Origin of the sequence: Rathayibacter sp. AY1F3, assembly GCF_002931975.1 — a bacterium.
Taxonomy (GTDB): domain Bacteria; phylum Actinomycetota; class Actinomycetes; order Actinomycetales; family Microbacteriaceae; genus Rathayibacter.
On record NZ_PSVF01000013.1, the window covers coordinates 55984 to 101205 of the forward strand.

The window sequence follows — 45222 nt, forward strand, 5'->3', positions numbered from 1 at the left end:
GTCGATCGCCGATTGCAGGGAGGTGAGGTACCCGTCGCTGGTGTAGGTCGCTCCGCTGACCGCCTGCACGTTCGCGGACTGGGCGGCGAGGACTTCTTGACGCAGGATCGGCGCGGCCCGGTGCGAGATCGACACGGACCGGCCGTCCTTGTCCGTGAGGTGCACGGCCGTGACGTCGGTGATCTGCCCGCCGGCGACGGTGATCGCGACCTGCACAGCGCCGAAGCGAGTCGGAACAGATGGGCCGGTCCACGTGCCGTCGGCCGAGGCGGACGGGCTCGCAGTGGCCGTCGAGCTCGTACCGGCCGACGGGTCGGTGGGCGCGCCGGCGGAGGGCGTCGTCGAGGCGGGGGCGCCGGCCGGGGTCGGCGTGGTCACCGCGGGAGCCGCTCCGTCCGTGGCTGTGGTGTCGCTCGTCCCGGTGGCGAGCGGGGACCCGGTGGCGCCGGCGGATCCCATCTGCCAGCCGACGACGAGGACGGCGAGGGAGGCGAGGACGCTGGCGACTGCTGCTCGTGTTCTCACCAGTCGAACCTCTCCACGTGGATCTGCCGGTCGGGCAGGCCCGCCGCTCGCGCGTCGCGGACGACGAGGTCGGCCCAGGCGGTCGGACCGCAGACGAACAGGTCGGATTCGAGCAGGCCCGGCAGTGCCGAGGTGATCGTCACACCTCGGGCGACGGACTCGGCGGACATCCACGTCGCGAGCCCTGCGGGCCGCCGGCCGATCATCCCGATTAGCGCGCCGCGGCTGCTGCGGACCAGTGTCCGAGTCTCGTCCCAGAGGTAGGTCTGGGAGTCGTCGGTGGCGCGCAGCAGGACGGTGGCCTCGCCGGGTCGGAGGCCGCCGTGCTCGAGGAGCGCTCGGGCGGGGGTGATGCCGATGCCGGCGGCGATGATCGCGAGCCGCGGGGCGGTGCGGGCGACGTCGGTGAAGATCCCGTAGGGCCCCTCGATCGAGACCGCGGCCCCGGGGCGCAGTCGTGCGAGACGGTCGGTCCCGGCTCCGAGTGCGCGGACGGTGATCCGAGCGCGGGTGTCGGTCGGGACGGCGGAGAAGGAGATCGGGTGCGCATGCCACCAGGTGCCGCGGCTCCAGAACCGCCAGATCGCGTACTGCCCGCCGATCACGCCGAGGCGGGAGAGGTCGCGGCCGGAGAGGTGGAGCGAGAAGACGCCGGGGGCGATCGTCTCGACGGCCTCGACCCGGATCCGGTGCCGCAGGGTGGCGAGTACGGGCACCGCGAACCGGAACCTGGCGATCGCTCCGAACGCCAGGACGTAGAGGGCGAGCCAGTAGACGCGCTGCGGGGTGCTCCCGGCGAGGACCTGGCCGGCGGAGAGCTGGTGGGGGACGGCGACGAGGACCGCCGCGTAGCTGAGGAGGTGGATCGCGTGCCACGCCTCGTACGCGAAGCGGCGGCGCACGGCGACGAGGGAGGTGACGACGACGAGCACCAGCAGGGTGCTGCCGAGCAGCGCCAGGAGCATGTCGGCGCCGGAGTACAGAGCGAGTGCCTCGTTCCACAGCGTCAGCCCGTCGGTGAGGGCGTAGCCGACGGTGAGCAGGGCACCGTGCCCGAGGATCAGAGACAGGGCGGGCTTGCCGAGGCGACGGTGCAGCGCCATCGCGGTGTCCTGGCCGAAGGTGCGATCGATCCAGGGGATCCGGGCGGCGAGGACGAGCATGACCAGGATCAGGTCGGTGCCGACGAGGCCGGCGACGATCCCTGCGGCCGTGAGAGCTCCGGCGATATCGGTGGCCTCCGCGGGCCCGCCGGCTGCGAGGTAGAGCGCGATGGCGAGGGCGACCGAGACCCAGCTGGCGGTGACGAGCGCGTCCGCGGAACGCAGGCGCCGACGCAGGGATCGCTCGCGGTCGGCCTGCGACCGCCGCAGCGTGGTCGGCGCGTGGGGTGCGGGTGCGTTGGTCGGTCGGATCGTGGTGCTCACGGCGGCGCCCTCCGGTCGGTGTCGCATGCGCCGACCTCGGGTTTCCGGGGGCGCGCTCCTACCGTCGCGGGGGAGTCTTGGTGTCGACTATGAGGGATGCGTGCCGATTCCCCGCCGGAGTCCGATTCGTGTTCGAGGTCTCACATGTCACCGCTCGGGCAGCACGACCGTCACCCTCACTCCGGCGGGTCGACAGTTCTCGATGGTGACCGATCCGTCCGCGGTGTCAACGAGAGCTGCGACGAGGGCGAGCCCGAGCCCGCTGCCGCCGTCGCGGCTGGTGCGCGCCTCGTCGGGTCGAGAGAAGCGCTCGAACGCGTGCGGCACGAACTCCTCCGGGATGCCGTGCCCAGTGTCCCGGACGCTCAGCTCGAGGGTGGAATCGTGCTGCTCGAGCAGGAGGGTGATGCGTCCGGCAGGAGGTGTTGCGGCGATCGCATTCGCGCCGAGATTGTCGAGGATCCGCGAGAACGCGCTCACCGAGAGCGGGTAGGGCGCGTCGGCGCGCTCGATCGCGGTATCGAGCTCGATGTCGGGGCCGGTGCCGCCGGTGATCGTCCTCAGCCGGTCGACGGAGTCCATCAGCTCGGTCTCCAGCTCGCTCGCCGTCGCGCGCGCGGTGACGGGCGGGGCGGCGTCCAGCCGGGAGAGCTCCAGGAGGTTCGTCGCCAGGCGGGACAGGCGGGCGAGGGACCCTTCGGCGGCGCGGATCTCTTCTTCGAGGGCGTCCGCGTCGCCGAAGTGCCGGTGCGCGAGTTCGAGCTGGGTGATGACGACTGCCAGCGGCGTGCGGATCTCGTGGCTGGCCGCGGACACCATCTGCCGCTCCCGATCGGCGGTGTCCCGCGTCCGGGCGATGAACGCGTTCAACGTCTCCGCCAGATCCGACAGCTCATCAGTCGCCGGGCCTACGGGAAGTTCGCCGCCGTGCCGGTCGCCGAGCGACGCGGCGGTGCGGCGCATCCGCTCGACCGGACGCAGGGCGGCGCCGGTGAGCAGCCATGCGGCGAGGGCGGACAGGATCACGAGGGCCGCGGCGCTGACGAGCAGCGTCCGGTCCAGGGCCGCGACGGTCAGGTCGCTGCCGGCGCCGCTGCGAGCCGCCCACAGCTCCCACGTGCCCGCACTCGTGTCCAGGGTCCGGGAGACGATCGTGAACCGGACGTCCTCGTCGGTCATCACCGTCGAGGTGCCGTCGCTGCCGGTGCTGCGCTCCAGAACCTCGTGGACGTCGTGCGGCATCGTATCGACGGGGACCGCCCCGCCGGGAGCGCGCGCGAAGATCAGGATCCCCTCGGCCGGAGGGTCGGGGGTCTCGGTCGGGTCCGATCCCAGATCGGCGAGATACGGGGCGAGGTCGCCCTCGGCGAGGGTCACCTCGGACGCGACGACGATGCTGCGGAACTGCCCGTGCAGCACGAGGGTGATCACGCCGACCCCGATCAGCGCGACGAGGAGGCTGCCGAGGGTGATCCGGGAGCGGATCGACAGGGAGCGCAGCAGCCTCACTCGGCGCGCTCCAGCCGGTATCCGGCGCCGCGGACGGTCGTGATCCGGAGGCCTGTGTCGGCGAGGGCGAGCTTCTTGCGGAGGTAGCTGACGTACTGATCCACGAGGGTCGGCTCGAACGTCTCCGTAGACCCCCACACTTCGGCGAGGATCTCCGTCCGGGTCAGTACCTCATCGAGATGCACGGCGAAGAAGCGCAGCAGCGTGAGCTCCTTGACACTCAGCGCGAAGGGACGCTCTCGGACCGTCGCGCGCACGGACAGGGCATCCAGGCGCAGCGCTCCGATCTGGACCACTGGCTGCGGGCCGCTGGCTCGGCGCCGGATCTGTGCGCGGATCCGGGCGCTCAGCTCGCCGAAGTGGAACGGCTTCGTGACGTAGTCGTCGGCGCCCGAGTCCAATCCAAAGATCCGGTCCTCGACGGCGTCCCGCGCCGTGATCAGCACGACCGGGACGGTGCTGCCCGACTCGCGCATCCGACGGCAGACCTCGAACCCGGTCATCCCTGGCAGCATGACGTCGACGACGGCGACGTCGACATCTCCCGCCGTGAAGGCGATCAGCGCATCGACACCGTTGTCGACGAGTTGCACGTCGTAGCCGTCCTCCCGCAGTCCTCGCTCGACGAGGGCGCCCATCTGCGGGTCGTCCTCGACGACGAGGATCCGGGACATCAGATCGCGCCGGACGTGCCGAGCAGCGACCCGATCAGGAACGTCGCGGCGAGGGCCAGCGCGCCGCCGACGACGATGCGGATCATCGGGCGCAGAGCCGGGCTGCCGCCGACCCGTGCGCTGATGTATCCGGTCGCGGCGAGGGCGATCAGCACCACGGCGAAGGTCACCGGAACCCTCCAGTCCGGCGGAGGGAGCAGGATCGCCAGCAGCGGCAGCACGGCTCCCAGGAGGAACGCCAGCGCCGAGGCGCCGGCGGCGGCGAGCGGGCTGGCGACCGCTTCCTCGTTCAATCCGAGCTCCGCTTCCAGATGTGCGGTCAGAGCGTCGTTCTCGGTCAGCTCGCGGGCGACCTGGCGCGCTGTCTCCGGGGTCAGGCCACGCGCTCGATAGAGCCAGGCGAGTTCTTCCAGCTCCCCGTCGGGATCCTCGGCCAGCTCGACCCGCTCCTTCGCGATCAGTGCGCGCTGGCTGTCGCTCTGGCTGCTCACCGACACGTACTCGCCGAGCGCCATCGAGATCGCACCGCCGACGACCCCTGCGACGCCCGCCGTCAGGATCGGTGCCGTGGCGGTCGTCGCTCCGGCGACACCCACGACGAGAGCGGCGACCGAGACGATGCCGTCGTTCGCGCCGAGCACGCCCGCTCGCAACCAGTTCAGCCGCCCTGAAATCGCGCTGTCGTGCGGTTCCGCGCGGGGCGAGGAGGGCTGAGGCGTGAATGGGGTCGACATGAGGGCCATGCAAGCACCCACCCCTCGGTAGCGCTAGCCAGGCGAGCCTGCCCGATCCCGTCAGTGCTGCACCGGCTGGGAAGAGACGAAGGGGAGAGGCAGAGCCCAGCGCCGGCCGGGAGTTAACCCATGCAGTCAGGGTGACACGGACCCCCGTCATTCGCACTCGGACAGAGTCATCGATGGTGCAGAGCCCCAGTCGAAGCGGCGATCTGCACACCTCGGTGGGCGAGGAGATGCGGACGGTGCCGGCGGGCTCACCGCTGTCAGCCGGACGGCGCTCGCTCGCCCGAAGGGCCAGCCCACACCTGAGCACACTTGACAAAATACCCCCTCGAGCAGCCGGAATCCGGTCGATCCCTACAGTCCTCCTCCTGCGCCGCGGCGAGGTGGTGCGCCGCCACTCGGGCGTCCTCGCCGCTGCGGCCCTCGCCGACCTCGCGGAGAGCGCCCTCATCCACCCGACAATCCGGAAGAGCGCATGAGCCTCATCTCCCTCCCTCTCGGACTCCTCATCGGAGCAGTCCTCGGCCTGGTCGGCGCCGGAGGATCGATCATCGCCGTCCCTGCGCTCGTCTACGGCGTCGGTCTGTCGACCGACGAGGCCGTCCCCGCGTCCCTGATCGTGGTCGGACTGGCCGCGCTCACCGCCGTGATTCCTCGACTGCGCCGCGCGATCGACCGGCGCACCGCCGCCCTCGTCGGCGCCGCAGGAATCCCTGCCACGTGGGTCGGCTCCCAGGTCAACAAGGTCCTCGACCCGGACGTGCTGATGCTGGTCTTCGCTGCCCTCATGGTCGCTGGCGGTATCCGCATGCTCACCGCCCCACCCACCGGACACGATCACCGGGTCCGCCTTTACGCGCTCCGCGCGATCGGAGTCGGCCTGGTCGTCGGATTCCTCACGGGCCTGCTCGGCATCGGCGGGGGATTCTTCATCACCCCCGCTCTCATCCTCCTTCTCGGCCTGTCCGCGGGTACCGCGGTCGGCACTTCGCTGGTCATCATCGTGATCAACTCAGTCGCAGGTCTCAGCGCCCACCTCCCTGGCGCCACCCTCGACTGGCCCGCCATCCTCCTGTTCAGCGGCGCCGCGATCACCGGATCCCTCATCGCCTCCCGCTACGCTTCCCGCCTCCCGGACAGAACCGTCAAGATCGTGTTCGCCGTACTCGTCCTTGTCGTCGCCGTGTTCGTCGCGTCCGTCAGCATCGCGGGACTCCTCACCCGCTGACGCTCCGGCAATGAGACGGACAAGCGATCGAGAATCGCGTCACAGTCTCCGCGCTGATACCCCCAGGGGTACTTTGAGCCGGAAGCTGACGCTCACCCGCAGCATCACAGCACTCGACGCGCCTCCCGCGCCGCGAACAGGAAGAACGAGCATGACCGACACCGCTGGCCAACTCCACGACACGGACGCCATCCGGAAGATCGCGAACCGCCTCAAGCGCGCGCAGGGGCAGCTCACCGCCGTGATCAGCGCGGTCGAGAGCGGCGGTGACTGCCGAGACGTCGTCACCCAGCTCTCCGCCGTCTCCAGCGCTCTGGATCGGGCTGGCTTCGCAATCATCTCCACGGCCATGCGTCAGTGCCTCATCACCGACGACCCGGACTCCGCCGCCGACGACGCGGCTGACGCCCCTCCGCGCAGGCTCACTGTGGAAGAGCTCGAGAAGCTTTTCCTCACCCTCGCCTGACACGCCAGACCGGGCACTTCGTGTCCGGTCATCGTGTTCATGGGGAGTGCCGCGCCGCACGTGCGGCTGGACACTTCCGCGGCCACTACTCGACGTCTGGCAAGAGGAGACGGCGTTCCAGGATGTCGGGGGCGAGGATGCTCAGGTCGGGGCGCAGCTGCTGCGCCTTCTGCTGGAAGGCCCGCGGAGCGTCGCAGGGCGCGCGGATGACGCCGGCGCCGACGCCGTCGGCCCACCCTCTAGAAGGGCCACACCGGTCGCACTTCGACGAGCCCGAAACGCGCCATCGGATGCTCGGAGGCAATCGCGATCGCCGCGTCGAGATCATCAGCCTCGACGATGTTGAAACCGGCCACCTGCCCGGAACCGTCGATGGACGGCCCGTCGACGACGATGCGTTCCCCTCCACGCACGCGCACGGTTCTGGCGTCCTCGGCTGGTCGCAACCGGTCACCGACCGCATACGAGCCGGATGCTCGCAGCGCCTCTACCCGCTCGCCGGTGGTCCCGTCGCTCCCGGTGAACGTCGCTACGCCTAGGTCGCCGGCCAGTGGAGAGGTGGAGCCGTCGTCCGTGTTCGTCGCCAGAGGCGGGCCGACGGTGCAGGCTCCGCCGTGCATCCCGTCACGACCGCCAGGCATGCCGCGACCGCGACCGTGCTGCGCACTCTCGAGAACGTCCCCACCGGCTCAGGCTGAGCGACGTCACCGCTTTCCTGGTGGTCGCCTCTCGGCCTGAGCGACTCAGCGCCGTTCCGAAAAGGAGTGTCTGCTACGGGTCATCAGGAAGCCCGACGGCTCCTAGGCTGACCCGATGAGTTCCCCGGCACCGACCCGCCCATTCGTGGGTGTAGCGCGCATCGCCGTCGGTGCAGCCGCCGTCGCGGTGATCCTCCACACCTACGCGCTGAGCATTGCGGTCGGCGACCCGAATCCGTTCGACTACTTCGGCTACTTCACGAACCAGACCAGCCTGCTCGCGAGCGCGGTGCTGATCGTCGCCGGATCGGTCGCGCTCGCCCGCCGTCCGACGCCCGTGTGGCTGAGCTACGTCCGCGGCGCGGCGACGGCCTACTCGATCGTCGTCGCCGTGATCTACAACACCCTCGTCCCCGGTACCGGCACGGCCCCGCCCTGGGTCAGCGCCGTCCTGCACGTGGCGCTCCCCGCCCTCGTCCTCCTCGACTGGATCGTCGTCAACGACCGCGGACCGCTCTCCTGGCGCCGACTGTGGGTGGTCCTGCCCTACCCGATCGTCTGGGTCGTCGTCGTGCTCGTCCGCGGAGCGACCGACGGGTGGGTGCCGTACGGCTTCCTGCTCCCCGAGAACGGGATGCCGTCGCTCGTCCTGCACGTCGCCGGGCTGACCTGCGCGGTGCTCCTCGCGGGCGCGCTCGTCTGGGCACTGAGCCGACGCCGCAGATCGGCCGGTTGATGTCCTGTCCTCCGTCGCCGTGGATCATGAGGCGTGCTGATTCCCGACGTCGGGCGCGTCACCTCTCGTGCGCCGCGGCTCGGCCGCAGCGGGCTCTGATCACGCGCGACACGAGATCGATGACCAGCAACCCCGACATCATTTCAGTCTCGCGAACCCGAGCGCCTTGTGCGCGTCCCGTATGGGGATCGTCGAGCGATCACCTGAACGCCGATTCGTGGACCGACGCACGCCGCATCGCGACGGCGGGACGATAGAACCCCTGGGAGCCGCCGTCTCTCACCATTCGTCGCCCAGCTTGCGGAGCCGGTTGTCCTCCGGCAGGGTCTGGCGCGAGAAGTCGTGCAGAACGTCGGACGACGCCGTTTCCTGTCCGTCGCGTTCAGCTCGTCGGATGGCCGCGAGGACGACGCATGTCACAGCCACGATCAACGCCGCAGCAGTCGTCAACGTCATCCATGTCGGCTGAACGGTCGAACCGTCCGAGCACAGCGGGTTCCAGAGGAACCGCTCTCCGGTCAGGCTGCCTCCGCCGCGGGTCCGGCACGTCTCGCTCGGGTCCCACATGTAGATGGAGGCAACCGCTCCCATGACGGCTGCGAGACCGCCGAAGACCAAGGCGAGAACGACGGGCGTCGCTGCACTCGGTCGCGGGGGCTCTCCAACGGTCATCGGGACATCATGCACTGCACTCCACAGGATCGATCAAGAACCGGAACAACAGGCGCGGCTGCGAGCGCCCCGCAGGGAGGTCATCGCGCAGCGACAGAGGACTTCATCACTACACCGACGCGCAGAACCTCGTCCGAAGGGAAGCGGAACGGGTTGAGGGAGAGCAGGTCATCCGCCGTCATCCCCGCTCTTCCCTTTCTCGTGCGGGTGGGGCGACCGGATGGAGTGGTCGCAGTTCCCTCAGGGGCCACAGCGCCTTGCTCGTGACCGGGCTCGTGGATGAGCCCAGAGAGCGCGGACGCCCTTTCGTCGTCGCGGGAGCGACGATCGCGGCTGCAGCCGTTCTCTGCGCTCCCGTGTACGACGCCGGTCTAGCCGTCCTCCGGACCGAGGGGGACGTGCCGACAGCTGCTCTCGGTGCGCCCGCCCGACGCGATGATCCCGAACAGCTGTCGAGCCAGCTCGGAACGACGCCGCAAGCGCGCATCAGCTACGGGCAGCGGTATGTCTTCTCGAAGTCGGTTGCCGTGAACTGCCTTCCCTCGGTCATGGAGTTCAGTGACGGGCAGATGTCGTTGTTGTGCGCCGCCGCTACGAAGGGGGTCGCTGCTTGTGGGACGCAGCCGTAGTCCTGGTCGGGCTGGTCGAGGATGCGCAGCTGACCCGTCTCCCCGGCGGCGAGGTGAAGATCGGACCAGGAGCAGGACCAGGTGAGTGAGGCTCCGGTGTCGTTGGTGATGCTGACGTAGTGCGAAGGGCCATGCACTCCGAACAGCAGATCACCTACCCACAGAACCGCGGCCGCCACGACGGCTGGAGCGCCCAGCGCGATCGACAGTCTCACCGACCGTCGTTGGCGCGGTGGCGTCTGCCGGTCCGGTGAGAGCCCGCTCGGATCCCAACTGTCCAGACCTTCAACCACGGCGTCTCCCCTCAATGGGCGAGAAACGGCCTCGACCGCTGCCCAGCTCGAGTCCGCCCACGGGAGAAGAGTAGGCGTGATGCGGCTCTCACCACGAGGAGCAACCGGCTCGCGGCCGAGAGCGTCCGCAAGGCGATCGTTCACAGACGCATTGCGGGACTGGCGATGTTCGTTCGTGAAGTTTGAGACGAAACCGTGCTCTGAGGGCATTCACTACTGAGGGGGTGATGTCGGATGGTCGGTGCTGCTGAGGTGACGCTGGTAAATCGTCTTCGCGGCGGTGACCCGTCGGCGCTGGATGCTCTCTTCCGGATGCACGGCCGCGCGGTCTACCGGGCCGCGGGAAGCTTCCTCGCGGACGCCGGTCATGCCGAGGACGTCGTGCAGGAGAGCTTCTTCCTGCTCTGGCAGCGCCGCTCGGGCGTGCGCATCGTGGGGGAGTCGGTGCTGCCCTGGCTGCTGGTCACGGTACGCAACCTCAGCTTCTCGACCAATCGCCGCGAGCAGCGCCGACGCCACCTGCCCCTCTCCGACGACACCGCCTCTCGCGGCGTCGACGCGGAGGCGAGCGAGCGGCTGCTGGACGTGCGACGTCTGGTCGAGCAGATGAGCGCGACGGACCGCGCGATCTGGACGGCGTGCATCGAGGACGACCTCAGCTACAGCGATGCCGCGCGTTCCCTCGGCCTGTCCCGCGGGACGGTCCGCAATCGCCTCTCGCGGGCACGGGCATCGGTGACGAGAGCCCTGACGGAACGGACAGAGGACCATGGACAGTCGTGACCTGAGCGATGAGCAGCTCGAGCGCATCAGCGCACGCCTCGCGCACCGCATCCGCCGCCGCCGACGTCTTCGCCAGGCCGCGGCGGTGACGCTCGCCGGCATCGCCGGCGCCGTCCTCAGCGCGGCAGTCCTCACGGCGGTGACGACCGAGCGCGGCACTCCGGTCGCAGCGCCCGTCACCTGCTGGGAACAGGACGGGCAGGGCGTTGCCCTGTCGGGCGAGATCCAGACGCCCGCGAAGCAGTCCACTGCGTCGCTCGCAGCGGCGTGCGCTGCGCTCACGGGGACCGACGCAGACGGGACTGACGCAGCCTTGTTCTCCCTCGCAGGAACTCAGGTGTGCCAGGAGGGCGGCCGGATCGAGATCTTCACGGGACTGACCACCGCGGTCGACTGCACCGATCCGCCCGCGACGCAGACCGGAGTGGACCAGTGACCGTCAGGCGGGCGAGAGTCCTCCCCCTCATAATCCTCTGCCTCTCCGCGGCGCTCCTCGTCAGTGGATGCGCGACGAGCGCCGGCAGCCCCGGTTCCCCACCGACGACGCAGATACCCGGCGAGCTGCTCAGCGCCGAGGACGCGACCAGGTCCGTCTACGAGACCACCTCGGTCATCGGCGATCAAGGATCAGGCGGATGGCTGCTCGATCACCCCGTCAGCCTTCGCATCATCGGCATCGACGGCCGGTCGGAGCTCAGCGTCGACGGGCCGTGCAACACGCTGACCTACGACCTCCAGTCCGCGGGTCTGCAGACGTCCGTGTGGGTCGTCAGCGGGGGCCCCGCGACGACCTACGTCGGCTGCCTCGACGCCGCCGGCGAACGAGAGCAGTGGCTCATGGACGTGCTGGGCGCCGAGGACGTCAGCCTCACCCAGACCTCCACGACGATGCGCATCCGCTCCGGCCCCGTCACCATCGACGCCACCGCCAGCACGACCCCCATCTCCACCGAGACGCCTGCCGAACCATCGGAGGCGACGGAGGCCCTGACACCCACCGTTCCGACAGAGGGTCCGCCGGGCACCCCCATTGCCACCGCCGCCTCTGAGGGACCGATCATCGACGTCCAGCAGCTGACGAACCCGGCGCTCGATCTAGCCAACGGTCTCGGGATCCGCCTCTCGACGCTCAGTGCGGAGGAGAAGAAGCAGTACCCGATCTACGCGGTCGGAACCACGTACAAGGAACTCGCCGCGTACGAGCCCGCTCTCGCGGACCACTACTGGGTCGCACCGGACGAGCCGGTCTGGGCGCTAACTGTGCACGCACCTGCGGAAAAAACGGACGTGCCCTACGGCTTCGACCTCCATCGAGTGGACGTCTTCACCGCCGTATACGACGGGATCAGCGAAGAGCTCCTGACATCACAGGGCGATGTCGACCTCGCGTCTCTCGGTGCGCCCGGCGAGCTGATCACTGCCGGATAGATCCTTAGTTACCGTCCGTATGGGAATCCCCAAACGGGACGCCAGAGGCGATGCGGATGAGGCGAAGCGCGCGATTGCTTGGTGGCGCGCTCGCTACGCTCACGTGATGGTCGGCCTCTCGCAGTGGCGCCGGCGAGCTGACGCTCGCCGTTCGCGCCGCGCCCGGTTCCGGGTTCTGCTCGCTGAGGTTTGTGGTGAGTGCTCGCACCCCTGGGTGGAGCACCTCGCGGACGCCGGCCTGGTTGGCAGCCCCGTGTGCTCGGAGTGCGTCTACGAGCTCGAGCATGGGTTCAGTAGCGGACCGATTTGTCACCGACCGGTTCCGATTGATGTGTTGAGTCGCGCTGATGCCGCTGCGGCGGCGGCAGGGCAGGGCCGCAGTGATCAATTGGTCGGAGGAGGCCGGATTCGGGTCGCAAAAGAAGACCGTGACGCCTCTTCGATCGCGACCCTGCGCGAAGCGACAGCCGCTCTCTTCTTCGGGCTGGTCCAGCCCAGAGATGTGATCGCTCTGGCGGCAGATCTTCTCGCAGCGGGGAGTGACGGCGTGTCCCTCGTCGCACTCGCGTCTCTCTACTCCAGCGCCACTCCCGCCGACGCCTTCGACCTCAGCTTCGCGGCACTCATCGAGGCGGGCGCGCGACCGCTAGATCGGGACGGGGAAGAGATCCCGCTTCTCGCGCTGCGCGTCGCATGCCTCCGGTTGCTCGACGGGGACTGGGATCTCCGCTCCTTCTCCTCCTGGGTGCACGACCGCATTGGCCACGAAGGACCGGCAGCTGCGCAGCCCCTTGTCGAGGTCGATGACGAGCTCGACGCACGAGGCATCGGAGCCGGCGAGTGATACCGCCAGAAGGTCCTTCGACTCGCCGCCACCTTCCTCGCTGACACAGAAGGACCGGCGAGCGAGGACCACTAGCGAATCCGTCCGGTGCACGATCGTCAACCGGTCAGTTCCGAGGGCTGGTGTCACCCCAGAGGAATGTGGGTAAGCACGGCGGCCGGGTCGGGAGACCCGTAACCGAACTCCCGACCAGTGGCTTACCTCACCCGGGTAGGTCCGCGGTGCGTGCTGGCACCGGGGACGTCCCAGGAGGACAGGAGGCCGAGCATCGAGCGCTTGTCCTCGAGGTCGGGGTTCCGGGTCAGGAGGAGGTGCAGATTTCGGACGATGAGGTCGAAGTGCTCTCCCTCGGTCCGCCCTCCGGGGCGGGAGAGAGACGACGCCTCGGCTGGCCAGAGCGAGTCGGTGCCGAGCATCATCTTGACTGGGTACACGCTGACGCCAACCTGCACAGTGACGGGGTAGTAGGAGTTCGTGACGTCCTGTCGTCTCGGTGGGGCCGCGAAGCTCACGAATTCTGCTGCGGGTACGTCGTATGTGAAGCCGCTCGCGGTCCACAGCTCGAACATCCAGTCGGTCCACAGCCCTGAGTCGTCGGGGACGCCCTCGACGTTCGAGTCGCGCTCCATACTGCAGAACAAGGTCCACATGTCGAGTCCCGTGAAGCCGACCATCTTCTCCACGAAAGCTCGCAGGGCGCGGTCAGCCGTCTCGGCGTCGTAGAGCAAGCTGATGTCGTCAGTCACGAGCGCTCCTCTTTCTTTTTGGTCAACGTGGATGGGCGTGGCCAGGCGAGTACGGCTCAAGGGAGTCCCACAGGCTGTTGCTGCTAGTGCGAGTGGTTTGGCCTACTTTGCCCAGCGACGAAGGCGGCGCAGCGTCTTGGGATCTGCGCGCACGATGCCGACGTCCCGATGGAACCGGAATTGAGGGGGAGCATCGACCAGCTCCAGTGCGGCGCGTGCCGAGCGCTGGATCGTGTCGGAGTCGCCCTGGACGGTGGCCGCGCCGATGCGGGCAAGGTGCCATCGAAACACTTCGGAAGAAAGTTGCGAGCTGACCTCAGCCGCCCAGGAGTCGAGGTGGGCGATCGCCTCTTCGACGTCTCCCGAGCCTCCTCGACTCAGAAGCACCTCAGCGGCGGAGATGCGTAGCGAGCCGGAGGTCCCGTTCAAGGTCGGATGCTCCTCCATTGCCGACCGGTACTGATGCAGCGCCTCCTCTGCGTCGCCGGCTTGGGCCGCGATGTTCCCGAGAAGCTCGCGACTGTGCGCACGATCTGCGGCCCAGTTGTGCTCGGGGAGGTCCACGGCACGGGCCAGCAGGGGGCGGGCGGCGTCAATCAAACCTGCATCGCGAAGAGCTATCGCCTTGATCTTGAGGTACTGCTGACGGTTACTGGGACGGGCTCGGCCCAGTCGGCGCTCGAACTCATCGCGATCAACGACACCCCGCCCAGGATCACGGAACCAGTCATCTGCCACTTCAGAGATGATCCTCCGCGCGACGCTGCACGAGCAAGGGGAGCTCCGTCCGAACGACGGTGTTCCGTATAGCGATGGTCAGCCGGTCGGTTTCGAGTGGTGCCGCTTCCGCTCCCACTCCTCCGCGAGGATCGCGTAGACCGCTGAGTTGATCCAGGTCTCGCCGCGTTTCTCACTTTGCAGGAACAGGGCCTCTCGCCGCAGGCCCATCTTCTCCATCGCGCGCACGGAGCCGCGGTTGTGAGCTGCGGCACGTCCGATGATGCGGTGCAGACCGAGCGATCCGAACCCGACGTCGAGCAGGGCGGCGCCCGCCTCGAGCGAGTAGCCCAAGCCGGCCGTGTTGGGGTGGAGGAACATGCCGATCTCGCCCTGCTCCCCGTCCGCCGAACGGATCAGGACGGCATCGCCGACGAGGGCCGCCGATGCTCGGACCTCGATTCCGTAGAAGCGGCGATGACCCGGTTCGCGCAGCTCCCACTCGCTGTCCCGCTCCTCGAACCAGGAAGCGTACTGCCCGTCCGAGAGCGACGGGTGGCCGAGGAACCGAGAGGCGTGGGCGTCGCCCCGGTACGCCATGACCGACGCTTCGTCGTCCCGGGTGAGGCGACGCAGGCGGAGGCGGGGTGTGAGCAGATCGACCACGCCATTCATCTGCTCAGGCTATGTGCGGGTGAGGTCGACGCTGCGGGAAGCCGTCCCGTAAAGGGAACGATCATCGAGGGGACCAGCCGCGGCGACGGCACCGCCGAGATCCTGAAGGCGAACGGCTGGCGCTGGGGCCGCTCCATCAGCGCCTGGTACGTCCCGCAGTCCCGCGACCGCCTGCCGAAGTGGTGGACCATCAACCGCGCCGCGACCGCCCTGCGCGACGCCGGACACAAGGTCACCACCGAAGCCGACGAGGCGTTCCGCCCGACCGCCGAGGCGGAGGCGGAGGCGGCGACCATCGAGCGCCAGGCCGCCCGCGTCGACGCGCTCAACGCGAAGGCCGACCGCCGCACCGTCGACGCCGACACCGCCGACGCGGCCGCGCGCCGCGCGTTCGACCGGCTCCCGGAGGGCGGCGAGTCGATCAAGATCGGCCACCACTCCGAAACGCGGCACCGCAACGCGATCGAGAAGGCCCACAACGCGATGGGCCGCAGCGTCGAGGCCGACCGCGAAGCCACCCGCGCCCGCGCCCGCGCCGACGTCGCCGCCCACACCACCGAATCCCGCTACGCGCCGGGCATGGTCGCCCGCCGCATCGAACGGATCGATACCGACATTCGCGGCTGCACGCGGAAGATCGAGGGCAGCTCGCACAACTTCGGCGGCGGCTACATCGAGACGACCGCCCCCGCGACCGGCGCCTACCGGAAGCGGCTGCTCACCCAGCGCGCGCAGCTCGAAGACCACCGCGACTACTGGTCGGATGTTCGCGAGGCGCAGGCCGCGGCCGGGCAGGTCACGATCCACAGCCGCGACACGATCGCCAAGGGCGACATGATCAAGCACCGCTTCGGCTGGCACGTCGTTACCCGCGTGAACCCCAATAGCGTGACCGTCGCGCTCGACTGGAACGACGGAACCCGCCCCTACAAAGTCGCCTACGCCGACGTCCAGGGATACCGCACCGCCGCCGAGCTCAACGCGGCCCGCGAGGCAGCCACGGAGACGGCCGCGGTGAGCTGATCGGGCGAGGGCCGGCCTTCGGGCCGGCCCGTGAGGGGCGGGCCCCTCACACTCCCCGGGGATCCCGATCCGGGAGGCGCGAGCTGAGGAGAGGGTCAACCACAACGCTCTAAATATACCTCAATCGCCGCTATAAAGTTGGCGAATGGTAATTGCGAGAGCGTCTCCACCAACTTGAGCGAGCGGGTCTGGGGCAATCAGATCGGTTCCCATGGCCAGGCGTTCAAGTACCGAATTAAGGTTTTCGAATACTGCATTCCACCTTTGGCCGTCGACCGGATCAATCCATGAGTAGGCTGAGGCGCCATCGAAATCGCTTGACTTGATGTACTGAGCTGCCGTGAAGGCAGCTTCCAGTCGTTTGGATTGTCCGCCTTTTTCATCATAGTAGATCGCATACGTCACCGGTTTAACTCCCGTATCCGGTGCCGTGGCAGTTAGGACGATCGAGCAGTCCGGCGTTTCAAGATCGGCTTCTCCTCCGATCTTTATCGATGACCAGTCAGTAATTGTGTAGTCAACATACCCGCTTACGTCTAACGAATTGAAGGAGGTGGCGATGTTCTCACAAACTCCGGCAAAAGGATTGAGATCAACTTCCTCTAGCTCAGTAGACGAGGGCGCTGGTGCCTCAGTGCTTCCGACGGCGGTGGTGTCCGGCTCCGAGGGCGCACTGCTCCTGGCGGTGCTCACGGGTGGTGACACGCCCCCTGCAGAGCAGCCCGTCAGAAGCAGAGCGCTCGACACGGCGATGACGTAAAGGAATCTGTTCGAGGCTTGCACTGATGCACCGCTTTCAAGTCGTTCAAGAAACTAGCCGAGAGAACTCTGCTCGCACGACCATGAGGACACCGTGTCCAAACGTAGATCGAGGCGGGGGTCGAGGCCCTCCGCCCTCTGTCGGATCCAGTCGTGATCGCTGAGAAGCTGTTGATCGCCGCCGACGGGCGAGCTCGCGGCCGCACTGCCCCGAGGACGCCGCGCGGCTCGTCGGGTGGAGTCGCGCGACGCTCTACCGCCACCAGGCCAATGCCTCCCGATGGGCGGCTACGGGGCGCCCGGACAATTTGAGCTAGTCCGGCCAGCGACAGGCGCTGCGACGCCTGAATTGACTCTGACTCATAGAAGGGTTTCGGGGGATCCTGTTCCGGGAGGTGCGAGCTGCGCTCGTGCAGCGGCGTCGGAGCGCCGCCGGAAGCGTATCGAGCCGGTAGGAGTCCTCACTTAGACGAGTGAGCGGCACCGCGGATCTCCTCTTCGAGCTGCCGAAGCATGGGAAGAGGACCGTTCGTCTCGTACTTTCCCACCAGCTCAGCGTAGAGATCACCAGAGGAGCGCCCCTTCACTAGCTCGGAGCGGATCCACGCATCGCGTTCGACGCGCCTCTGCTGCTGCTCGCGCCGGACCGCCTCCCATTCTCCTTCGTGACGCTCCTTCGTTCTGGCAGTGCACGACGCGCACGGCTTCACCGCAGCAGTTCGGGATGTGAGACGCACCGAGGCGCCGCATCCGTCTGGGCAGGGAACGTCGACGTGGTCCACTCCCGCGTAATGGTGAACCTGCCCGGCGCCGCCCTTAATCGCGAAGGCCCGCGCGATCGTGTCCGCTCGGACATCGCTGTGCTCCCAGTAGAGAGCACGCACAGTTTCGCGTGACACCGGGCGTCCCTCGATGCTCAGAGCGGCCGCGTACCGCTGAATCGCAGTATCGACGTCGTTACGGGTTTCTTTCAGCTCGTCTTCGAGAACCTGGATCTGCGCCCGCCTCCGTGCCAGCTCTGACACTGCGGCCCACATAGCGTCTTCGAACGGCTGAACGTCTAGATCCGTGCTCATGACAGGCACCGTACCGAGACCGTCTGACATTGTGAGGCTCCCGTCGAAGTTCCGGGGTCTGATGCGTTCGACTGCAATGCCCGAAGACCAGCGTTCGTCAGACTGTGGAGCCGTGTCGCGCTTCCATCGGCGTTCTGCTACGGGCTACCTACCTATATAGGTAGTAGCCCGTGAGGGGCGGGCCCCTCACGCTCCTTGGGGATCCCGTTCCAGGAGGCGCGAGCTGTGCTCGTGCAGCGGCGACGGAGCGCCGCCAGGAGGTCGCCCGGCTGCGCCGGCCGCCGTTGGTCGCCCTACGGGCTCACATCATTTTTTGCCGTGAAGCCTTCGGCGGCTCCCTCCGCTTCGCTGCGGTCGTAGCTACCTACGGGCTCCGTTCAAGTGGCTGCGCCACCGGCTCCTCCGAGACTTTCGGCACGCGGTCGCGGCGCTCCCTCACATCGCGCCGAAACTCTCTCCACCGCCGCCCTGCGGGTTGCACTGCGCCCTCCGGTTGCAAAGGCGGAGAACCGCCTTCACGGCAAAAAAACGATGAGGAAGAGGAAGAACATGCAGCAGATCACCACCGTCAGCACCTTCGTCCCGGCCGCGAACGAGGAGGGGATGCAGAGCCAGTTGCGCCGGATCGCCGAGCGCGACGTCGACCTCTCAGGTCTGGCACGCAACGGGTGGGCGCTGGCACACACCGCCACGATCCCCGGACCCGAGGGCGTCATGTTCGTGGACACCCTCACCCGCACCGAATCCTGACCCGCACCACCACCGAGGAGCAAACGCCATGTCCGACACCATCACCACCAGTCCCGCGGCCAAGGAGCCGACCCTCTGGGGCGCGGTGGCCGAGTTCGCGTCCGTGTTCTCCCACGGAGACACCGCCGACGAGCTGGCCGTGCGACTCAGCTGCGCCGAGGTCGACGCGCTGGCCGGACTCCTGCGAGCATTCGGACGAGATGAGGCCGCGGACCTGTGGATCGCGGAGCACGCGAGCGACGACGACGAGGGCGACGCCCACACCCCGGAAGGAACCCACCGATGAGCGAGCAGCAGCAGACCACGCCCGACCCGGCGGCGACCTACCAGGCGGCCTTCGCGGCCACGCTCTCCGACCCGGCAGTCACGGAAGCGATCGCTCCGACGCTGCCGTGCTGGCGCGCGACGGGCATCATCGACCTCCTCACCCAGGCCGGACACACCGACGCAGCCGAGAAGTGGGCCGAGCTGCACGCCTGGTCCCCGGTCAACGACGAGCACGACCCGCATCGCGGCGACCGGTGGGACGACTGATGCTCACCGACTGGCGCAAGGTTGGTGTTCGGTCCGCGCGGTGTTCGGATTAGGGCTGTGTTCGGAGCGCGATATATGCCGCCAAGTATCGTCCTGCAGTGGTGGCCCACGGGCTGCGCGATTGCGCTCTGATGCCGGTGAGTTCCTCGCGTGGGCCAAGGGAAATCTTGCTGGCAGGGTTGGAGCAGGCTGCGCCGCGCAGTCGTGCGGCGCTGTGCGAGATACCCTCGGCGACCCGGCGCCCACCGAGGCGGGCGCGCGACACACGCCCCACGCCCCAACCCGATCCTCCGCGACCTCCGCCAGACCGCGTGGCTGCCGCGCATGCCGCAGGCGAAAGAGGTGCTGCACGTGGCACCGCGACCCGGAGTGGTATCCGGGCTCGCCCGCGCGGCAACCCTTGGTCGGACGTTGCACCCCCGTGTCGAGCGACGCGTACGTGCGAGCACGAGCGCCGCCTAAGTTCACTTTGCGGATTAGGACGCGCCGTCAGCCGTGCGCAGGATCTGCGCTGAGAAGGACTGCTCACCGCGAATTCGTGCAGAAGCCCACCGATGTGTTCCGTCCACCAGGACCGTACGGCCGGGCCTCACAGTTACGGCTAAGGGGCCCTGCGCACGCCACGACGACGGGTCGGAGTCGTAGGTCCGATCTGGGTGCGCCAGGTAGAACCTCAGGACGTCCAGACGAACGACGCCCTGGATGCTTGCATGAATTGCCGCTAAAGGAACGGACGTAGGAGCCTCCAGCGTCAGGTCGCCGGCGTACCACTGGCGAATCAGTTCCATCGCTTGCGAGTCGTCCATCACGGTCGCCTGCGCTAAACCCAATTCCTCCGTAGCGATGAAGTATAAGTTCGCATCATCGTCCCAATATCCGAGAACGTCCAAATCCATCTTGATGGGCTGCTTGGCGGCACGCGAGTGGAGGGTCACTCCCGACCTAAACTCCTTATTCCAATTCGAATTTGCCCCGCATTCTTCTGTCTTTCAATATCCTGCCAATGGTTGAGTCGCGTGTTGATATATGTGCGCCGTTCATCAGCCATCAACTTCGTGCGAGTAAGAGCCTGGCTGAAGTCGCCGAGAATGAGAGCGCCATCAGAAATCCACGGCCCAGGCATGAACATTGGAGAGAACGCATATGGCTCAGGCCCCGTAGCGCGCATTTTGAACGTTATAGAGGAATTGTGCTCGAAACGCGGCTTGAGAGAATCGAAGGTATAAAATTTTTCGTCGGGAAGGCGCATCCCGTTGCGCTTGCTTGTCAATTCGTCCGGATTTTTGTGCCGTCCTCCAAACTGAAACTCCGCTGCGCGACCGTAGATTAATACGTACTGGGGAACGAGTGGCTTATGTGGATCGTCATCTAGAAGCAGATACTGCTCTCGGAAGATTTTATCGTTGCCGCTACGACTGAACCACGTTCTCCAGTCATTGAGTTGGTCGTGCGCCTGGCTGAAGGTAGCCGTGGGTCGGCCCTCGATGGTGAACCACTGCTTAGAGGGCTTCTCAATTTCGATCAGAATCGGCGTGATTACTGATGACGATCGAGTGACCCACATGAAGTCCGGCTCGAAGCTACGGCCTGCTCCGCTGAGTGTTGGTCGAGCAAAAACGGCATGCAAATCTGAGCCGTGGTGTCCACCGGGGCCAACGTCGCCACTGCCACCCGGAATCATGGCCGGGTGATACTCCAAGAACTCCTGAACGGCAGGCTCGTCCGGATCGGTCAAAAGAAGTGCGTACCACTCCTGCAAAACGGTGTCCGAGTATCGCTGCCAATCCATCGGCGAGGGTCGATTGGGGTTCGTGTCCGGTTCGAGCTTGGTGAATTCCTCTAGCATGAGAGTAGGTTAGCGCCATCGATCGGACCTTCGCATCTGATCCACCAGGGCGAGCCTGACCTTCGAGGTCGCGCAGCGAAGGAGCGAAGCGCGCCTTCGCCGGAACGGCGTAGCGTTCGTGTAGGTGAAAGACGTCGCGACCTCGAGGTAGTGAAGGGATCCTTCGCCGTGAGTGGTAGGAGGAACGGTGCCAGACAACCTCGAAGATAAGCACATGATTGCCCTTAAGTCATTCGTGTTGCGAGCACGTCGTGTTCGCGAACACTCACTTGCGAAGGATATTCGACTACTAGTCGATTTGCAATCGCCGAAATTTAATGTAAGTTTCGACCCCGAATCACACGAGACAAAAATTGTTTGGAGCCTCCCGCCGGAGGAGCAACTTGAAAGCGCGGCGGCGAGAGTCAGACCGCTAATCTTGCAGGATGATCCCACGTATCACGCCAAGGCGATGAACGCGATTCTATTCTTTGCACAAAAAGGCGAGGCTCCCAAGCCGGTAATTGACGCGCTCCGTCTTATGAAGAAGCGCTGGGCCGCTTTGATCGGAGACGGTAACGCAGGAGGATATTACGAAGTGATGGTTCAGGAAGCGAGTGGAGCTCCCGTCGAGAGAATAAATGATGGTGGGTTGGCGTTGGCCTGGATATACGGCGATGTGGTGCATGCTGATGCCGAGCATCGAAAGAAGGGGCAAGTCTTTGGAGTCCGCGAGCGGTATCAAGCCGCCGTTCCGCTGGTAGCAAAAATTATGCTTCAGACTCTGAGCACACTCAATCTGATCGAACAGCTTCATAAGCGGGGAGCGATCCCTAAACTTGGCCCGGTCTTCGATGAAGAGGTTACTGTCAAGGAGCCAATTTCCGAGACTGTCGCTGATGTGTATGTAGGGGAATATGATGCCAACGGGAACCTACCTCCTACGCCAGCAATGGATGAAGAATTTGGGGAAGGGTGGAGGCGGTTCAGCGAAGTTTTCGGGGAAGGGGGCGAACGGTCGTCCTAGTTGCCGGAAGCCGCCGAGTCCGACATCGCTGATGCTGACGGGGTTGGAATCCATGCACGCAACTTGGTGCGCTCTGTAGTCCGTCGTCAGCTATATCGTTGCGCTCTCGCGAGCCGCGTGGTCCTCCTGGTGTCGGTAGAGCGTCGCCCGACTCCACCAAAGAAGACGGGCGGCCTCCTCAGCGGTGCGTCCCCGTGCTCTCGTTTCTGTGGCGATCGCCTCACGACCGGATCCGACAGGGGCCGGCCGAACTGGGTTCCGTTCGGGCGGGCGGCCGTCACGCCGACCAGCATCAGACGACAGAACCGGCATCAGACGACAGAAGCAGCAGGCGCCGCTCGCGGGGACCTCCGCATACCTAGCTACACGCGGCCGGGCACGCTCGACACCGCCACTTCGCGGCGTCTTGTTGCAGGCCCAGCTTGCCCCCCGTGCGGGGCGGGCGTGGCAAATGTCAGTGGTTGCTGGTGTGATCTTCCTGACTGGCAGGGGGTTGTTCGTGTCTACTACATTCGTGAGGATGCGCCACGCGTTGGCGCCGACCCCAGATGGGTGCCGGTGGTGCGGTGTTGCTCGGATCGGCCACGGCCACGCGTGGGTGCGGTCCGTGGGAGGGCACTCTTGGGAAGCTCCTACGCAGGCACAACGACTTGCGCGGATGCGCGAGCGTAGGCTCACTGCGCTCGTTGCATAAGTTGCTCGAAGACGTCGACGAGTGGCGCTGGAACGTCAGTCTTTGAATTGAGGCGCAGTACGAGGGACAGGAGCATGTCGGGTTTCCCCGCCGGAGCGAAGCTCGAGCCCGTGCGTAACATTTTGAGGACGTCACTGCTGAACTTCTTGCCTTCACCGCGGAGTGCTGCGAAGTCGGCCTCTGACCACGTGTCGGACGGGGCTTCATCTCCGTCCCGAATCCATAGGTCGTTGGCTGCGGACACCCACTGATCGTCCGAGAAAACGTCCTCAATCTCATTCGGATCCCCTATATAGAGGCAGTGCTCGTCGGGATGGAGGCCAGCTTTGCTCAGCCGGTCGTTACTGAAAACGTGTTTAGCAACGGTCTTCGAATCGGAATCGACCAGGAACGCGACCCCGCGGCCGTGATTCGCAAGGAACTGAGCAAAGCGCAGCGCTCCTTCGTTATTGTTGCAAGGCCAGAGCGCGATACCGCAAGATTCAAGGTGGCGGCCAGTAGCTAGCTTGAAGAGGACCGGAATGACGCCTGCTTCCGTTTCGCCTTCAACGCCGACGAAGAGCCGCTCGTGCAGAAGCACAGTGTTTCGTAGCCCGACGCTGGCCGCGATGGCGCCGAGGTGGGAACCGACCTGGGTGTCATCGGCGAGTCGCTCGAGGGTGGTGCGATGCTCAGCGTGCTTGACATGGATGACGTCGCTGATGTCGGTGCCGTCGATTAGGTTCATCGAGTGCGAGGCGATGATCACTGTGATATTTGGATGCTCCGTCTGTTCGTGAATCAGCCGCATAAGCTCGCGCTGATGTCCGTAATCGAGGTGGGTGTCTGGCTCGTCGTAGAGAAGCACCACGTCTTCACCTGAGCGCGCGAGCATCGTCGAGTTGTGCTCCCAGACCGCTAGGGCGATACGGCGGGCACGCCCGGCGCCAGAGACCTGAAGCCCAATTTCTTCGCCCGCTGGGTTCCGGACGGTGATCTGGGTTGATTTCAGTCCGTTCGCGCTTGTAAAGCTGACTGTGGGCCGGATCGTGACGGCGCCGATGTCTTGCACTGTTCGCATGATGTGGTCACGAATATCTGCGGCGTCCTTTACGAGCTTCTGCTCGAGTTCGACCTCGATTTCTCGCACGTCGCCCTTCAGCTCATCAGATTCGAGATGCGTCCGGTACGCCGTGAGCAGCGTTGTTTGGATCGCGGTTTCGGCATTCACGGCACTAGCTGCGTTGAAGCGCTGTCCAGCGGGCAGTGCTCGATCAAGGGCCGTTTCGGCGGGGCTCCACGTCTCCACTTTGTCGGCGTCAGCAGCAGCTTCATCCAATCGGCTAATTAATTCGGGTTTGTTTCCACTCGTGGAGAGCCCGTAGCTGGCTAACCGATCCTTCAAAACTGGAACGTTGAGCCCCGAGTAGTCCCGCAGACGGGGATCTGCGGGGACCTGCTTGAGAACCTCGAGGGACGTCGTGCCCTTCTGATGTATGCGGCGAACGCGTAGAGGCGACGACCCGAAGGCGGCCTCCGCTTCCCGCAGCTCGAACGTTCCCTCGACCCAGGTCTCGTCAACACGACCCGCAGCTGTTTCCCCGTCGGCCGCGGGTTGGCCTCTGAGATACGTCCGATCCGCGTCGTCTATATTCCGGGAGCCGAGCAGAAACGAGACCGCGTCGATGATGGCGGTCTTGCCCGCATCGTTGTGTCCAGCGAGCACGGTTGGTGAACCGATCGGCAAACTGCCCATCGATTCAACGGATCGGAAACCGGCGATGGACACATTAGTTAGCTTCATTATTCCCCCAAAGGTCTGCAGTGTCGGGCATCAACCTAATGCCTACTGGACGCTCACCTCCGCAGACGCACTGTTCGTTCACCGCACGAAAGTTGGCTCAATGGCCGATCCCCATAAATAGATGGTCGCGATGAGTTTGGAGGGCGACGAGACGACCGCGGACCGGATCGTGCAGCAGATCATCGAGAACGACCAGCGCGCCGAACTCTCGGTCGCGGACCGCACCGCCGCGTGGGCGCAGCTCGCGTTCGCGGGCGTCACCGCCGCAGCGATCGCCAAGCGCACCGGAACCAAGACCGACGCGGTGAAGAAGGGCCTCGCGGTCGCGGAGTCCGCGACCGTCACGTCCGTTCTGCATGAGCACGAGCTGACCCTGGACCAGGCGGCGGTGCTGTTGGAGTTCGAGGACGACGCCGACGCTCGCGCGACCCTGATCGAGGTCGCCACCCACGACCCGGCCCAGATGGAGCAGGTGCTCTCCGTCTACGCGCAGCGCGCCGCGCACCGCCTCCGTGCGCAGGAGTCGGTGACGAAGACGATGAGCGTGTTCGCGTCGACGTCGCCGTTCGCGGACGCGCCGTACGAGTCCGCCCGCGGCCTCGCCGGCTTCCCCGTCCCCACCGATGACCCGGTGGGAATCGTGAAGGCCGCGATCGGCACGCTGCGCCCGCGCCTGCGCGAGGGGGCCCGGTACGTGCGAGCGCGCGTGATCCTCACCAACCTGTTACCGAAGGGCTCCCACGCCTTCCTCGACATCTTCGATACGGCCTTCGACTCCAAGGGACTCGGCGCCACGATCGACGCCGTGACGAAGCGGCACGGCCGCTCCGCGGTCGGTCTCGGGCTCGCTGGGATCCGCAAAGGGCCCGTGTGGACGATGAAGCGCGAAGCGCTCTCCCTGCGCGCCACGACGCATTGGGGCGAGCTCGCGACCGCGCACGCACGCTAAGAATTGATGGCAGTCATTCTGCATCCCCGGATTCCTCGGGAAGATGGGGAAGTAAAAGGTGGTCAAACATCAGGACAATGAAACCCAATATCAATACCCCCATCATGATGAAAACGACCTGATTAACAGCTCCGCTTAGTTCGATCTCGAATGCGGCAAAATAGGTGAATACTATTGTGGTCAGCAAAAGCCCAATCCCGATACAAAATCTTACGAGAAAAAAGAACAAGGCTAATTTCAAGTTTATAATTTTGCCCATGTTGGAACCGGTGAACACTGAAGCAACAAAAAGTGTTGCGCTCACTTGGGCGATTATCGATGATCCTGCTGGGTGTATTTGCAACATTTCCATACTCGTAGAGTACTAACCAGAGCTAGTTTGTGTTGCAATTTTTCCCTGTCACAGCTGTCAGGGACGTTGATTCGTGATGTGACGTGGAAGCGACAAGGTGGTGAACCCGGCTGCGACCGTGATGCAAGCTGCGTTTCTACCGCGGCAAGGCACACCGTGGCGATTTTGGACTGCTCACGGTCTCTGAGTAGCCGAACCGTTGTGCTCTCCTACCCGTTCCGGGGGCCGCTAGACGCGGCACCGGCGATGCCGGGGGAGGGAGGCCGCGATGCGGTCCGTTCTTGCGCGTTTTCTTCACCTCTCCGCGGTCTCAACCTATTTCGCTCCAGCGGCTCCGTGCCACCGATCCCGGACGCGCCCTGCGGGCTCACTTCGCCCGGGATCGGCGTCACTCCGCCGCCTCCACTCAAACGGTTTCCCCCGCCGGAGAGGCAAAGAAGAACGATCAGCCAGAGGGAGCACCCCAGACCATGCAGACCACCACCGTCCCGCAGACCGTCGCCACGACCTACGTCCCGCTCAACGGCAAGCGCAGCGTCAGCGTCGTCGGCGCCGACTTCGCGACCACCCCGTCCGTGTACGTCACCCGCCGTCCGTCAGGAACGTGGGAGGCGTGGCACTCCGACCAGCTGCACGCGTTCACCAGCGGATCGTTCCGCCGATGCGTCGCCGCCGCCTGCCGCGCAGCCCTCCACCGCCACGCTTCCGCCGTCACCCGCTGAGAGGAACGGACCATGACCCGCACCGACACCGGCCGCGCCACCGCCGACCAGCTCGCCCTCATCCTCGTCACCCGCCGCGGCGAGTGTGACGAGGACGCCGCCGCCACGGACGCCGAGATCCTCGCGGATGTCCGCAACACCCTGCCCGGGCGGGTTCCCCGTCACCGAGGACGGCTCCGACTACGCGGCCGCGTTGATCGCGTTCCTGACGCCGCCCGCGCTCGCTGTCTTCTCCCCGGTCGAGCAAGTCGTCACCGGCGACAGCACCCCCGCCGACGCCGCAGGGCTCAGCTAGCCCCCACCCGGCGGGGACCGGCCCACGCCGGTCCCCGCCCCTCCTCCTCTTCTCCCACTGCTGCACAGAAAGACCCGACCATGACCACCACGACCACCGCACCCCGCCCCGCCCACCGCTTCGACCCGTACCAGGACGACCCGACGCTGCGAGCCGCCGAGGTCGCCGTCGACGCCGCGGCCGCCTACGGCTGGCCCACCGCGACCGCCCTCGTCTTCAAGTACGAGACGACCGGCCCCATCGCCCACGTCTGGGGACTGTGGAAGGTCCTCGACGCCGACCGCCAGGTCCTCCGCGAATGGGACGAGGAGCCCGGCGACATGACGGACGACTCCGAGGAGGAGCTGATCGCACTCGACCTCATCAGCAACCGCCGCGCGACCCTCGACTACACCGACTTCCCAAAGCCCATCGGCTCCACGACCCTGATCCTCCACACGCTCACCCTCTGAGCGCGTGCGCGGGCCGACCCGAAACGGGCCGGCCCGCACGAGGGGGAGAGCCCCCTCGACCCCCCGGTCACGCGCGTGGAACGGCCACGCGCGCTCGAGCGGTAGTCAGCGGCGAGGACGCGGCTTGTACTTCTTCCCCGCCCGAATGTTCCGGTTCTCGATCACACCGACCACCGCCAGGCCGGCGGCCACGGCGACGATCAGCAGCCACCCGAGCACGTTGAACCACTCACCGGTGAACGCCGCGTACGTCTGCTCACCGGCGATCGCGAAGAGCATGAACGACAGCCCGAACCACACCATGCCGTTGCTGATCAGCGCAGCACGCGCGAGCTTGGTCCGAGGCTTCGACATGCGCCCACCCTCCCACCGCACCCTGGACGTGTCCACGAGATCCCGGGCGCCTGAATAGCACAGGCGCTGGTCGATGCCGACCCTAGCCAAGCGGGGCCGGCGCGACTCGCTGCGCGGATCGCGCGTGCAGCACGAGGAACCCCGGCGCTATGTCGACGTCCAATGCGACGCCCTGGACACGAGAGAACTCGACCAGACCCTCGACCCGCCACACCTCATGCTCCCGGAACCGCGATCGCTCCTGCAGCTCATCGCCCACGCGAACCTCGCCCAAGACGACCCGATCAGATCCCGCCGCGGCGATCGGGAACGCCCACCCGCCGGCCTCGCGCCGAAGCGGCGGCGCCACGACGACCGCCCGAAGGGAGAGGTCGGAATCAACAGGAGCGTGCTCAGCATCGAGTGTCATACGACCAGTGAACCGGCCGACCTCCGTAGATCCGCGACATGCGCCAAGACCGCGCCAGGATCGGCGCCGACTGCACGCTGTCGCAGCTCTAGGGTGAGCGCATGAGCACCCCGACGCCCCGCGAACTGCTGGCCGTTCACGTCGCCACCGACCCCTCCGGGATCACCGCGACCTTCACTCTGGGCGACCCGCTCGAGCTGCCCCAGCCGGCCGGATGGTTCACCTACGGCATCGAGCTCACCGGCGCCGACGGCGCCACGGTTAAGCACTTCGGCATCCGTCTCTCCCAGGCGGAGACGAAGGCGTTCGTCTTCGAGTTCGAGAGCGCCACCCAAGCCAACTACGACGCCACCCACGTCACCGACCGCGGCGCCTCCCTCGTCGCCCGGTTCCCGGACTCCTCGCTCGGCGTCGACGCGATCGGCTCCGTCACCGGATTCGCCACCATCGAGGGCGAGGGCGTCGCCACCGGCGTCACCGTGCAACTCCTCACCTAGGAGACACCGCTCACGAGGGTCCCTTCTTTCTGGGCTCAACGGCACCGGAGCGCGATTCGAGTACAGCCCGAGCATTACCGCTCCGGGTCTTGTTCCCGAACATGGCTACGAGCGGCACAACGACGGTATTGATCGCCAGTGCGGCCAGAGTGACCAGCAGAAAAAGTGCGCAGAAGATCCCGACGATCCACGGACCGAAGGTCGCGAGCCCGGTCAGAAGGGCGGAGAAGGTTGCGACCGTACCGGTCGCGGCGAGGAAGTCGCTCACAAGAGTCTCGATGCCGACGCGAGAGCCCGCGCTACCGCGCCTAGATCGATTGACTACTAGGGGCGTTGCTACTTCCGCGCCGGGGATACATCGTCTGAGTGGTTTCGGCTCTACGTCGCGGGACGCGGAGCATGTGACTCGACGATCTTCGGTGAGGAAGTGGTGGCCGTATCTCGACCTATTGAGATGCTCAACTGCTGAAAATCCACCGCATTCGCGGTGTCCGGTTGCCCACCGCTTTCGCGGTGTCAGTGTGGGTGTCTTCAGTTGTTGACCGGCCTATGCGACCAGTTGATCTACCTTCAGTTTCCCACGGCGCATGCACGCCTCGCCTTCGCGTTCGCTGTGAGCGTGAGGATCGAGACGACTCCGGCGGGACCCAGCTGCTGATCGGTGCCGCATGGCGGCCGGCAGATCCGCAGACTGAGCCCATGACGTCGGTAGAACTACTCAACGCGCGTGCCCGAGACGACGCGCCACCATAGGATCGCGAGTCATGACCTCGCAGCGCGCCGAGCCCATGCCGACCCTCGTCTCGGTCGTTATTGGACTACTCCTGTTGGCTGGGGCGGTGGTTTTCGCGCTCGTCACCGCCTCGTCCGATCAAGACCCGCTACTCCAAAAGGCATCTCTGCCCCTGGCGATCGGAATCGGAACACTCGGCGGGATAGCTCTCGGTCGCGCAGGACAGCCACGCGACACCACCGTGGCGGACCTGTTGAGGTTGGTGCTGGTTGGCGCTGGTGTCGTCGGAGCCTGGCTCCAGGACGCGATCGGCGTGCCCGCGCAGGTGGTGATCGGCGCGCTCGTCGTCGTCTGGGCCATCCTCTCAGGAAGGAAAGAAGGCTGGCTGACACGGCAGGTTTCTAACCACTGGTCGGGCTACGTGATGGGTATCGCGGGGATCGTTCCTTACGCGTGGATGTTCGCTCGCCTTCTCGGCCTGCTCTGAGAGCGGCTAAAAAGGTCGCGAGCTGCGCCGTTCCGATAGGGGATGGTTTTCCGGGTCGGTCGGTTTCTCTCAGGTCCAGCGGCGTTCGAGCCAGTGGAGTGCGGCGTCGGCTTCCCGCCGCTGAAACTCGCGAAGGGTAGGCATGTCTTCCGGTGCCGGTGTCCGCAGCGTCTCCACCCACGAGCCCGCGACGCCCGCGAGCACCGCATCGATCGCTTCCGCTGCGACCCCCCGCAGGGAGCGGTGCTCGAGGTAGCTCTCCGCGTCGCCGTGCGGATCGCTGACGAGGAGATCGAGGAGGTAGGTCACCGAGTCGAACCAGGGCGCTCCGATACAGGCCCAGGGCCAGTCGACCAACCACACCCGCGAACTCGCGTCGATGAGCACGTTGTCAGCGCGGCAGTCCAGGTGCACCAGGTGATCCCCTTCGACCGCCTGCGGAAGCTGCGCTGACGCTTCCCGCAGCCGCCCGAGGTGTGTGCGGACCCACGGGTTGAGGTCCGCGACGGCCCCCGATGCGGCGAGGCGGTCCCAGCTCGATGCGTCGGGCGTGAGCTCATCCGAGAGACGCGGAAGCGCCGAGGGGCTGTCGAGGAGAGGCAGGGCGTCCAGCGCGTCGAGTACAGCCGTGGTGTCGTCGGGACCGGGGTGCCGTCCGTCGACGTCTTCGAACCCCACCACCACCCAGTCGTCCTGTTCGATCATCCCCACGAGTCGAGGGGCGACCACCGACGCGGGGAGGTCGCGGACGACTGCCGCTTCCCGGCGATGCAGGTCGAACGTCCCCGCGTTCCGCGCGCGACTGATCGACTTGGCGAAGACGCGACGGCCACCCGCGAGTACCAACCGGTCGGCGCCTCCCGAGGAGAAGCCTCCTGACTGGCTCGCCGCTCCCACGACCTTGCTGTCGATCGCGTCCTCGAACGCGCGACGTACCGGGCTGGGGGCCTCCGCCCAAGTCATACGTGCCATGTTCTCCCCCTCCCAGTGCATCTACCCTCTCAGGGATCGCCGTCCCGTGAGGGGATGGTCGACCGGACGGCCGGTAGGGGTCGTTCTCACATGCTCGTCCGCGCGGTCGACGTGAGGAACGGGGTGGTTAGTACCGGCGGATAGAGACGTTCTCACCGAGGCTCGTCCAGTCGAGGCCATCAGCGTCGTCCGGACCGGCGCCATCGGTGTGTATCTGAACGACCCATGCTCCGTTCAGCGACAACTCATCCCCGCAGCCGCTTCCGTCTTCGTTGTCGCCTTCTCCGTCCACGATCACGCACCGGCCTCCGGTCGTGATCTGCGACCCGATCCAGACGTCCAATCCGTCGGCTGAGCCGACGTAACGGATCGAGGCGGGTTCGTAGCCGTCTCCTACAGTGCCGACGTCGGGAAGAGCGTCTCGCTCGTCTTGTGCCCGCTTGAAATCGGAGTAGGCCTCGGTGTCGGGGCCGGAACACCCGGCCATGAGCGTCGTCGTGAGCGCCATCACTGCGGCTCCGGTCACCCACCTCAGGCGCGTTGTCGATTCCACCGCATCCCCCTGTGCCTCGTCAGCACAACGTACCGCGCTGCGAAGGAGAGGAGCGCTGGCACTGTAACGATGGGTCTTCTTCCGAGTCTCGCATCCACGGGAGAGTCGATGGAGCGTTCCGTATGGGGATCGTTCATCGGTCCGGTAGCGAGCTGGCCCAAAGAGGTGCTGAGAGCATCCGTTGCTGCTGGTGCAGGCGGCTCGGGTTCACCTCGCCCAGCGACGTAGCTGGCGCAGCGTCTTGCGGTCCGTGTGAACGAGGCCGACGGTCGGATGGAACCGGAATTGAGGTGGGGCCTCGACCAGCTGCAGAGCAGCGCGTGCAGACTCTCGTACGGCATCGACATCGCGCTTGATCGTCGCCGCGCTGATGCGCGCAAGATGCCACCGGAAAATCTCGGACGAGAGTTGGAAGCCGGCGCCAGCTGGCCACGAGTCGAGGTGGGCGATGGCCTCCTCGACGTCTCCTGGACCTCTCCGGGCAAGGAGTACCTCGGCGGCGGCGATGGGTATCGACCCCGATGTGCCGTTCAAGGTCGGATTTTCCTCGATCACCGTCCGGTACTGGTGCAGGGCCTCTTCCGCGTCGCCGGTCTGCACAGCAATGTTTCCGAGCAACTCGCGACTATGCGCGCGTTCAACGGCGAGATCCGGCTCGGGGTAGTCCACTGCTCGGATGAGCAGGGATCGAGCGGCGTCGATCAGGCCCGCGTCACGAAGAGCTATGGCCTTAAGTTTGAGGTACTGCTGACGGTTGTGCGGTCGGGCTCGGCTGAGACGACGCTCGAACTCGTCACGGTCCGTGGAATCCCAGCCGGGATCGCGGTACCAATCATCTGCCACCTTCGAGATGATCCTCCGCACGACGCTGCGCAAGCAAGGCAAGACGCTCCGAGCGCAGCGTTCCGTATGGGGATCGTTGACCGGGCGGTGCCGCTAGCGGTGGTCCTTTGGGTGCGCTGCTGTCGATGCGAGGTAGGTGGCGGCGAGTTGGGTGACTTCTTCTCTGTAGCGGCGAGTAACTCTCCTGGAGCGGTGGGACACCGTGTGCAGGTCGAGCACGTCGTCTACTTCGACAAAGGGCTGCGCCGCTTCCGGCCCGTCATGGCCGATCAGGTCATGAGCCCACGAGGAGAACGCTCGGAGGTCCAGGTCGCCAGCAAGAAAGCGTCGGCATGCGACTCGGAGGGCGAGGAGCGGGATCTCCTCGCTGTCCCTGTCGAGCGGCGGGTCACCAGCTTCGACGAGGGCGGTCGAACTGAGGTCGAAGACCTCAGGGGACGTTGCGCTTGCGTAGAGGGAGGCGAGAGCGGTCAGCGAAGGACTGTCGTGTCCATCCGCGAGGAGATCTGCTGCTAACGCGATGACATCTCTGGTGGTGGAAATGCCTAGAAAAAGCGCTGCGGTCTGTTCGCGCAGGTTCGCTGCGGAGGGCTGACTCGGCTCTCTCGAGTCATCTCGCATCCAACCTCCCCACGACGAAATTCACGCTAGCGCTCTTCAGCTGGGTCGATCTGCTTACGAGCACCAGCGACGTCCCGTATGGGGATCGTCCACCGGTACACGTGCGCGCAGTAGAACCGGCCGCGGGATCCCGCGGAGCGCAGGGTCCCGACAGACCCGTCCGATGAAGAGTCCCGCCGAGGCACCCCACTCGGGACGGTACTCGTGGCGCCGCGGAAGGCGGACTACTCCGAGGCGCCGCTGCCTGTGTGCTCCGTCCGGCCGCGACGGCGACCTGTTCCGGCGGAACGACGCCCTCGGCGATCTCCGCGTGGGCCGCTGCCGTCACTCGCCGAGGCCGAGGCGGCGCTCGGCATCGGAAGCGATCGCGGCGCCGCTCCCTCCGCCCGGCCGCTCGAGCAGCGGGGGAGCGCCCCCGGTCTCGTGGTGAACGTTCACGTACAGGCTTCGCGCCGCACTTGTCCCGTCCCCTCCCGCCCGCCTAGCGTGGTGCGTGAACGTTCACGTCGACGACGCCGCGAAAGGGTCCCCATGACCGACTCCACCCCGACCACTCCCGCTCCCGGCTGGGCGGTGCTCGGCCCCGGCAGCATCGCGCGCCGGTTCCTCTCCCAGCTGCCGGCGAGCGACCGCGGCGCCCGGCTCGTCGCGGCGGGCAGCTCCGATCCGGGGCGCGCCGCGGCCTTCGCCGCCGAGGCCGTCGAGCACGGCTTCGCGGACGCGACCGCCGGCGACTACGCTGCGGTCCTCACCGATCCGCGGGTCACCGCGGTCTACATCTCCACCGTGCACACGGGTCACGCCGCGCTCGTGCTGCAGGCGCTCGAGGCCGGCAAGGCCGTGCTCTGCGAGAAGCCGCTCGCCGTCAACCACGGCACGGCGATGGCCCTGGTCGACGCCGCCCGCAGCGCGGGTCTGCCGCTGGTCGAGGCGTACATGTACCGCTTCCACCCGCAGACGGCCGCGCTGCTCGAGCTCGTCCGCGACGGCGCGATCGGCGAGGTCGTGCACATCGACGCCTCCTTCTCCTTCCGCACCCCGTCCCGCGAGGGCCGCCTGTACGACGTCGCGACGGCCGGAGGAGGCGTCCTCGACGTCGGCGGGTACACCGTCACCGCCGCGGCGGCCGTGGTGCAGGCCGCGACCGGTGCCGCCGTCGCCGAGCCCGTCGAGTTCGACGCGAGGGGCAGCCTCGGCCCGACCGGTGTCGACGAGTGGAGCGTCGCCCGCGCGACCTACCGCGGCGGCATCACCGCCACCCTCCGCACCGGAGTGGCGCTCGACGACGTGAACGCCCTGACGATCCACGGCACGCGCGGCCGGCTGCACGTGGCCGACCCGTGGTTCGGTGCGTCCGACACGGGCATCGAGATCAGCGTTGTCGGGGAGGAGCCGCGCATCCTCACGTTCGAGGGGGAGAGCCCCTACGCGCTCGAGGCGGATGCGACGACCGACGCCCTGGCGGCCGGTTCGGTCGAGGCGCCGCAGATGACGCTCGAGGAGACGCTCGCGACGGCCCGCACGCTCGACCGCTGGCGCGCCGCGATCGGCCTGCGCTTCCCGTTCGAGGCTGAGACCGCGGACATCCCGACGGTGTCCGGACGGCCGCTGCGCGCGGCGTCGGACAGCCCGATGCTCTTCGGCGAGATCCCCGGTGTCGGCAAGCGGATGTCGCGGCTCGTGATGGGCGTCGACAACCAGCCGGATCTGGCGCACGCCTCGGCGATCTTCGACGCGTTCGTCGAGCAGGGCGGCACCGCCTTCGACACCGGCTACATCTACGGCGACGGCGAGATGGAGGGCCGCCTCGGCCGGTGGATCCGCAACCGCGGCATCCGCGAGGACGTCGTCGTGATCACCAAGGGCGCGCACACCCCCTACTGCGACCCGGAGTCGCTCTCCCGGCAGCTGCTCGAGAGCCTCGAGCGGCAGGGCACCGACTACGCCGACATCTACCTGATGCACCGCGACAACCTCGAGGTGCCGGTGGGCGAGTTCGTCGACGTGATGGACGAGCACCAGCGCGCCGGGCGGATCCGCGCCTACGGCGTCTCGAACTGGACGCCGGCGCGCTTCGACGAGGCGCAGGAGTACGCCCGCACCCACGGGCGGGCCGGGTTCCAGGCGTTGAGCGACCACTTCGGCCTGGCCGAGGCGTACGACGTGCCGTGGGAGGGCTGCGTCCACGTCACCGACCGGGCGTCGAAGGAGTGGCTGGTCGAGCGGCAGATCCCACTGCTGCCGTGGTCCTCGCAGGCCCGCGGCTTCTTCACCGGCCGCGCCCGCCCGGACGACACCAGCGACGCCGAGCTGGTGCGCTGCTACTACGGGCCGGACAACTTCGAGCGCCTGCGCCGGGCCGAGCAGCTGGCGGCCGAGCACGGTGTCGGAGCGACGGCGATCGCGCTGGCCTACGTGCTCGCGCAGCCGTTCCCCACCTTCCCGCTCTTCGGGCCGCGCACGATCACCGAGCTGCGCTCGTCCCTGCGCGGCCTGTCGATCGAGCTGACCCCGGAGCAGACGGCATGGCTCGACCTCCGCGCCTGAGCGGTGCCGAGGCCGGCGGCCGCGCGACGATCCACGACGTCGCGGCCGCCGCCGGGGTCTCCCGCCAGACCGTCACCCGCGCGATGAACGGCATGCCGGGCATCAGCGAGGAGACGAAGCGGCGGGTCCTCGACGCCGCGGAGCAGCTGTCCTACCGACCGTCGCGGTTCGGCCGCGGCCTGGTCACCGGCGGCGAGCACCAGCTCGGGCTCGTCGTCGACGACCTGCGGAACCCGTGGTCGCCGGAGCTCGCCTCGGCCGTCGTCCGGGTCGCGGCGGCGCGGGGCTGGAACGTGTCGCTCGCGGACGTGGGCCTCGCCGCCGACTCCGATCGGATGATCCAGGCGCTGGGCGCGCAGACCGATGCGGTGATCGGCACCTTCGGCGATCGTGCTGCGGAGTGGATCGAGCGGCTCGGCTCCGTGCCGGTCGTCGAGCTCGACCCGACCGGCGACCCGCTGCGCGCCGCGGTGCTGCTCGACCACTCCGCCGCCGTCGAGGCGCTGGCCGAGCACCTGGCGGGAGCGGGCGTGCGGCGCCCGGTGGTCGTCGACGTCTCGCGGGATGCCCGGCCGAGCCGGCGAGCGGAGCTTCTGATCCGGGCCTTCTCCGCGCGCGGACTCGAGGCCTCCGTCGTGCGCGCCGAGGGCCCCACCGCCCAGGCGGCCGCGGACGCGACCGAGCGGATCATCGCCCGGCCCCGGGCCGCGGACGCGATCGTCGCGTTCAACGACCTCTGCGCGCTCGGCGTGCTCTCCGCCTGCCGCCGGGCGGGCGTCGACGTGCCCGGCGACGTCCGGGTGGTCGGGATCGACGGCCTCTCGATCGGCCGGCTGCTCGCACCGACGCTGACCACCCTCGCCGTCGACCTCGACGAGCTCGCGCGGCACGCCCTCGACCTCGCGGTCGCCATGATCGCCGGCGAGCTCCCCCGGGGCGGCCCGGCCGTCCGCCGCACGGTCCGCCACCAGCTGGTGCTCCGTGAGTCCGCCTGATCGCCCGCCGATCGCGCGGACGGACTCGCCCGCGTGCGGCGCGGATCTCCTCGCCGGCGACTCGGTACTCAGCCGCGCGATCCGGTCACCGGTCCGCGGGCTCGTCCAGCGCCGCGAGGATCTTCCTGCGGTCACGGTGCAGCGTCCACCAGCTGACCGTGTGGCGAGCGGTGATCAGGCCGAGCTCCACCATGTCGGGGAGGCCCTCCTCTACTCGCCGCCCGCCCGCTCCCCGAACTCCACGAGCTTCGCGAACAGGTCCTCGATCAGCCAGCGGGTGTCGAACGCCTCGCAGACCCGGATCGTGTGCGGCCCGGAGTCGGGCAGGAGTTCGCCGTCCGCGGAGAACCGCGGCGCGCGGCGCTCCCGCCAGCGGCCGCCGGCGGGGTTCATCACGGCGCCGATGGCCGGGCTGTCGCCCAGCGACCGGAAGTCGAGCGGGCCGTACGGGATGGTGTCGTTGAACGCGATCAGCTGGTCCACCAGGTAGTCCCCGAGCGGGCTCGTGCCGCGCAGCCGCGTGCGGAGCTCGGCGTGCCCGACTCCGACTCCGGAGTACACGGGCATCGGGATCTGCCAGAGGGCGATGCCCGACTCGAGCACCAGGTTCGCCGCGTCGACGTCGTTGATCAGGTTGAACTCGGGGCTGTAGGCGGGGATCTCGTCGTAGGGCGGGCCGCCGACCCAGACGACCACGACGTCGCGGGAGGCGATCGACGGCTCGAGCAGCAGGGCGGCGGCGACGTCGGTCAGCGGCCCGAGCACGGCGATCCACAGCCGGCCCTCGTCGCGCAGGGCCTCCGCGACGATCAGGCGGGCGCCGTCGGACGGCTCGGCGGGCAGGGCCGACTCGGCGCCGTCGACGACGGTCACCGTCGCTCCCGCCAACTCCACGATGCGATCGATCTCGGCGCGCGACTCCGGCATGCTCCCCGGCCGGCCGAAGTGCGCCGCCACGAGACCGCGGACGTCGAGGGTCTCGGTCAGCAGCGCCTGGACGATCGCGAACTGGTCGTCGGCCTCGTTCGCGGCGTCGGTGCTGACGATCAGGCGGTGCGGGGGAGGCGGGGTCATGCGGACTCGCGCTGCACGAGGGTCGTCGCGAGGATCGGCTGCCGGTCGACGGGGCGGCCCTGGACGACGGCGACGACGGTCTCGGCGGCGACGCGGCCCATGTCCTCCAGGGGCTGGCGGATGGTCGTGAGGGTCGGATCCGAGGTGGTCGCGATGACGACGTCGTCGAAGCCGATCACGGAGACGTCGGCGGGGACGCGGCGGCCGGACGCCTGCAGGACGCGGATCGCGCCGTTGGCCATCAGGTCGGACGAGGCGAAGACGCCGTCGAGGTCGGGGTGGCGCTGCAGGAGGCGGGCCATCGCGGCGGATCCGCTCTCGAGGGTGAAGGCGCCGTGCACGATCGGGCTGGAGTCGAGGCCGAGCTCGGTGAGCTCGTCGCGCCAGCCTCGGATGCGGTCGCGGGCGGGCTCCATGTCGTGCGGGCCGGCGATGATGCCCAGGCGCCGGCGGCCGGAGTCGGCGAGCGCGCGGGCGGCGAGGCGGCCGCCTCCGTAGTTGTCGGAGTCGATGACGATCGCGTCCTCGGGCAGGGCGACGCGAGGGCGGCCGACCCAGGCGATCGGCACGGGGGAGTCGGCCAGCGCCTGGGCGAGGTGGGTGATCTCGTGCTGGAGGATCACGATCGCGCCGTCGACGGCCCGCGAGCGGAGGAAGCGGGGGATGCGGTCGCTGTCGTCGTGGTCGGCGGGCAGCAGCACGGGCTGCACCTCGCCGGCGTAGAGGCCCTTCGCGGCGCCCTTCAGCACCGAGGTGAAGAACGTCCCGGTGAGGCTGTCGAGCTCGTTGAAGGCGACGATCAGGGCGATGGCCCCGGCCCGCCCGCCGCGGAGCATCCGGGCGGCGCTGTTCGCCTCGTAGCCGAGGGACTTCGCGGCGCGCTCGACCGCGGCGGTCATCCGGACGTCGACATTGGTGCCGCCTGCGAGCACCCGGGCGGCGGTGGCGCGCGAGACGCCCGCGGCCTGGGCGACGTCCACCAGCGTTGGTCGAGTCATGCTGCTTCCTTCTGCGAGGGGAGGTTCCGGCTTCCGTGCCTCCCCGCGGAGCACGGTGGGGAGAGCGTCGAGGTGAAGACTCGCACGGGGCGGCGGGCGGCCGTCCGGAACTGCTCGATTTGCGAAACTTCCCTTTGATACTAGGCGGAGATCGTTATCTCGCGGAGACCGGTTCTCGCTTGCATCGTGCTCGCGGGCGGGTTAGGTTGGCCGCCAAGAGATCGTTCTCTGAGGCCCGCCCTCACCGAAACCCTGCGAATCCCCAACGAAGAGGAATTGTCGTGAAAAGAAGCCTGACGGCCGTAGCCGCCGCAGCAGCAGTAGTCGCGCTCACCCTGACCGGGTGCTCGTCCGGAGGGGGAGGAGGCGCCTCGGACGACCCGAACGCCGAAGCCACCTTCTGGTCCTTCACCGGCATCAACGCCAAGGACAGCGTCGACGAGTACCTCGCGAAGATGCCCGACGCGAAGATCAAGCTCTCCGAGGTCGGCAGCACGACCGAGACCGCCACCGCCCTCACCGCGGCCCTCGCCGGCGGCAAGGTGCCCGACCTGGTCATGATCCAGAACGACGACCTGCCCCAGTTCGTCGCCAACAGCTCGAACTTCCTCGACCTGCGCACCCTCGGCGGCGACGACGTCGCCTCCACCTACCTCCCGTGGGCCGCCTCCGCCGCGACCGCCGACGACGGCTCCGTCGTGGGCGTCCCGACCGACGTCGGCGGACTGGGCTTCGCCTACCGCGCCGACCTCTTCGAGCAGGCCGGCCTGCCGACCGAGCCCGACCAGGTCGCCGAGCTCTGGAAGGACTGGCCGTCCTTCATCGAGACCGGCAAGAAGTACACCGAGGCGACCGGCAAGCCGTTCGTCGACAACATCGAGACCAGCGTCTTCTTCTCGACCGTCAACCAGGTCTCGGAGAAGTACTACTCGCCCGACGGCGAGCTGGTCTACGACACCAACCCGCAGGTGAAGGACGCGTTCCAGGTCGCCGTGGACACCAAGGACGCCGGCATCAGCGCCGGCATCGCCGCCTGGTCCTCGGGCTGGGCCCCGGGCCGCGCGAACGGCGCCTTCGCCGTGACGATCGCCCCCTCGTGGATCCTCGCCGGCATCAAGACCGACGCCCCCGACACCGCCGGCAACTGGCGCGTCACCAGCGTCCCCGGCATCGGCGGCAACTGGGGCGGCAGCGTCATCGCCATCCCCGCCCGCGCCGAGCACCCCGAGGCCGCCTGGCAGTACATCAAGACGATGATGTCGGCCGAGGGCCAGACCGACCACTTCAAGGCCTCGGGCACGCTGCCCGCCGCCACCGAGGCGGTCGCCAGCGAAGAGGTCCAGTCGTACACCGACCCGTTCTTCGGCGACTCGAAGATCGGCGAGGTCATGGCGACCTCCGTCGAGCAGTTCCCGTCCTTCTACAACGGACCGGACACCACCCCGATCAACGGGGCGCTCCTCAACACCCTCGTCGAGCTGGAGGCCGGCAACGTGACCTCCGACAAGGCGTGGTCGACCGCACTCGACACGGCCAAGCAGGCCATCGGCGGCTGATCGCCCCACCCACCCGAGCGGCCCGGCGCCTCGCACGCCGGGCCCCTCCCCCCTTTCTCGACGGAGGTACTCCCGTGTCAACGGTGACAGCAGCACCACCCCGCAAGCAGCGCAAGCAGCCCAGCGCGCCGGTCCAGAAGGCCGCGCGGATCCGCAACTCCCTCTCGGAGCGGATCGCCCCCTACGCGTACGTCGCGCCCTTCTTCATCATCTTCATCGTCTTCGGGCTCTTCCCGCTCCTGTTCACGTTCTACGTCTCGCTCTTCGACTGGAACCCGATCGGCGAGCAGACCTTCGTCGGCATCGCGAACTTCCAGCAGCTCTTCGCCGACTCCCGGTTCTGGAACGCGCTGGTCAACACCTTCGGCATCTTCATCATCTCGACGGTGCCCCAGCTGCTGTTCGCCCTCTTCCTCGCGCACCTGCTGAACCACGCCCGCCTCCGCTGGGCGAACTTCTTCCGCATGGCGCTGCTGGTGCCGTACATCACCTCCGTCGCGGCGACCGCGATCGTGTTCGCGCAGATCTTCGACAAGAACTTCGGCCTGATCAACTGGTTCCTCGGCATCTTCGGACTGCCGTCGATCAACTTCCTCGCCACGAACTACGGCTCCTGGATCGTCATCTCGACGATGGTCTTCTGGCGCTGGTTCGGCTACAACACGCTCCTCTACCTGGCGGGCCTGCAGTCGCTGCCCCGCGAGATGTTCGAGGCGGCCTCCGTCGACGGCGCGTCCAGCTGGCAGCAGTTCCGCCACCTGACGATCCCGGCGCTGCGCCCGATCATCGTCTTCACCGTGATCATGTCGACCATCGGCGGTCTGCAGATCTTCACGGAGGCGCTCCTGGTGGCCCCTGAATCGGGCCTCACCTGCGGCGCCGGCCGGCAGTGCCAGACGCTGGCGCTCTTCCTCTACGAGCAGGGCTTCGGCCAGTTCAAGTTCGGCTACGGATCCGCCATCGGCGTCGTGCTGTTCGTGATCGTGGTCCTCGTCTCCCTCCTCAACTTCTACCTCTCCACCCGCACCCGGAAGGAGGCCGTCTGATGTCGGATGTGATCGACCAGGCCGTCCCGCAGACGCTGGCCCCCACGGTCCAGAAGGCACAGCTGCCGAAGCGGCGCGGGAAGGGCGGCGGAGTCGGCTGGCCGACCTACGTCTTCCTCGTGATCGCGGTGCTCGTCTCGATCTTCCCGCTCTACTACATGTTCGTCGTCGCGTCGGTCGGAGCGACCGCCGTCACGTCGATCCCGCCGCGCCTGTACCCGGGCACGAACTTCATGGCGATCGCCGAGAAGGTGTTCGACACCGTCCCGTTCATCGCCTCGATGCTGAACAGCCTCATCGTGTCGCTGAGCATCGCCGTCATCTCGGCGATCCTCTGCGCGATGGCCGGCTTCGCCTTCGCGAAGCTGCAGTTCCCCGGCCGCAACGTGCTGTTCCTCATCGTGCTGCTGACCATGACGGTGCCGGCGCAGCTGAGCATCATCCCGCAGTACCTGATCGTCTCGGCGCTCGACTGGGTCGACACCCTCCAGGCGATCATCGTGCCGGGCCTGGCCAGCGCCTTCGGCATCTTCTGGATGCGGCAGCACATGTCCACGACGGTCAGCGACGAGCTGATCCAGGCGGCCCGCATCGACGGCGCCAACTCGTGGCAGCTGTTCTGGCGCATCGCCTTCCCGGTGGTCCGCCCCGCGGCGTTCGTCCTCGGACTGATCACCTTCACCGCGGTCTGGAACGACTTCATGTGGCCGTTCATCGTCCTCAAGTCGCCGGAGCTGTTCACGGTGCAGATCGCGCTGAAGCAGCTGCAGGCCAACCGCTCGATCGACGTCGCCCTGGCGATGGGCGGATCGTTCATGGCCACCCTCCCGCTGCTGATCGCGTTCTTCTTCGTCGGCCGCCGGATGGTGTCCGGGATCATGGACGGGGCGTTCAAGGGCTGATGCACGACGCTTCCCCAGCACTGCCCGGGACGGACGCCGCGCGTCCTCCCGGGCGGGACTGGCGGGATCGCGCTCTGCCTCCGGCCGAGCGCGCCCGCCTCCTGACCCAGGAACTCACCCTCGAGGAGAAGGCGGCGCAGCTCGGCTCCGTCTGGCTCACCGACTCCGCCGACGACTTCGCTCCGAAGCTCGACGACGGGCCCGCCGCGGGCGACGACCTCTTCACCGGCGGCCTCGGCCAGCTGACCCGTGTGTTCGGCACCGAGCCGGTCTCCGTTCCGGAGGGCGTCCGCCGGCTCCGCGAGCTGCAGGAGCGCGTGGTCGCCGGCAGCCGCCTCGGCATCCCGGCCATCGCGCACGAGGAGTGCCTCACCGGCCTGGCCGCGTACGGCGCGACCGCGTTCCCCACTCCGCTCGCCTGGGCGGCCACCTTCCACGAGGAGCTCGTGGGCGAGATGGCGGAGGCGATCGGCTCGGACATGCGCGCCCTCGGCATCCACCAGGGCCTCGCCCCGGTCGTCGACGTCGTGAAGGACTACCGCTGGGGCCGCGTCGAGGAGACCCTCGGCGAGGACCCGTACCTGGTCTCGCAGCTCGGTGCCGCCTACGTGGCGGGGCTGGAGGGGACCGGCGTCGTCGCGACGCTGAAGCACTTCGCCGGGTACGCGGCCTCCCGCGGCGCCCGCAACCACGGACCCGTGAGCATGGGGCCGCGCGAGCTCGCCGACACGGTGCTGCCTCCGTTCGAGGCCGCCCTGCGGCACGGCGGCGCCCGGAGCGTGATGACCTCGTACACCGACATCGACGGCGTGCCCAGCAGCGCCAGCCGGCACCTGCTGACGACGCTGCTCCGCGACCGCTGGGGCTTCGAGGGCACGGTCGTCGCCGACTACTGGGCGGTGCCGTTCCTCCAGGCCATGCACCACGTCGCGGTCGACGCGGCCGACGCGGGGCGCCTGGCGCTGCACGCGGGGGTCGACGTCGAGCTGCCGCAGACGGCGGCGTACGGCGAGCTGCCGCGCCTGATCCGCGAGGGCGTCGTCGACGAGGCCGACCTCGACCGCTCCGTGGCCAGGCACCTGCGCCACAAGTTCGAGGCGGGCCTGCTCGACGGCGGCCCGCTGGTGCCCGAGGGAGCCGAGGACGTCGACCTCGACAGCGCTCGCAACCGCGCGATCTCGTCGCGGATCGCGGAGGAGTCGGTCGTGCTGCTGCGCGACGAGGACGTCGCGGGGCTGCTGTCCTCCGGCTCGCTCGCCGTCGTGGGACCGGCCGCGGACCAGTTCCGCAGCCTGGTGGGCTGCTACGCGTTCCCCAACCATGTGCTCTCCAAGCACCCCGGGCACGACCTCGGCCTGTCGATCCCGACGGTGCTGACCGCGCTGCAGGAGGAGTTCGGAGCGTCGCGCGTGCGCTTCGCGGAGGGCGGCTCGATCACCTCCGCGTCGACCGACGGCGTGCAGGAGGCGGTGGACCTCGTCCGCGGCTCCGACGCGGCGGTCGTCGTGGTCGGCGACATCGCGGGGCTCTTCGGCGACGGCACCTCGGGCGAGGGCTGCGACGCGGCCGACCTCCGCCTCCCCGGAGCGCAGGAGCCGCTGGTGACGGCCGTGCTCGAGACCGGCGTGCCCACCGTGGTGGTCGTCCTCTCGGGCCGGCCCTACGCGCTCGGGGCGTTCGGAGCGGCGCGCGGACTCGTGCAGGCGTTCTTCCCGGGAGCGGACGGGGCGGCCGCGGTCGCCGGCGTGCTCTCGGGCCGCGTGGCTCCGACCGGGCGGCTGCCCGTGCAGATCCCGCGGCTCCCGTCCGCGTCGACCACGTACCTGCAGCCGTCCCTCGGGCTCTCGAACCCCGGGATCACGGCGCTGGACGCGACTCCGCTCTACCCGTTCGGCTACGGGCTGACCCGCGGCGCGGTGACGTACACGGAGCTGGCGACGGCGGCGGAGCTGCCGGTCGGCGGATCGCTCGACGTGGCGGTATCGCTCCGGAACGACGGCGCCGACACGGTCGAGGTGGTGCAGCTCTACGCGGGCTACCCGACCTCGGCGGTGGTGCGGCCGGTCGCGCAGCTGATCGGCTTCGCGCGCGTGCCGATCGCGGCGGGCGAGACGCTGACGGTGCACTTCCACGTCGACGCGGCCCGGCTCGCCGTGACGGGGGAGGACGGCCGGCTCGCCGTGGACCCGGGACCGCTGCGGCTGACGGCCGGCGCCTCGGCGGCGGACGCGGCGGTGACGGCGGAGGTGTCGATCACGGGGGAGCGGCGGCTGCTCGCCGAGCGGGCTCTGCGGACCCCCTGGTCGGTGGCGCGGGACTGAGCGGTCGGCGCCTCAGGGGGGAGGCGCCGGCCGCTCGCGGGGGCGGGCCGGTGGTGCCGGCTCGAGTCCGCGGAAGTCGCGGTACTCGCGCGCGAGTCCTGCGACTTCTGCGGGGTCGGCGGCCGGGAGCGCGACGGCCGCGTAGCACCGGAGGCGCACAGCGCAAGGGGCCCGCGCGAGCCGGGGGCCCGGCCTAGCGTGGAAGGAGCGGCGCCGCCGGTGGCGGCCCGCGGAGAAGACCGATGCAGAGGAGAGTCATGCCCGCCCTGACCGACACGTTCACGCTGTCCAACGGAGTCGCCATCCCGAAGATCGGGTTCGGCACCTGGCAGATCCCCGACGGCCCCGAGGCCTACGACGCGACGACCGCCGCGCTCGAGGCGGGCTACCGCCACATCGACACCGCCCGCGCCTACGGCAACGAGGCGAGCGTCGCCCGGGCCCTGCGCGACAGCGGCGTCCCGCGCGACGAGGTGTTCATCACCACCAAGCTCCCGGCCGAGGTGAAGGACTACGAGGGCGCGAAGGCGAGCTTCGAGACCACCATGGCGGCGCTCGAGCTCGACCACGTCGACCTGTACCTCATCCACGCGCCGTGGCCCTGGCAGGACATGGGCTCCGACCACCGCGAGGGCAACATCGCGGCGTGGAAGGCGATGGAGGAGATCCTCGAGGCCGGTCGCTCGCGCGCCATCGGCGTCTCGAACTTCCAGGTCGCCGATCTGGAGTCGCTGATCGCGGCGACCGACGTGGTGCCGCACGCCAACCAGATCCGCTGGTTCGTCGGCAACACCCAGGACGAGACGACCGCGTACTGCAAGGAGCACGGCATCCTCGTGGAGGGCTACTCGCCGCTCGCGACGGGCGGCCTGCTCGACAACTCCGACATCGGCGAGATCGCCGCGAAGTACGACAAGTCGGTGGCGCAGCTCTGCATCCGCTACCTGCTCGAGAAGGACGTGCTGCCGCTGCCGAAGTCGACGACGCCCTCGCGCATCGTCGAGAACGCCGACGTCGACTTCGAGATCTCGTCCGAGGACCTCGCGCACCTCGACTCGCTCGTCGACACGGAGTCCTGACCCGCGGGCGCCCGCTCCTGACGGTCCGGAGGCCGTCGCACTCGAGCTCGAGTGCGGCGGCCTCCGTCGTCTCGGCGCGTCCTGCGCCGCCTCCGCTCGCGAGTGCGCAGGAGTTGTCGCAGTGGGCGTCGAGTGCGACAAGTCCTGGCTTCTCGCCGAGCCGAGGCGAGGGGCGAGGCGGGGCGGGGCCCGCCCGCCTCGCCC

At 67.8% G+C, this 45222-nt stretch carries 51 protein-coding genes and 2 pseudogenes (1 of these 53 only partly in view); 26 read left to right on the forward strand and 27 right to left on the reverse strand.

Features of this window, described 5'->3' with window-relative positions:
* The 5 genes from C5C39_RS09585 to C5C39_RS09605 form a co-directional block, all read right to left on the reverse strand.
* Window positions 1–525: the 5' portion of an FMN-binding protein gene (locus C5C39_RS09585; RefSeq protein WP_258075807.1), read on the reverse strand. Its footprint begins 15 nt before the window's first position; only the first 525 of its 540 coding nucleotides appear in the window; it begins with the start codon at window positions 523–525; its stop codon lies beyond the left edge, outside the window.
* Window positions 522–1952: a ferredoxin reductase family protein gene (locus C5C39_RS09590; RefSeq protein ID WP_258075808.1), complete on the reverse strand. Its 1431-nt coding sequence runs from the start codon at window positions 1950–1952 to the stop codon at window positions 522–524. Before C5C39_RS09590 ends, C5C39_RS09585 begins: the two co-directional genes overlap by 4 nt.
* A 147-nt stretch (window positions 1953–2099) precedes the next feature.
* The gene (locus C5C39_RS09595) at window positions 2100–3461 is read right to left on the reverse strand and encodes a cell wall metabolism sensor histidine kinase WalK (RefSeq protein WP_104226517.1); all 1362 of its coding nucleotides are present in this window, start codon (window positions 3459–3461) and stop codon (window positions 2100–2102) included.
* Window positions 3458–4135, reverse strand: a complete 678-nt coding sequence (locus C5C39_RS09600) for a response regulator transcription factor (protein ID WP_104226516.1) — start codon at window positions 4133–4135, stop codon at window positions 3458–3460. Before C5C39_RS09600 ends, C5C39_RS09595 begins: the two co-directional genes overlap by 4 nt.
* The gene (locus C5C39_RS09605; protein WP_258075809.1) at window positions 4135–4869 is read right to left on the reverse strand and encodes a VIT1/CCC1 transporter family protein; all 735 of its coding nucleotides are present in this window, start codon (window positions 4867–4869) and stop codon (window positions 4135–4137) included. Before C5C39_RS09605 ends, C5C39_RS09600 begins: the two co-directional genes overlap by 1 nt.
* 481 nt (window positions 4870–5350) lie before the next feature.
* On the opposite strand from C5C39_RS09605, the gene C5C39_RS09610 reads away from it, so the two are divergent.
* Window positions 5351–6103 (forward strand): sulfite exporter TauE/SafE family protein, encoded by a 753-nt coding sequence (locus tag C5C39_RS09610; protein WP_104353240.1) that lies wholly within the window; start codon window positions 5351–5353, stop codon window positions 6101–6103.
* A 151-nt stretch (window positions 6104–6254) separates the two neighbouring features.
* Entirely contained in the window at window positions 6255–6569 is a 315-nt protein-coding gene (locus C5C39_RS09615) for a metal-sensitive transcriptional regulator (RefSeq protein WP_104353241.1), read from the forward strand.
* A gap of 239 nt (window positions 6570–6808) precedes the next feature.
* Here the strand turns inward: C5C39_RS09615 and C5C39_RS09620 are convergent, their stop codons facing one another.
* A complete protein-coding gene (locus C5C39_RS09620) occupies window positions 6809–7189 on the reverse strand; it encodes a YciI family protein (RefSeq protein WP_104353276.1) in 381 nt (126 codons plus the stop codon).
* Window positions 7190–7382: 193 nt separating this feature from the next.
* On the opposite strand from C5C39_RS09620, the gene C5C39_RS09625 reads away from it, so the two are divergent.
* On the forward strand, window positions 7383–8003 hold the full coding sequence (locus C5C39_RS09625) for a Pr6Pr family membrane protein (RefSeq protein ID WP_104353242.1): 621 nt from the start codon (window positions 7383–7385) through the stop codon (window positions 8001–8003).
* 279 nt (window positions 8004–8282) lie between these two features.
* Here the strand turns inward: C5C39_RS09625 and C5C39_RS09630 are convergent, their stop codons facing one another.
* Complete coding sequence (locus C5C39_RS09630) at window positions 8283–8675, reverse strand: hypothetical protein (protein ID WP_104353243.1); 393 nt, start codon at window positions 8673–8675, stop codon at window positions 8283–8285.
* A 490-nt stretch (window positions 8676–9165) separates the two neighbouring features.
* Window positions 9166–9441, reverse strand: coding sequence for a hypothetical protein (locus tag C5C39_RS09635; RefSeq protein WP_146083907.1), 276 nt, complete (start codon window positions 9439–9441; stop codon window positions 9166–9168).
* A 390-nt stretch (window positions 9442–9831) separates the two neighbouring features.
* Between C5C39_RS09635 and C5C39_RS09640 the strand changes: the two genes are divergently transcribed.
* From C5C39_RS09640 to C5C39_RS17240, 4 genes are all read left to right on the forward strand, one after another.
* Entirely contained in the window at window positions 9832–10380 is a 549-nt protein-coding gene (locus tag C5C39_RS09640; protein ID WP_104353245.1) for an RNA polymerase sigma factor, read from the forward strand.
* Window positions 10367–10816, forward strand: a complete 450-nt coding sequence (locus tag C5C39_RS09645) for a hypothetical protein (protein WP_104353246.1) — start codon at window positions 10367–10369, stop codon at window positions 10814–10816. The genes C5C39_RS09640 and C5C39_RS09645 overlap by 14 nt, the downstream gene beginning before the upstream one ends.
* A complete protein-coding gene (locus C5C39_RS09650) occupies window positions 10813–11808 on the forward strand; it encodes a hypothetical protein (protein ID WP_104353247.1) in 996 nt (331 codons plus the stop codon). Before C5C39_RS09645 ends, C5C39_RS09650 begins: the two co-directional genes overlap by 4 nt.
* Before the next feature lie 214 nt (window positions 11809–12022).
* On the forward strand, window positions 12023–12652 hold the full coding sequence (locus C5C39_RS17240; protein ID WP_181136362.1) for a hypothetical protein: 630 nt from the start codon (window positions 12023–12025) through the stop codon (window positions 12650–12652).
* A gap of 197 nt (window positions 12653–12849) precedes the next feature.
* Here the strand turns inward: C5C39_RS17240 and C5C39_RS09660 are convergent, their stop codons facing one another.
* From C5C39_RS09660 to C5C39_RS09670, 3 genes are all read right to left on the reverse strand, one after another.
* Window positions 12850–13398: a hypothetical protein gene (locus C5C39_RS09660; protein ID WP_104345518.1), complete on the reverse strand. Its 549-nt coding sequence runs from the start codon at window positions 13396–13398 to the stop codon at window positions 12850–12852.
* 102 nt (window positions 13399–13500) lie between these two features.
* The gene (locus C5C39_RS09665) at window positions 13501–14136 is read right to left on the reverse strand and encodes a hypothetical protein (protein ID WP_104353249.1); all 636 of its coding nucleotides are present in this window, start codon (window positions 14134–14136) and stop codon (window positions 13501–13503) included.
* Between the two features lie 78 nt (window positions 14137–14214).
* Window positions 14215–14790, reverse strand: a complete 576-nt coding sequence (locus C5C39_RS09670) for a GNAT family N-acetyltransferase (protein WP_104257703.1) — start codon at window positions 14788–14790, stop codon at window positions 14215–14217.
* Here C5C39_RS09670 and C5C39_RS09675 point away from each other — a divergent pair.
* Window positions 14692–15813 carry a DUF3560 domain-containing protein gene (locus C5C39_RS09675; protein ID WP_181136363.1) on the forward strand — a complete coding sequence of 374 codons (1122 nt, stop codon included), beginning with the start codon at window positions 14692–14694 and terminating at the stop codon, window positions 15811–15813. The two genes, C5C39_RS09670 and C5C39_RS09675, sit on opposite strands and share 99 nt — an antisense overlap.
* A gap of 120 nt (window positions 15814–15933) precedes the next feature.
* On the opposite strand, the gene C5C39_RS17245 is transcribed toward C5C39_RS09675, so the two are convergent.
* The gene (locus tag C5C39_RS17245; protein WP_146083909.1) at window positions 15934–16506 is read right to left on the reverse strand and encodes a hypothetical protein; all 573 of its coding nucleotides are present in this window, start codon (window positions 16504–16506) and stop codon (window positions 15934–15936) included.
* A gap of 198 nt (window positions 16507–16704) precedes the next feature.
* On the opposite strand from C5C39_RS17245, the pseudogene C5C39_RS17865 reads away from it, so the two are divergent.
* Window positions 16705–16889: pseudogene (locus C5C39_RS17865) on the forward strand (hypothetical protein); the annotation flags it as partial.
* Window positions 16890–17033: 144 nt separating this feature from the next.
* Here C5C39_RS17865 and C5C39_RS09685 read toward each other — a convergent pair.
* Window positions 17034–17648, reverse strand: a complete 615-nt coding sequence (locus C5C39_RS09685) for a hypothetical protein (protein ID WP_146083910.1) — start codon at window positions 17646–17648, stop codon at window positions 17034–17036.
* Between the two features lie 549 nt (window positions 17649–18197).
* Here C5C39_RS09685 and C5C39_RS09690 point away from each other — a divergent pair.
* From C5C39_RS09690 to C5C39_RS09700, 3 genes are read left to right on the forward strand one after another with little or no spacing between them, the layout of a single operon-like run.
* Window positions 18198–18398: a hypothetical protein gene (locus C5C39_RS09690; RefSeq protein ID WP_104261639.1), complete on the forward strand. Its 201-nt coding sequence runs from the start codon at window positions 18198–18200 to the stop codon at window positions 18396–18398.
* A gap of 28 nt (window positions 18399–18426) precedes the next feature.
* Entirely contained in the window at window positions 18427–18684 is a 258-nt protein-coding gene (locus C5C39_RS09695) for a hypothetical protein (protein ID WP_219813328.1), read from the forward strand.
* Window positions 18681–18932, forward strand: a complete 252-nt coding sequence (locus C5C39_RS09700; protein WP_104353252.1) for a hypothetical protein — start codon at window positions 18681–18683, stop codon at window positions 18930–18932. The genes C5C39_RS09695 and C5C39_RS09700 overlap by 4 nt, the downstream gene beginning before the upstream one ends.
* Before the next feature lie 476 nt (window positions 18933–19408).
* Here the strand turns inward: C5C39_RS09700 and C5C39_RS09705 are convergent, their stop codons facing one another.
* Together C5C39_RS09705 and C5C39_RS09710 are read right to left on the reverse strand one after the other, a co-directional pair.
* The gene (locus C5C39_RS09705; RefSeq protein ID WP_104353253.1) at window positions 19409–19867 is read right to left on the reverse strand and encodes a hypothetical protein; all 459 of its coding nucleotides are present in this window, start codon (window positions 19865–19867) and stop codon (window positions 19409–19411) included.
* Window positions 19864–20778 carry a Shedu anti-phage system protein SduA domain-containing protein gene (locus C5C39_RS09710; RefSeq protein WP_104353254.1) on the reverse strand — a complete coding sequence of 305 codons (915 nt, stop codon included), beginning with the start codon at window positions 20776–20778 and terminating at the stop codon, window positions 19864–19866. Before C5C39_RS09710 ends, C5C39_RS09705 begins: the two co-directional genes overlap by 4 nt.
* A 187-nt stretch (window positions 20779–20965) precedes the next feature.
* Between C5C39_RS09710 and C5C39_RS17250 the strand changes: the two genes are divergently transcribed.
* Complete coding sequence (locus C5C39_RS17250; RefSeq protein WP_146083911.1) at window positions 20966–21784, forward strand: hypothetical protein; 819 nt, start codon at window positions 20966–20968, stop codon at window positions 21782–21784.
* A 90-nt stretch (window positions 21785–21874) separates the two neighbouring features.
* Here C5C39_RS17250 and C5C39_RS17870 read toward each other — a convergent pair.
* Both C5C39_RS17870 and C5C39_RS09725 read right to left on the reverse strand, forming a co-directional pair.
* Window positions 21875–22068 (reverse strand): annotated as a pseudogene (locus tag C5C39_RS17870) (recombinase family protein); the annotation flags it as partial.
* A 390-nt stretch (window positions 22069–22458) separates the two neighbouring features.
* Window positions 22459–24261: an AAA family ATPase gene (locus tag C5C39_RS09725; protein WP_104353255.1), complete on the reverse strand. Its 1803-nt coding sequence runs from the start codon at window positions 24259–24261 to the stop codon at window positions 22459–22461.
* Between the two features lie 130 nt (window positions 24262–24391).
* Here C5C39_RS09725 and C5C39_RS09730 point away from each other — a divergent pair, with 130 nt between their 5' ends.
* Window positions 24392–25210 carry a DUF4113 domain-containing protein gene (locus C5C39_RS09730; RefSeq protein WP_146083912.1) on the forward strand — a complete coding sequence of 273 codons (819 nt, stop codon included), beginning with the start codon at window positions 24392–24394 and terminating at the stop codon, window positions 25208–25210.
* Between the two features lie 13 nt (window positions 25211–25223).
* Here the strand turns inward: C5C39_RS09730 and C5C39_RS17255 are convergent, their stop codons facing one another.
* Complete coding sequence (locus C5C39_RS17255; protein ID WP_146083913.1) at window positions 25224–25514, reverse strand: hypothetical protein; 291 nt, start codon at window positions 25512–25514, stop codon at window positions 25224–25226.
* A 518-nt stretch (window positions 25515–26032) separates the two neighbouring features.
* Here C5C39_RS17255 and C5C39_RS09735 point away from each other — a divergent pair.
* The 3 genes from C5C39_RS09735 (at window position 26033) to C5C39_RS09740 (ending at window position 27031) form a co-directional block, all read left to right on the forward strand.
* Window positions 26033–26284, forward strand: a complete 252-nt coding sequence (locus tag C5C39_RS09735; RefSeq protein ID WP_104353257.1) for a hypothetical protein — start codon at window positions 26033–26035, stop codon at window positions 26282–26284.
* A 127-nt stretch (window positions 26285–26411) separates the two neighbouring features.
* Complete coding sequence (locus C5C39_RS17490) at window positions 26412–26579, forward strand: hypothetical protein (RefSeq protein WP_181136365.1); 168 nt, start codon at window positions 26412–26414, stop codon at window positions 26577–26579.
* Window positions 26580–26659: 80 nt separating this feature from the next.
* Entirely contained in the window at window positions 26660–27031 is a 372-nt protein-coding gene (locus C5C39_RS09740) for a hypothetical protein (RefSeq protein WP_104353258.1), read from the forward strand.
* A 105-nt stretch (window positions 27032–27136) separates the two neighbouring features.
* On the opposite strand, the gene C5C39_RS09745 is transcribed toward C5C39_RS09740, so the two are convergent.
* Window positions 27137–27385 (reverse strand): hypothetical protein, encoded by a 249-nt coding sequence (locus tag C5C39_RS09745; RefSeq protein WP_104353259.1) that lies wholly within the window; start codon window positions 27383–27385, stop codon window positions 27137–27139.
* An 82-nt stretch (window positions 27386–27467) separates the two neighbouring features.
* Complete coding sequence (locus C5C39_RS09750; protein WP_104353260.1) at window positions 27468–27794, reverse strand: hypothetical protein; 327 nt, start codon at window positions 27792–27794, stop codon at window positions 27468–27470.
* Window positions 27795–27895: 101 nt separating this feature from the next.
* Between C5C39_RS09750 and C5C39_RS09755 the strand changes: the two genes are divergently transcribed.
* Window positions 27896–28291, forward strand: a complete 396-nt coding sequence (locus C5C39_RS09755) for a hypothetical protein (protein WP_104353261.1) — start codon at window positions 27896–27898, stop codon at window positions 28289–28291.
* Between the two features lie 10 nt (window positions 28292–28301).
* Here C5C39_RS09755 and C5C39_RS09760 read toward each other — a convergent pair whose 3' ends face one another.
* Complete coding sequence (locus C5C39_RS09760; RefSeq protein ID WP_104353262.1) at window positions 28302–28559, reverse strand: hypothetical protein; 258 nt, start codon at window positions 28557–28559, stop codon at window positions 28302–28304.
* A gap of 496 nt (window positions 28560–29055) precedes the next feature.
* On the opposite strand from C5C39_RS09760, the gene C5C39_RS09765 reads away from it, so the two are divergent.
* A complete protein-coding gene (locus tag C5C39_RS09765; protein WP_104353263.1) occupies window positions 29056–29511 on the forward strand; it encodes a hypothetical protein in 456 nt (151 codons plus the stop codon).
* Window positions 29512–29580: 69 nt separating this feature from the next.
* On the opposite strand, the gene C5C39_RS09770 is transcribed toward C5C39_RS09765, so the two are convergent.
* The 4 genes from C5C39_RS09770 to C5C39_RS17260 form a co-directional block, all read right to left on the reverse strand.
* Window positions 29581–30483: a phosphotransferase family protein gene (locus tag C5C39_RS09770; RefSeq protein ID WP_146079296.1), complete on the reverse strand. Its 903-nt coding sequence runs from the start codon at window positions 30481–30483 to the stop codon at window positions 29581–29583.
* A 127-nt stretch (window positions 30484–30610) separates the two neighbouring features.
* The gene (locus tag C5C39_RS09775; protein WP_181136366.1) at window positions 30611–31036 is read right to left on the reverse strand and encodes a hypothetical protein; all 426 of its coding nucleotides are present in this window, start codon (window positions 31034–31036) and stop codon (window positions 30611–30613) included.
* A gap of 207 nt (window positions 31037–31243) precedes the next feature.
* On the reverse strand, window positions 31244–31879 hold the full coding sequence (locus tag C5C39_RS09780) for a hypothetical protein (protein ID WP_146083915.1): 636 nt from the start codon (window positions 31877–31879) through the stop codon (window positions 31244–31246).
* 93 nt (window positions 31880–31972) lie between these two features.
* A complete protein-coding gene (locus C5C39_RS17260; protein ID WP_146083916.1) occupies window positions 31973–32500 on the reverse strand; it encodes a hypothetical protein in 528 nt (175 codons plus the stop codon).
* A 531-nt stretch (window positions 32501–33031) separates the two neighbouring features.
* On the opposite strand from C5C39_RS17260, the gene C5C39_RS09790 reads away from it, so the two are divergent.
* The gene (locus C5C39_RS09790) at window positions 33032–35047 is read left to right on the forward strand and encodes an aldo/keto reductase (RefSeq protein ID WP_104353267.1); all 2016 of its coding nucleotides are present in this window, start codon (window positions 33032–33034) and stop codon (window positions 35045–35047) included.
* Window positions 35026–36042 carry a LacI family DNA-binding transcriptional regulator gene (locus C5C39_RS09795; protein WP_104353268.1) on the forward strand — a complete coding sequence of 339 codons (1017 nt, stop codon included), beginning with the start codon at window positions 35026–35028 and terminating at the stop codon, window positions 36040–36042. The genes C5C39_RS09790 and C5C39_RS09795 overlap by 22 nt, the downstream gene beginning before the upstream one ends.
* Window positions 36043–36252: 210 nt before the next feature.
* Here C5C39_RS09795 and C5C39_RS09800 read toward each other — a convergent pair whose 3' ends face one another.
* Both C5C39_RS09800 and C5C39_RS09805 read right to left on the reverse strand, forming a co-directional pair.
* On the reverse strand, window positions 36253–37116 hold the full coding sequence (locus C5C39_RS09800; RefSeq protein WP_104353269.1) for a nucleoside hydrolase: 864 nt from the start codon (window positions 37114–37116) through the stop codon (window positions 36253–36255).
* The gene (locus C5C39_RS09805) at window positions 37113–38114 is read right to left on the reverse strand and encodes a LacI family DNA-binding transcriptional regulator (protein WP_104224675.1); all 1002 of its coding nucleotides are present in this window, start codon (window positions 38112–38114) and stop codon (window positions 37113–37115) included. The genes C5C39_RS09800 and C5C39_RS09805 overlap by 4 nt, the downstream gene beginning before the upstream one ends.
* 281 nt (window positions 38115–38395) lie before the next feature.
* Between C5C39_RS09805 and C5C39_RS09810 the strand changes: the two genes are divergently transcribed.
* The 5 genes from C5C39_RS09810 to C5C39_RS09830 all read left to right on the forward strand — a co-directional run bounded on the left by C5C39_RS09810 (window position 38396) and on the right by C5C39_RS09830 (window position 45018).
* Complete coding sequence (locus tag C5C39_RS09810) at window positions 38396–39670, forward strand: extracellular solute-binding protein (protein WP_104226495.1); 1275 nt, start codon at window positions 38396–38398, stop codon at window positions 39668–39670.
* 83 nt (window positions 39671–39753) lie between these two features.
* Window positions 39754–40716 (forward strand): carbohydrate ABC transporter permease, encoded by a 963-nt coding sequence (locus tag C5C39_RS09815; RefSeq protein ID WP_104224677.1) that lies wholly within the window; start codon window positions 39754–39756, stop codon window positions 40714–40716.
* A complete protein-coding gene (locus C5C39_RS09820; RefSeq protein ID WP_104224678.1) occupies window positions 40716–41618 on the forward strand; it encodes a carbohydrate ABC transporter permease in 903 nt (300 codons plus the stop codon). Before C5C39_RS09815 ends, C5C39_RS09820 begins: the two co-directional genes overlap by 1 nt.
* Window positions 41618–43939 carry a glycoside hydrolase family 3 N-terminal domain-containing protein gene (locus C5C39_RS09825; protein WP_104353270.1) on the forward strand — a complete coding sequence of 774 codons (2322 nt, stop codon included), beginning with the start codon at window positions 41618–41620 and terminating at the stop codon, window positions 43937–43939. Before C5C39_RS09820 ends, C5C39_RS09825 begins: the two co-directional genes overlap by 1 nt.
* Before the next feature lie 257 nt (window positions 43940–44196).
* Window positions 44197–45018, forward strand: a complete 822-nt coding sequence (locus C5C39_RS09830) for an aldo/keto reductase (protein ID WP_104226493.1) — start codon at window positions 44197–44199, stop codon at window positions 45016–45018.
* Window positions 45019–45222: the final 204 nt, after the last annotated feature.

Bases quoted from the DNA above. Each gene is read 5' to 3' on its own strand.
- C5C39_RS09745 (WP_104353259.1), bottom strand. From the start codon at position 27,385: ATGTCGAAGCCTCGGACCAAGCTCGCGCGTGCTGCGCTGATCAGCAAC.
- C5C39_RS09825 (WP_104353270.1), top strand. From the start codon at position 41,618: ATGCACGACGCTTCCCCAGCACTGCCCGGGACGGACGCCGCGCGTCCT.
- C5C39_RS09735 (WP_104353257.1), top strand. From the start codon at position 26,033: ATGCAGACCACCACCGTCCCGCAGACCGTCGCCACGACCTACGTCCCG.
- C5C39_RS09755 (WP_104353261.1), top strand. From the start codon at position 27,896: ATGAGCACCCCGACGCCCCGCGAACTGCTGGCCGTTCACGTCGCCACC.
- C5C39_RS09725 (WP_104353255.1), bottom strand. From the start codon at position 24,261: ATGAAGCTAACTAATGTGTCCATCGCCGGTTTCCGATCCGTTGAATCG.
- C5C39_RS09695 (WP_219813328.1), top strand. From the start codon at position 18,427: ATGTCCGACACCATCACCACCAGTCCCGCGGCCAAGGAGCCGACCCTC.
- C5C39_RS09625 (WP_104353242.1), top strand. From the start codon at position 7,383: ATGAGTTCCCCGGCACCGACCCGCCCATTCGTGGGTGTAGCGCGCATC.
- C5C39_RS09795 (WP_104353268.1), top strand. From the start codon at position 35,026: ATGGCTCGACCTCCGCGCCTGAGCGGTGCCGAGGCCGGCGGCCGCGCG.
- C5C39_RS09640 (WP_104353245.1), top strand. From the start codon at position 9,832: ATGGTCGGTGCTGCTGAGGTGACGCTGGTAAATCGTCTTCGCGGCGGT.
- C5C39_RS09730 (WP_146083912.1), top strand. From the start codon at position 24,392: ATGAGTTTGGAGGGCGACGAGACGACCGCGGACCGGATCGTGCAGCAG.
- C5C39_RS09800 (WP_104353269.1), bottom strand. From the start codon at position 37,116: ATGACCCCGCCTCCCCCGCACCGCCTGATCGTCAGCACCGACGCCGCG.
- C5C39_RS09620 (WP_104353276.1), bottom strand. From the start codon at position 7,189: ATGCACGGCGGAGCCTGCACCGTCGGCCCGCCTCTGGCGACGAACACG.
- C5C39_RS09645 (WP_104353246.1), top strand. From the start codon at position 10,367: ATGGACAGTCGTGACCTGAGCGATGAGCAGCTCGAGCGCATCAGCGCA.
- C5C39_RS09670 (WP_104257703.1), bottom strand. From the start codon at position 14,790: ATGAATGGCGTGGTCGATCTGCTCACACCCCGCCTCCGCCTGCGTCGC.
- C5C39_RS09830 (WP_104226493.1), top strand. From the start codon at position 44,197: ATGCCCGCCCTGACCGACACGTTCACGCTGTCCAACGGAGTCGCCATC.
- C5C39_RS09765 (WP_104353263.1), top strand. From the start codon at position 29,056: ATGACCTCGCAGCGCGCCGAGCCCATGCCGACCCTCGTCTCGGTCGTT.
- C5C39_RS09820 (WP_104224678.1), top strand. From the start codon at position 40,716: ATGTCGGATGTGATCGACCAGGCCGTCCCGCAGACGCTGGCCCCCACG.
- C5C39_RS09740 (WP_104353258.1), top strand. From the start codon at position 26,660: ATGACCACCACGACCACCGCACCCCGCCCCGCCCACCGCTTCGACCCG.
- C5C39_RS09615 (WP_104353241.1), top strand. From the start codon at position 6,255: ATGACCGACACCGCTGGCCAACTCCACGACACGGACGCCATCCGGAAG.
- C5C39_RS09770 (WP_146079296.1), bottom strand. From the start codon at position 30,483: ATGGCACGTATGACTTGGGCGGAGGCCCCCAGCCCGGTACGTCGCGCG.
- C5C39_RS09690 (WP_104261639.1), top strand. From the start codon at position 18,198: ATGCAGCAGATCACCACCGTCAGCACCTTCGTCCCGGCCGCGAACGAG.
- C5C39_RS09685 (WP_146083910.1), bottom strand. From the start codon at position 17,648: ATGAGCACGGATCTAGACGTTCAGCCGTTCGAAGACGCTATGTGGGCC.
- C5C39_RS17260 (WP_146083916.1), bottom strand. From the start codon at position 32,500: ATGCGAGATGACTCGAGAGAGCCGAGTCAGCCCTCCGCAGCGAACCTG.
- C5C39_RS09630 (WP_104353243.1), bottom strand. From the start codon at position 8,675: ATGACCGTTGGAGAGCCCCCGCGACCGAGTGCAGCGACGCCCGTCGTT.
- C5C39_RS09610 (WP_104353240.1), top strand. From the start codon at position 5,351: ATGAGCCTCATCTCCCTCCCTCTCGGACTCCTCATCGGAGCAGTCCTC.
- C5C39_RS09700 (WP_104353252.1), top strand. From the start codon at position 18,681: ATGAGCGAGCAGCAGCAGACCACGCCCGACCCGGCGGCGACCTACCAG.
- C5C39_RS09750 (WP_104353260.1), bottom strand. From the start codon at position 27,794: ATGACACTCGATGCTGAGCACGCTCCTGTTGATTCCGACCTCTCCCTT.
- C5C39_RS09790 (WP_104353267.1), top strand. From the start codon at position 33,032: ATGACCGACTCCACCCCGACCACTCCCGCTCCCGGCTGGGCGGTGCTC.
- C5C39_RS09605 (WP_258075809.1), bottom strand. From the start codon at position 4,869: ATGTCGACCCCATTCACGCCTCAGCCCTCCTCGCCCCGCGCGGAACCG.
- C5C39_RS17490 (WP_181136365.1), top strand. From the start codon at position 26,412: ATGTCCGCAACACCCTGCCCGGGCGGGTTCCCCGTCACCGAGGACGGC.
- C5C39_RS09710 (WP_104353254.1), bottom strand. From the start codon at position 20,778: ATGCTAGAGGAATTCACCAAGCTCGAACCGGACACGAACCCCAATCGA.
- C5C39_RS09805 (WP_104224675.1), bottom strand. From the start codon at position 38,114: ATGACTCGACCAACGCTGGTGGACGTCGCCCAGGCCGCGGGCGTCTCG.
- C5C39_RS09600 (WP_104226516.1), bottom strand. From the start codon at position 4,135: ATGTCCCGGATCCTCGTCGTCGAGGACGACCCGCAGATGGGCGCCCTC.